The 48820-nt window shown below is 38.4% G+C and carries 50 protein-coding genes; 24 read left to right on the top strand and 26 right to left on the bottom strand.

Translation table 11 applies throughout. The annotated features are described in order from the left end of the window. Positions 1 to 348: 348 nt before the first annotated feature. Entirely contained in the window at positions 349 to 672 is a 324-nt protein-coding gene (locus SHI21_RS20630; RefSeq protein ID WP_323579164.1) for a helix-turn-helix domain-containing protein, read from the bottom strand. 5 nt (positions 673 to 677) lie between these two features. Then, positions 678 to 1046, bottom strand: a complete 369-nt coding sequence (locus tag SHI21_RS20625) for a type II toxin-antitoxin system RelE/ParE family toxin (RefSeq protein WP_323579163.1) — start codon at positions 1044 to 1046, stop codon at positions 678 to 680. Between the two features lie 318 nt (positions 1047 to 1364). On the opposite strand from SHI21_RS20625, the gene SHI21_RS20620 reads away from it, so the two are divergent. Then, complete coding sequence (locus SHI21_RS20620; RefSeq protein ID WP_323579161.1) at positions 1365 to 2597, top strand: hypothetical protein; 1233 nt, start codon at positions 1365 to 1367, stop codon at positions 2595 to 2597. Positions 2598 to 2655: 58 nt separating this feature from the next. On the opposite strand, the gene SHI21_RS20615 is transcribed toward SHI21_RS20620, so the two are convergent. After that, positions 2656 to 3831 (bottom strand): outer membrane beta-barrel protein, encoded by a 1176-nt coding sequence (locus SHI21_RS20615; protein ID WP_323579159.1) that lies wholly within the window; start codon positions 3829 to 3831, stop codon positions 2656 to 2658. Between the two features lie 12 nt (positions 3832 to 3843). Next, positions 3844 to 5418, bottom strand: coding sequence for a hypothetical protein (locus tag SHI21_RS20610; RefSeq protein ID WP_323579157.1), 1575 nt, complete (start codon positions 5416 to 5418; stop codon positions 3844 to 3846). A 115-nt stretch (positions 5419 to 5533) separates the two neighbouring features. On the opposite strand from SHI21_RS20610, the gene SHI21_RS20605 reads away from it, so the two are divergent. From SHI21_RS20605 to SHI21_RS20585, 5 genes are all read left to right on the top strand, one after another. Beyond that, positions 5534 to 5758 (top strand): hypothetical protein, encoded by a 225-nt coding sequence (locus SHI21_RS20605; protein WP_323579155.1) that lies wholly within the window; start codon positions 5534 to 5536, stop codon positions 5756 to 5758. Between the two features lie 19 nt (positions 5759 to 5777). Beyond that, a complete protein-coding gene (trxB, locus tag SHI21_RS20600) occupies positions 5778 to 6722 on the top strand; it encodes a thioredoxin-disulfide reductase (protein WP_323579154.1) in 945 nt (314 codons plus the stop codon). Positions 6723 to 6893: 171 nt separating this feature from the next. Then, entirely contained in the window at positions 6894 to 8153 is a 1260-nt protein-coding gene (locus SHI21_RS20595; RefSeq protein WP_323579152.1) for a hypothetical protein, read from the top strand. 15 nt (positions 8154 to 8168) lie between these two features. Beyond that, positions 8169 to 9386 carry a hypothetical protein gene (locus tag SHI21_RS20590; protein ID WP_323579150.1) on the top strand — a complete coding sequence of 406 codons (1218 nt, stop codon included), beginning with the start codon at positions 8169 to 8171 and terminating at the stop codon, positions 9384 to 9386. 223 nt (positions 9387 to 9609) lie between these two features. Continuing rightward, positions 9610 to 10401, top strand: a complete 792-nt coding sequence (locus SHI21_RS20585; protein WP_323579149.1) for an enoyl-CoA hydratase/isomerase family protein — start codon at positions 9610 to 9612, stop codon at positions 10399 to 10401. An 87-nt stretch (positions 10402 to 10488) separates the two neighbouring features. Here the strand turns inward: SHI21_RS20585 and SHI21_RS20580 are convergent, their stop codons facing one another. The 6 genes from SHI21_RS20580 to SHI21_RS20555 form a co-directional block, all read right to left on the bottom strand. Next, positions 10489 to 11406, bottom strand: a complete 918-nt coding sequence (locus SHI21_RS20580; protein WP_323579147.1) for a mevalonate kinase family protein — start codon at positions 11404 to 11406, stop codon at positions 10489 to 10491. A gap of 6 nt (positions 11407 to 11412) precedes the next feature. Continuing rightward, positions 11413 to 12447 carry a diphosphomevalonate decarboxylase gene (locus SHI21_RS20575; RefSeq protein WP_323579145.1) on the bottom strand — a complete coding sequence of 345 codons (1035 nt, stop codon included), beginning with the start codon at positions 12445 to 12447 and terminating at the stop codon, positions 11413 to 11415. Positions 12448 to 12455: 8 nt separating this feature from the next. After that, positions 12456 to 13499, bottom strand: coding sequence for a GYDIA family GHMP kinase (locus SHI21_RS20570; RefSeq protein WP_323579144.1), 1044 nt, complete (start codon positions 13497 to 13499; stop codon positions 12456 to 12458). Positions 13500 to 13507: 8 nt separating this feature from the next. Beyond that, entirely contained in the window at positions 13508 to 14881 is a 1374-nt protein-coding gene (locus SHI21_RS20565; protein WP_323579143.1) for a hydroxymethylglutaryl-CoA reductase, read from the bottom strand. Continuing rightward, complete coding sequence (locus SHI21_RS20560; protein WP_323579141.1) at positions 14878 to 15744, bottom strand: beta/alpha barrel domain-containing protein; 867 nt, start codon at positions 15742 to 15744, stop codon at positions 14878 to 14880. Before SHI21_RS20560 ends, SHI21_RS20565 begins: the two co-directional genes overlap by 4 nt. Positions 15745 to 15962: 218 nt before the next feature. Continuing rightward, complete coding sequence (locus tag SHI21_RS20555; protein ID WP_323579139.1) at positions 15963 to 16667, bottom strand: SAM-dependent methyltransferase; 705 nt, start codon at positions 16665 to 16667, stop codon at positions 15963 to 15965. A gap of 123 nt (positions 16668 to 16790) precedes the next feature. On the opposite strand from SHI21_RS20555, the gene SHI21_RS20550 reads away from it, so the two are divergent. Then, positions 16791 to 18020: a GTP-binding protein gene (locus SHI21_RS20550; protein ID WP_323579137.1), complete on the top strand. Its 1230-nt coding sequence runs from the start codon at positions 16791 to 16793 to the stop codon at positions 18018 to 18020. A 102-nt stretch (positions 18021 to 18122) separates the two neighbouring features. Further along, positions 18123 to 19283 (top strand): N-6 DNA methylase, encoded by a 1161-nt coding sequence (locus SHI21_RS20545; protein WP_323579136.1) that lies wholly within the window; start codon positions 18123 to 18125, stop codon positions 19281 to 19283. Here the strand turns inward: SHI21_RS20545 and SHI21_RS20540 are convergent. The 8 genes from SHI21_RS20540 to SHI21_RS20505 all read right to left on the bottom strand — a co-directional run bounded on the left by SHI21_RS20540 (position 19280) and on the right by SHI21_RS20505 (position 27239). Beyond that, positions 19280 to 20776 (bottom strand): sensor histidine kinase, encoded by a 1497-nt coding sequence (locus tag SHI21_RS20540; protein ID WP_323579135.1) that lies wholly within the window; start codon positions 20774 to 20776, stop codon positions 19280 to 19282. The two genes, SHI21_RS20545 and SHI21_RS20540, sit on opposite strands and share 4 nt — an antisense overlap. After that, on the bottom strand, positions 20773 to 21450 hold the full coding sequence (locus tag SHI21_RS20535; protein ID WP_323579133.1) for a response regulator transcription factor: 678 nt from the start codon (positions 21448 to 21450) through the stop codon (positions 20773 to 20775). Before SHI21_RS20535 ends, SHI21_RS20540 begins: the two co-directional genes overlap by 4 nt. A gap of 3 nt (positions 21451 to 21453) precedes the next feature. Continuing rightward, positions 21454 to 22803: a mediator complex subunit 15 domain-containing protein gene (locus SHI21_RS20530; RefSeq protein WP_323579131.1), complete on the bottom strand. Its 1350-nt coding sequence runs from the start codon at positions 22801 to 22803 to the stop codon at positions 21454 to 21456. A 93-nt stretch (positions 22804 to 22896) separates the two neighbouring features. Beyond that, positions 22897 to 23313, bottom strand: a complete 417-nt coding sequence (locus SHI21_RS20525; protein ID WP_323579129.1) for a hypothetical protein — start codon at positions 23311 to 23313, stop codon at positions 22897 to 22899. A 131-nt stretch (positions 23314 to 23444) separates the two neighbouring features. Further along, the gene (locus SHI21_RS20520; RefSeq protein ID WP_323579128.1) at positions 23445 to 24101 is read right to left on the bottom strand and encodes a hypothetical protein; all 657 of its coding nucleotides are present in this window, start codon (positions 24099 to 24101) and stop codon (positions 23445 to 23447) included. A 374-nt stretch (positions 24102 to 24475) separates the two neighbouring features. Next, complete coding sequence (locus SHI21_RS20515) at positions 24476 to 24811, bottom strand: hypothetical protein (protein WP_323579127.1); 336 nt, start codon at positions 24809 to 24811, stop codon at positions 24476 to 24478. Next, positions 24808 to 26019, bottom strand: a complete 1212-nt coding sequence (locus SHI21_RS20510) for a U32 family peptidase (RefSeq protein ID WP_323579126.1) — start codon at positions 26017 to 26019, stop codon at positions 24808 to 24810. The genes SHI21_RS20515 and SHI21_RS20510 overlap by 4 nt, the downstream gene beginning before the upstream one ends. Next, positions 26016 to 27239 (bottom strand): peptidase U32 family protein, encoded by a 1224-nt coding sequence (locus SHI21_RS20505; protein ID WP_323579125.1) that lies wholly within the window; start codon positions 27237 to 27239, stop codon positions 26016 to 26018. Before SHI21_RS20505 ends, SHI21_RS20510 begins: the two co-directional genes overlap by 4 nt. A 57-nt stretch (positions 27240 to 27296) precedes the next feature. On the opposite strand from SHI21_RS20505, the gene SHI21_RS20500 reads away from it, so the two are divergent. The 3 genes from SHI21_RS20500 to SHI21_RS20490 all read left to right on the top strand — a co-directional run bounded on the left by SHI21_RS20500 (position 27297) and on the right by SHI21_RS20490 (position 29292). After that, positions 27297 to 28448 carry a hypothetical protein gene (locus SHI21_RS20500; RefSeq protein ID WP_323579123.1) on the top strand — a complete coding sequence of 384 codons (1152 nt, stop codon included), beginning with the start codon at positions 27297 to 27299 and terminating at the stop codon, positions 28446 to 28448. 12 nt (positions 28449 to 28460) lie between these two features. After that, the gene (locus SHI21_RS20495; protein WP_323579121.1) at positions 28461 to 28922 is read left to right on the top strand and encodes a Crp/Fnr family transcriptional regulator; all 462 of its coding nucleotides are present in this window, start codon (positions 28461 to 28463) and stop codon (positions 28920 to 28922) included. A 151-nt stretch (positions 28923 to 29073) separates the two neighbouring features. Further along, positions 29074 to 29292, top strand: a complete 219-nt coding sequence (locus SHI21_RS20490) for a hypothetical protein (protein ID WP_323579120.1) — start codon at positions 29074 to 29076, stop codon at positions 29290 to 29292. Positions 29293 to 29355: 63 nt separating this feature from the next. On the opposite strand, the gene SHI21_RS20485 is transcribed toward SHI21_RS20490, so the two are convergent. After that, positions 29356 to 30348 (bottom strand): malate dehydrogenase, encoded by a 993-nt coding sequence (locus SHI21_RS20485; RefSeq protein ID WP_323579119.1) that lies wholly within the window; start codon positions 30346 to 30348, stop codon positions 29356 to 29358. A gap of 171 nt (positions 30349 to 30519) precedes the next feature. Here SHI21_RS20485 and SHI21_RS20480 point away from each other — a divergent pair, with 171 nt between their 5' ends. Further along, complete coding sequence (locus tag SHI21_RS20480) at positions 30520 to 31296, top strand: hypothetical protein (protein ID WP_323579118.1); 777 nt, start codon at positions 30520 to 30522, stop codon at positions 31294 to 31296. Positions 31297 to 31352: 56 nt separating this feature from the next. Here SHI21_RS20480 and SHI21_RS20475 read toward each other — a convergent pair whose 3' ends face one another. After that, on the bottom strand, positions 31353 to 31667 hold the full coding sequence (locus SHI21_RS20475) for a helix-turn-helix domain-containing protein (RefSeq protein WP_323579116.1): 315 nt from the start codon (positions 31665 to 31667) through the stop codon (positions 31353 to 31355). A 200-nt stretch (positions 31668 to 31867) separates the two neighbouring features. Between SHI21_RS20475 and SHI21_RS20470 the strand changes: the two genes are divergently transcribed. Together SHI21_RS20470 and SHI21_RS20465 are read left to right on the top strand one after the other, a co-directional pair. Next, the gene (locus SHI21_RS20470) at positions 31868 to 32638 is read left to right on the top strand and encodes an exodeoxyribonuclease III (RefSeq protein ID WP_323579114.1); all 771 of its coding nucleotides are present in this window, start codon (positions 31868 to 31870) and stop codon (positions 32636 to 32638) included. Positions 32639 to 32656: 18 nt separating this feature from the next. Further along, positions 32657 to 33190: a DOMON domain-containing protein gene (locus tag SHI21_RS20465; protein ID WP_323579113.1), complete on the top strand. Its 534-nt coding sequence runs from the start codon at positions 32657 to 32659 to the stop codon at positions 33188 to 33190. Here the strand turns inward: SHI21_RS20465 and SHI21_RS20460 are convergent. Then, entirely contained in the window at positions 33174 to 33566 is a 393-nt protein-coding gene (locus SHI21_RS20460) for a hypothetical protein (protein ID WP_323579111.1), read from the bottom strand. The genes SHI21_RS20465 and SHI21_RS20460 overlap by 17 nt on opposite strands. 184 nt (positions 33567 to 33750) lie before the next feature. Here SHI21_RS20460 and SHI21_RS20455 point away from each other — a divergent pair, with 184 nt between their 5' ends. From SHI21_RS20455 to SHI21_RS20415, 9 genes are all read left to right on the top strand, one after another. Then, complete coding sequence (locus tag SHI21_RS20455; protein ID WP_323579109.1) at positions 33751 to 33951, top strand: hypothetical protein; 201 nt, start codon at positions 33751 to 33753, stop codon at positions 33949 to 33951. 205 nt (positions 33952 to 34156) lie between these two features. After that, positions 34157 to 34816, top strand: a complete 660-nt coding sequence (locus tag SHI21_RS20450) for a GbsR/MarR family transcriptional regulator (protein WP_323579107.1) — start codon at positions 34157 to 34159, stop codon at positions 34814 to 34816. Then, on the top strand, positions 34803 to 36041 hold the full coding sequence (locus SHI21_RS20445) for a beta-ketoacyl-[acyl-carrier-protein] synthase family protein (RefSeq protein ID WP_323579105.1): 1239 nt from the start codon (positions 34803 to 34805) through the stop codon (positions 36039 to 36041). The genes SHI21_RS20450 and SHI21_RS20445 overlap by 14 nt, the downstream gene beginning before the upstream one ends. Positions 36042 to 36053: 12 nt before the next feature. Next, the gene (locus SHI21_RS20440; protein ID WP_323579104.1) at positions 36054 to 36305 is read left to right on the top strand and encodes an acyl carrier protein; all 252 of its coding nucleotides are present in this window, start codon (positions 36054 to 36056) and stop codon (positions 36303 to 36305) included. Positions 36306 to 36320: 15 nt separating this feature from the next. Then, a complete protein-coding gene (locus SHI21_RS20435) occupies positions 36321 to 37739 on the top strand; it encodes a phytoene desaturase family protein (protein WP_323579103.1) in 1419 nt (472 codons plus the stop codon). Next, positions 37736 to 38767 carry a 3-oxoacyl-ACP synthase III gene (locus SHI21_RS20430; RefSeq protein ID WP_323579101.1) on the top strand — a complete coding sequence of 344 codons (1032 nt, stop codon included), beginning with the start codon at positions 37736 to 37738 and terminating at the stop codon, positions 38765 to 38767. Before SHI21_RS20435 ends, SHI21_RS20430 begins: the two co-directional genes overlap by 4 nt. After that, positions 38767 to 39642 (top strand): alpha/beta fold hydrolase, encoded by an 876-nt coding sequence (locus SHI21_RS20425; protein WP_323579100.1) that lies wholly within the window; start codon positions 38767 to 38769, stop codon positions 39640 to 39642. Before SHI21_RS20430 ends, SHI21_RS20425 begins: the two co-directional genes overlap by 1 nt. Positions 39643 to 39651: 9 nt before the next feature. Beyond that, complete coding sequence (locus SHI21_RS20420; RefSeq protein ID WP_323579098.1) at positions 39652 to 41295, top strand: fatty acid CoA ligase family protein; 1644 nt, start codon at positions 39652 to 39654, stop codon at positions 41293 to 41295. Then, a complete protein-coding gene (locus SHI21_RS20415; protein WP_323579097.1) occupies positions 41282 to 42271 on the top strand; it encodes an NAD-dependent epimerase/dehydratase family protein in 990 nt (329 codons plus the stop codon). Before SHI21_RS20420 ends, SHI21_RS20415 begins: the two co-directional genes overlap by 14 nt. 8 nt (positions 42272 to 42279) lie before the next feature. Here the strand turns inward: SHI21_RS20415 and SHI21_RS20410 are convergent, their stop codons facing one another. Then, a complete protein-coding gene (locus tag SHI21_RS20410) occupies positions 42280 to 43425 on the bottom strand; it encodes an ATP-binding protein (RefSeq protein ID WP_323579096.1) in 1146 nt (381 codons plus the stop codon). A gap of 154 nt (positions 43426 to 43579) precedes the next feature. On the opposite strand from SHI21_RS20410, the gene SHI21_RS20405 reads away from it, so the two are divergent. After that, positions 43580 to 44953 carry a discoidin domain-containing protein gene (locus SHI21_RS20405; RefSeq protein ID WP_323579095.1) on the top strand — a complete coding sequence of 458 codons (1374 nt, stop codon included), beginning with the start codon at positions 43580 to 43582 and terminating at the stop codon, positions 44951 to 44953. 8 nt (positions 44954 to 44961) lie between these two features. Here SHI21_RS20405 and SHI21_RS20400 read toward each other — a convergent pair whose 3' ends face one another. From SHI21_RS20400 to SHI21_RS20385, 4 genes are all read right to left on the bottom strand, one after another. After that, complete coding sequence (locus tag SHI21_RS20400; protein WP_323579093.1) at positions 44962 to 45381, bottom strand: hypothetical protein; 420 nt, start codon at positions 45379 to 45381, stop codon at positions 44962 to 44964. 495 nt (positions 45382 to 45876) lie between these two features. Next, complete coding sequence (locus SHI21_RS20395) at positions 45877 to 46794, bottom strand: hypothetical protein (protein ID WP_323579092.1); 918 nt, start codon at positions 46792 to 46794, stop codon at positions 45877 to 45879. A gap of 337 nt (positions 46795 to 47131) precedes the next feature. Continuing rightward, positions 47132 to 47608, bottom strand: coding sequence for a hypothetical protein (locus SHI21_RS20390; RefSeq protein WP_323579091.1), 477 nt, complete (start codon positions 47606 to 47608; stop codon positions 47132 to 47134). After that, positions 47605 to 48729, bottom strand: a complete 1125-nt coding sequence (locus SHI21_RS20385; RefSeq protein WP_323579090.1) for an RHS repeat domain-containing protein — start codon at positions 48727 to 48729, stop codon at positions 47605 to 47607. Before SHI21_RS20385 ends, SHI21_RS20390 begins: the two co-directional genes overlap by 4 nt. Positions 48730 to 48820: the final 91 nt, after the last annotated feature.

Raw genomic sequence — 48820 nt, 5'->3', positions numbered from 1 at the left:
CGGCTTTCGTTTCTTTGGTTCATTAAAATTGTCTGACATAATTCCTCCATTTTTATAGTTAAAATGGAATGGAATTTCGGTAGCCTGACCTATAAAGAGGAAAGTTTAATGTTAAACACTACACATAAACTTCCCCAGATATAGTTGATCACAAATGAATAAAACTCTTTCGGATAATACTATCGGAATAGTTAAATATATTTCACGAATAAATAAAATATCATTTAAATAATTGAATTGCTGATGGGGACCTTAAGAAGAACAAAATATTTACTGCCATATTAACAAGACACTCACGGATAACACCTAGATTTACAAAATCTCTATACTCTAGCTTTCAAAAATGACTTATCCATAAATAGCTATCCCTTCATTCTCTTCATCATCTTCATAAATTAAGTTAATCTGAACACGCATACCTAAACCCTTGGCATACTTTGCCAAGGTCGAAATCTTCATATCCTTTCTCGCTTCAATTTTAGAAACTTCTGGCTGAGTTAGCCCTTTAACTTCTGTCTGATTCTTACCAATGGCCTCTCTGACCATTTTAAGACGAATTTCATGGGCCAGAATTTTGCTTTCCTGCATGACCTTGTTATATCTTTTTTTACCTATTACTTTCTTAGCATGATCAAAGAAATCAGGATTATATTTTGTCGTTTTTTTCTTCATGTTTTTTACCTCTTACTCGTTTTTTCTGCCTTAAGTTTTTCCAGGTAATCAAAGTAGATTTTCTCACTCTTCAGCATAATCTTATCGTAAAATCTTTTATCGCCACTTCCAGACTTATTGCCACCAATAATCAAGACTCCATTGCGGTCAGGATCGAATACAAAAGTAATTCTTATTACTTTTTCACCGCAATTAAATCTCAGTTCTTTGAGATTTAAAATTGAGCTTCCTTTTAAAGTGTCGACAAAAGGTCTGCCTAAATGTGGTCCGAACTGACTTAAAATATCGACATGCTTTAAAGTTTCTCTTTTAAGCTTGATACTACTTTTATTAAACCACTCCTGAAATTCCTCAGTTTGCTTAATATTCCACATTTACATTATACCTTTAAGTTCATATGCCCTCAAGGGGATATTCTGTTAAATTCATACGTACGTCCAAGTATGAAATTGTAATATCAGGATATTGCAAGATGTAACTTGAAGTAGGTGGATAACTACTGGCAATGAGAAGAATAGATTTGATGTCTCTCCATAAAATGATGATCAAACATCAAATAATGCTGGGCTTTAGAAGTACTCACAACGGCTGATCCATCTAAATACGGCCGTCTACTTTTTAAACACCCTCCCACTCTAACTCCCCCAAACTTCTCCCTATCTAATGGCCCTAGCTTTGCATTTCCACCCATTATGAAAATATTATTTCAAACACTCATTATGGCTTTAATGTTCAGTCACGTAGAGGCTTCAGAAGAGGCCACTAAAAAAAGCATTGATCCTCATAAAACCAAAGAGCAATTCGAAAAAATTATTACGAGAGTTACAGATCTTTATACACCTACGATAAAAGATCTTGGGCATGATTTTAAACTCACTATGGATTGGGATGACGATGAAGAAAATGCTCACGCCAGCCAACCCCAGGATTCTAATACTTGGGAACTAAAATTGCCTGGTGGTTATTACAAAGCTGATAAAATGACCGATGATGCTTATGCGCTTGTTGTCTGCCACGAATTAGGACATCTCCTAGCAGGTGCTCCTTTTTATCCAGGCACGAAGTTGTCTGTAGAAGGCCAAGCAGATTTTTGGGCAACTTCTGTTTGTTTAAAAAAATACTTCAATACTTATCCAGAGAAGGCCAGCAGACTTTCTTTATCTATGAAAGAAAACTGCGATAGAGTTTATACAGATGAGCAATCAAGAAATACTTGCTACCTAGTAGCAAAAGCTAGTTTAAGCTTATCAAAAGATTTTAATAACAAAACACATGAACCTGACATTGATCTTCCTGACAATAATATAATAAATAGTACGTCTTATATGCACCCTGATGCCCAATGTAGACTTGATACTTACATAGCGGGATCACTTTGTGCTCCACAAGAGACATCACTGTCTTTTCAGAAAAAACTTCTAAGTGAAAATTTAATGAGTGATTCGTTATGCATGGTGAATCTTGAATATAAAACAATCAAAGTAGAACAAAGACCAAAATGTTGGTTTAAGGAAAATAGCTATGAAATTATTAATTCAGACTATGAAAAAGAAGTAGGAACGAATTACTCTGAAAGAATAACTATTTATTATGCTAACTACATACCTGGTGAGTATACAATTACAGTTGTCCCAGATGAAGAAGCATCAAAATATGTAAGTGTTGAAACTTATCCAACATGGCAACTTGAAGATAATAAAGCGACAGGGAAAGATCAAGAAAAATTCAGCTATAACGAGCATGAATATAGAATGAAATTTGGTGATTTTGGTGAACCACAAATAATGCGTTTTAAGTACAAGTTTAAAAAACGACTATTGAGTAAAAAATTAAATTTTTATTTATTAGTTAAACGTGATGGAAAAGTCATAAGCAGCCGCGACTATAAAATGGAAGTGAATGCTAAATTATGGATGATTAATTAATTTACCACGATGAAAAAATTCAGCTGCTGACCAAATGGCCAGCAGAGCTGAAATTTAATTAAAATCTGTAAGAAAGCCCAAACTGAACCCTAGGCCCTGCAAGCGTTCTCGTCGTCGTCGTCTCTTCAAACTCATAACTCTCATTAGAGCTATAATAATCAAGCGAAGCACGAACCCCAAATCCATTGCTAAGAACGTATTTAGCCCCAACACCAACAGTGAAAAAAGTATTAGATCCTTCTGCCGTTTGCTCATCACCGATATTATTAGAAACAGTTTTCGACGATACAGTCGCAGTTCCTTTTCCAACAGTAAGACCACCGTAACCAATCAGCCTGTTAACCGCTGCTGCCGAATTATAGAAGTGGTAGTTAACCCCTAATCCATACTCAAGCCAATCAGTTTTCGATTGAATCGTATCTCCACTCTCCACTGATTTCTTATGAAGAAAAGCAAGAATAGAAAATTCTTTTAAAAAGTTATTATTGTTAACGAAGTACTTCTCAATCCCACCTGAAAAATCGATGGCCGAAGCTGTTGCTGAAGTTGATTCTGAAGTTTCAGATCCACTGTCTACAGTTCCCGACAGAGCATTCACGTACATCGTTCCCCAGACTTCCCAACTTTTTGATGAAGTTGCATATGCTGGAGCCACGTCTTCCATTACAGTCGTCTGTTTTGCAGACCCTTTTTTACTTTTCGTTTTAGCTGCAGTTTTCCCTGACGATTTTGCAGGAGCAACTTCTCCAGCGTCCTCATCAAATCCCAGACCTTTTAATTCGTCACGGTCCTCATCACTCACAGTCACTTCTTCACTGGCCGCAGGTGCTGCATCTTCCGTGCTCATAGACTCCGTTCCACCAGGGATCGGTTCTTCTTTTAAACTCTTGCTTGGATCATCTGTGATCTTCACAGGAGTGGCGATTTTTAAATTTAGAACTTTATCTTTTACGATTTCTGTCGGGTCGACAACTCTATAAAGTGACCACACAGATCTTGAAGGAGAAACTTTTTCAGCAACTCCGCGAGCGATTACACCAGCTGTGATAAAAAACTTAGCATGGTCACCAACGACTAGCCCGTCTTCGCCACCGCGATTAATGAGAACTGTTTTTTGAGTTGCAGAAACATTTAAAAAACGAAGAGTCAGTTTCTCGTCTATTTCTAGTGCGTGGACATTTGGTATATTAAACGCAAATACCGCGGGTAAAATAAAATATAGAGATCTTTTCATCCTGAAAAACTCCTAGAAAAACACACTCATGCCTAGAGTATATTTTAAATCGGCAACTGAAATTTTGCTATTAATATCATCATCTAAACGGTCAATTACTGATAAATTTTTGATATCGAGGTTGATCCCGAAGTTCACACTTGCTCCGATGTTCACGGTGTCCTCGTTCAAATCACCAGTTCTGAAGCGATACTTGGTCATAACCTGCAATGCTGGCAGTGTCAGGGCCTGATAAGAATACTCTTTTGATAAATCAGGGGAAAACACCGACGCCGATCCATTCTTTACGCCAATTCCGGCCAGGTAAATAAATGAATTGAGTGTAAGTGGGTTATTGATGAAATAGTAATTTACGTAAGCACCATAGGCCGTCTCTTCTGATCGGGCATTATATGTTCCCGTATCGTATTCAGTAACACCTTTTTCAAACATAAACTGCAGTGACCAGTTTTTTAGATTCGAAGACGTTCTTGATAAATGCAGGTCGTACGAAATACCTAAATTGTAACCACGGCCCTGGTAATTCGGGTCCGTTGTATTTCCATGAGACATCAAAGCATTCGAGTAATGAAGAACAATTTCGTGTCCATCAAGTTCGTTAAGCGCCAGCTCACGTCTTCTTGCTTCTTTTTCCATTCCTGTTTTGATGAAATATCTTCTCAGAGAAGCATCATCCATATCTGAAGACCACTGGTCTCCATCACGCTTCATTTTTGCAGCTGCCATTGGGCTTATCTGATCAGCTTCTTTGTTTCTGTATTTGATATTATCAAAAGTTGAAGCTTCAGTTCCTTTTTTATTCAGCTCAGGAAACTCATCGACTTTTTCAATCTCGCTATAAAAACCTTTCACACCGTATTTCATTCCGTTGGTTTTTTTCACGTAATTGTCAGCGACAGAATCAAAAAGTTTTTTGTCTTCTGCTTTTTTAATATCACCTAAAGCAACTTCCCTATTTCCAATGAAAAATTTCTGACCAGTCAGGTCTCCGTATTCTTCACTGTAATAAGTTCCAGCTTTCTCTTTGTATTTTTCATAAGTCGTCACCACAACATCCGCTTCCGGAGTCAGGTCACGCATTTCTTCTCTTTCAAAAACATCAGGAGAAGGCTCGTAATTATCGCCTGCTTTTACTAAACGAGCAGGAACTGTATCTTTGTTTTGATCAAGATAAGTATCGACATCGCCGCCGTTACTTTCAGATAAAACCACATGGCGGTTTTTAACTTTTAATGGGCGTCCACTTGTGACACTTGCAGAAGTCAGCATGAGAATTTTAGAATTTGGTTTGATCACGTTAGGCATGTAAACGCGCTTTAGTATCCAATATGATTTTCTTGGAAAACTCTTAACCAGCTCACCTTCACCGACTAAAAAAACTTTTGGGAATTCTTTTGGGCCTTTTTGAATGAAGAATCTCGCAAACGTTCCTTCAACGAAATTCTCCAAAGTCCCGCGGTCAAGCATTAAGCTTTTTCCAGATGTTGAGACGTCCTGGAGGTTCACTTCGTCGAGGGCGAACCCCCAAACTTTGCCCGTTAATGCGCCCGTAAACAAAAGTGTCGATAAAATTACTAATTTTTTCATATTAATTAACAGTTTAACATTGATCACGCCCCGCACACAGAAGGGAAATCCTTGCTTCAACGCGATTAATTATCTATAACTGTAGGTAAATAATTCCCAATGAAGAGGCCTCAAAATGAGCAAGAAAAAGATCAAAAAAATCTATAAATACGAATGTAACGTTACAGGCGAGCAGTTCAAAACTACTGCTGAAGCTCCATCACCTGGAGATTTATCAACTGTAAGTGCTTACTACCAAATGAATCCTGAGCTTGATGACCGTCCATTGGAAATCAAAGTTAAGATCAAAAACGAAGAAGAAAGTGCAGCTGAGTTAAAAGCTTCACTATTAGGTGAGTAAAAAAATTTAGGAATTTAGCATGGAAACAAGACAAGTCATTATCGTGGGCTCAGGCCCTGCAGGATATACGGCCGCACTATATGCTTCAAGAGCAGGACTCTCTCCTTTAGTTATCGAAGGACACGAGCCGGGCGGACAATTAACAACAACTACTGACGTAGAAAACTTTCCGGGATTTCCGGAAGGAGTTATGGGACCAGACCTAATGGCCCATATGAAAAAACAAACACTACGTTTTGGAACAGAATATCTTCCAGCAAAAGTAACAGATATCAATTTTTCAAAAAGACCTTTCCATATCACTTGTGACAACGGAAAAGAATTCTTAGCTGAAACTGTGATCATCTCAACTGGTGCTTCAGCAAAATATCTTGGCCTTAAAAACGAAATGGAATTAATCGGTAAGGGTGTTTCGGCATGCGCGACTTGTGATGGATTCTTCTACAGAGGAAGAATTGTTCACGTTGTTGGTGGTGGTGATACAGCTCTTGAAGAAGCAAACTTCTTAACTCGTTTTGCTGAAAAAGTTTACCTGGTACACAGAAAAGATCATTTCCGTGCAAGTAAACCAATGCAAGATAGAACATTCAAAAATCCAAAAATTGAAGTTGTATGGAACACAGAAGTTAAAGAAATTATCTTTGACGACACAGGTGTAACGGCACTTAAAGTTATCAATAACCAAACAAACGAAGTCACAGATAGAAAAACTGATGGTTTCTTTTTAGGTATTGGACATGAGCCGAATACAAAGTTTTTAAAAGGCCAAATCACTCTTGATGATCACGGTTATATCAAGACAGCAGGCTTCCACCCGGACACGAATATCCCAGGCGTATTTGCTTGTGGTGACGTTCAAGATCCATACTACCGTCAGGCCATTTCAGCTGCGGGATCAGGATGTCAGGCAGCGATCAGAGCTGAGAGATTTTTAGAAACTGAACACGATAAAAAGAACGCATAAATAAGACCTATTGCCCACTCGTATCTCTTGGATATTGAGTGGGTTTCAATCCCCTCTGTCTAAACTTTAAACACCTTTCAAATCCTCTACATGTAATAAATATCCCTCGCCCCCTAGACACTTCTATCCATTATAAAATGGTGAGCACAACTTATGCTTGCGAGGATTCTAGTGAAAAAGACTCTACTGACTGCTTGTTTAACTTTGACAGCGACACTAAATGCTTACGCTCATATTGGACCTCTACAAACTGATAAACATCAAGACTGTGAACTATTTGAATCCTTCAAAAAGAAAAAGAAAGAAGAAAAAATCGTTATCGTTGATCCCAATAAAACTGAAGAGAAATTTAAAAGAATTACTACAAGAGTAGCTGCTTTATATTCTGGAACGATCAGAGAAAGAAACGAAAACATTGAATTTAAAATTGTACACGATTGGAAATCTGATGTTGTAAATGCTTATGCCCAAAAAGGTCTATTCGTATGGGAAGTGAATTTCACTGGTGGTCTCTATAGAGAAAAGAATGTTACAGATGATGGTTTAGCACTTGCTGCTTGTCATGAAGTTGGTCACCTTATTGGTGGAGCTCCTTATAAAAATGGGACTTCCGGGCAAATATCAATTGAAGGCCAGGCAGATTTCTGGGCATCAGCTGTTTGTATAAAAAGATACTTTAAAGAATTTCCAGAAACTGTTTACATGCAAGAAGGTTATCCAAAGTATGCATGTGATATCCAATATTATGGTGACGAAGAGGCCACGAATATTTGCTATAGATCTTTTCTTGCTGGAGAAGGAATGGCAAAGATGCTTGCAAAGGCAGGCGCTACCGAAGCCCCTGATCTCGAATCACCAACTCGAGCAGAGCTTTCTTATACAGCTCAACTTCACCCTGAAGCTCAGTGCCGCTTAGATACATATGCACAAGGGGCCCTGTGCGAGCTGGATGATACATCATTTAATTTTGATGAGAAAACAGATAAGTCTAAACTGACGACAGACTTTCTTTGTAATGACAGATCAAATGGCGTTGAGACAAAAGTTGAGAAGCGCCCGAAATGCTGGTTCAATGAAAAGACTAATAATATTTATGGTTTTACTGATACAAAAGTTGTCTCTCAAAAATTTAGAACTCTTGCTAAAAACCAACCGATTACCATTCTATACTTTAACCACTTGCCTGGTGAGTATAAGATTCGCCTTATCCCAATGGATAAAGTTACAAAAGAATCAATTGTAATTGCTAATCCAGAATACATTGTAAATCTTACTGCTTCAAGTGATACCAAGAATGAGTTTGCGTACTCTTTTACTAAAAAGACTAATGCAAAACTAAAAATTCTGGTTGAAGTGACTTATCAAGGTCAGGTGATTTCTGCCAAAGATGACATTCTTGAAATAAAAGCTAAATCATTCTTGGCATTTTAATAAGGGATAAGGATCGTGAAAAAAATTATTGTGCTTACATGCCTGACATTTTCCACGGTCCTTAGCGCCCATACGAATAACTGTAACTTGTTTGCTGGAATAAAACCTCCATCAAACAAAGTTAGAGAAACTGTTACCTATGGCGACTTTTATAACACAAGCAAGACTCCTGAGAAGTTTGAAAAGTTCACCAACCGCATTGTTTCTTTATACGCCGACACCATTAAAGAATTAGGCGGCAACCTTAAAACAGAATTTTTATGGGAATCAACTGACCTCAATGCTTATGCTGCTAAAAATAGCTCAAATTGGAAAATCGTTTTCCATGGCGCTTTATATAGAGACAAACGAGTCACTGATGATGGCTTCATCATGACTGTCTGTCATGAACTAGGTCACCTTCTTGGAGGAGCTCCTTTTAAGCTTGGAGAAGAAACTTCAGCAGAAGGGCAGGCCGATTATTGGGCCTCTACAGTTTGTGCAAAAAAATACTTCACTGAATTCCCAGAAGAAGTTGTGATGTCTAATGGATTCGTGAGAGACCAGTGTTCGAAAAAATATGAAAACGATATTGCTGCTCAAAAAGTTTGTTATAGAACAACTATGGCCGGATACTCGCTTGCTTCATTCTTGGGATTACAAACAGAAGGAAAACAACCTCGCTTTGAAACTCCTGATAAGCATGTCCTGGATGTCACCGACCAACTCCACCCACTTGCTCAATGTAGACTTGATACATTCTTAGCTGGATCCCTTTGTGAACTGGAAGACTCTTCAGTTACATTTGAAGAAAAAATTCTGGGTGCTAAATTAACAACTGATTTTAAATGTACAGAAACCGTTGATGGACAACTTGTTCAAGTTGATAAAAGACCTAAGTGCTGGTTCAATGAAATTAACAATTCAGTCTTTGCGAAATACGAACAAAAAGTAAAAGCAAAAAAACTAATTGGTGGCCTGCAGGCCGGACATATCTTTATCGACTACGACAATCACCTTCCTGGTGAATATAAAATCAGATTAGAGCCTGAGACTTTCAGCGCGGCCTATATCAAGGTCACAACTCCCCCTTACGTGCAAACTCTTGCAGCTGCTTCAGGAGTGAACAACCTGCGCTTTGATTACAAATTCACCCGCACTGGAAAAAAAGAAATTAAGCTCAACCTCATCGTTGAATATAAAGGTGCTGTCATCCTAAAAAGAGTCGGGGCCATCAATTTATTAGTAGATTAGGACTGACTTCAGACTACTTTGTAAACCCTACAGGTTTAATCAGGTACCCTAAGTCGTGATTAAGCTTAAAAAACAAAAAGAATTACAAAAATAGTGGAACTTTTCACAAATGGGCTTTGACATACATTTTCAATTTTTGGAAGAATAGAAGTACGAGAGAGAATGATTCTCAATCGTAAAAAAAAGACGATCCATAAACAGTGTTAGTTACCAAGGAAGGTTAATGAAAGCACTCACACGAATTCCCATTTTCAGTTACAACACAATCGCGACGACTCTGATCACAGATTCAAAGTCCCTGGAAATTAAATTCAGAAAGAAATTCATTAATTTTGAAACTCTTTTCGAGCTGGAATCAATTCTCGCTTGGTGTGCAAGCCATCCGGAAGTTCAATCTCTTTACATCACTGTGTACGGTGATCACTTCATTCAGGGAATCGACCCTGAAGAACTAAAAACTCTTCCAGAAGATAAACTTAAAAAAATTCTTCAAAAACTCTCTACGATCTCTCAATCTATTTTCTGTCTGCCTCAGACAGTGATCATGGATTTAAAGACCAGTGCTCGTGGTATCGGTCTTGAGCTTGCTCTTGCTGCTGATATTAGAATGGCAAAAGAAAACGCTGTGTTCTCTTTTGATCACCTGACACAAGGACTGACTCCTACCTGTGGAGTGTTCTCTTTCCTTGCTCCGTATATCAATCAAAACGTCATGAGATCTCTTCTTTTATCAGGAAGTGAATTCAACGTTACAACGATGAATATGCTGGGTGGATACTGCGATACAACTGTGGTTGCCAACGATCTTTTAAAACAGATCTACGCTCAGGCACCAGTCGCTCGTATGCAGGCAAAACGCGGAATTCTAAGTGATAACTTCACTCACGATATCAATCCGAAAATAGAAGTAGAAAGAAAGATCTTCAATGCAACTGCAGCGACGTCTGACTACACTCAAACAAATCCTTTTATGACTCATACTGAGTTTAAAGAAAAATTGCAGCAAGAAGGCTAATAGATAATTTTTCATGCGCCGAAAGGACGGTTATTCTTTTGATAAACCCTCCAACCCCTTTCGGCGCCTTTTTCTTAATAAAAAAATTTAGAAACTAAGAAGAAGTCTGATTTCATGAGCAGATAAAACCTGCTTCACTTTTTGGAAGTCACGAGTAATCCCCATTAGAAATCCTCCGCCACCAGCACCACACAACTTCAAGAAGTAGTCGTCAGTGTTAATCCCTTCAATCCACAGGTCGCGGTAAAGTTTTGGGATCATCGGCGAGAGATGCTCAAATTGGAATTCAGAGAGTTTTTTGAAATTCACCAGAAGAGATGTCGTGTCTGCTTCCAGGAAGTTTTTGATACAGTCGTTAGTGATAGGTTTTAATTCTGATTCACAAACTTCATCAAATTTATCGTTTGTGACTTTCTCTAAGAATAAATTCACCAGCGGCTCAGTTTTTCTTGAGCGTTTAGTATTTAAAAGAAAAATCCCGCCCTTCCCTTTTGGAAAAGATGGAATCGTCACAGAACCAAGTTCATTTTTACTCTTAATTAAAATCGGAGAATTTAAATAACTAATCAGTGGATCCACTCCAGAGCTTGCGCCGTGGAAGTGAGACTCTAATTGAGCGAAGATTTTCTTCAGCTTACTGATATCAAGGTTCGTATGGTTTTCCTGTTCATAACGGTCAAAAACCGCTGCTACAAGGGCCCCAGAACTTCCGACGCCGTACCCTTGTGGGATTGTCGAATCAAAGAAGAGTCCTTGAGAAATATCAAACTCAAATGAAGTGATATCGAATTGGTAAGTTAATTGATTATTGTCGATCAACTGTTTAATAAAAAGCGAGAACGCTTTTAACTCAGGATCAATCACGGCCGTATTGTCTCTTCTGAAAGTTAATTTACCATCAAACAATGTATACGGAATACAAAGCCCCATTGAATGTTGAATCACGCTGTATTCACCAAACAGAAGAACTTTGGAATAGAATTTTTTATCGATTGTACCGGCCATTAATGCTTAATCCTTTAAATGTTCTGGGCCATTACCTACTTCATCGTGGATAACTTTAAACTGCCCAAAATCAGAAGCTAGCCATGCTTGTACAGCAGCTTTATGCTCAGCTGGGTAAAGCAAATGGATGTTCGGGCCGGCGTCGATTGTAAAACAAACCGGAATCTTTTGAACATTCCTAAATTCTTTTATTTTTTCAATTAACATCAGAGACTCTGGCTTCAATAAAATATAACTAGGGATTGAAGTCATCATCATTGAGTGAAGCATAAGGGCCTCTTCCTCAACAACCTCGATGAAAGTTTTCATATCGCCGTCTTTCATAGCAACCAGCAGTCGTGCCAGGTTAAAACGTGCGCGAGCGTATCTTTGTTCCGCAAATGGATGAGTCTCCATTAAGGTATGACCTGCTCTGCTTGAAACTGATTTTTCACCGGCATCAACGATAATAATTGAGTCACAGTAATTATGAAAAATAGGATCCACATCTTTTTTATCAACCGGACGAGCATAAAAATTACTCGAGTCCATGATTGAATCAATCTCTCCCCACGTCGCCAGCATTGGATAAACCGATCTTCCAGCAGACCCAGAGGCCTGGCGTGATAGATCCGAAGCTTCTTTAAAGAAGTCCTCGGCCTGAGGTTTATGGCCTGTTATATCCTGATCCAGTGAAAGAAGGGCCAGGTTAAGTGCCGACATTGAAGACGCCGATGAAGCAATCCCCGATGAATGTGGAAATGTATTTTCAGAGTGAATGATTAAATGAAAATCAAGTAACCATGGAAAGCGCTCAAGCTTCGTGCTTAAAAATTTTACAATCTTCACTTTGAATTTTTCATTCAATTCATTTTCAAAATAAAAATCAACGTTGATCTCTTTTGATGAGTCAGGCTCAGCAATGATCGACAACTTTGAAAGTGATTTTGAAAGTGTGAAACTAACCGATGGGTTGGCCGGAATTTGTACCGGGTACTTGCCCCAGTATTTAACCAGAGCAATATTCGATGGTGATGTCCAAGAAGCTTTAAACGTATCCAAAATAAATCCTAGTGAAGCAAATGGTTAGAAAATCCCATTTTAACTGTATCTTTAGACTGAGCTTCAATTGGGTCAGAAATAAGATCATTGTATCTATAAACTGTATCGAGTCCTTTTCCTGCGAAATAAGACCTTACAAAATCAAAATCATTTTCAGTTGCGACCATAACAAAGTCTCCACCCCATGCCCCAAGCGACTTGATCGCTCCCGGAAAGTCAGGGAAAAGCATTTCTTTCACTGGTTGCATATCAAGATTCTGTCCGATGATGTCTTCGTGAGAAATAATCAGTGACTGGAATTGTTTTAAGGTCTGAGCGTTTAAAAATTCCTGAGTCAGCTCAGTGACCTTCGCAAGCATGGCCGGATCAATTGGTCTCTTCTTTTGATATTCCTTAACAGCTTCACGTGAGTTTTGTTTTTTCCCAAGATAGACGAAATAAAGATTGTTCTTAAAGCTTGGAGAAAAATAAATTGGTGAGAACGACGGCCCGCTTGAAACTTTTTTATAAGCAATTGGCCCATCTGACTGAGCACAAGCGATATCATACCCAGATCCACCGATAGTCTTAAATAAAAGCTCAAACGGCGAAATATAGGCCCACTGAGCGATGTTATAGATCAGTGATGAACTACTTCCCAATCCCCATGTCATCGGGAATCCAAGACGAGTCTCAACTTTAACGTCGACGTTGTCTCTAAGGAAATGAGAATTTTGTTTTCTTACTTGTTGAAGAATCTTTTGCAAAAATAGCGCTTCTTCAGAAGGGTTTTCATCCAGACACTTAAAGTGCCAGAATTCAAACTGAGAATCGAACCATACATTTCCGTTCACATCGTAAGACTTCCAATGAAGTGTCGGTGAGAATGACGGAGAATATTTAACAGACAGTGACTGCCCAACTTTTGTTGGTAGTGCAAGAGCAAGGGCCCCGTCCAATACGAAATACTCACCTGTAAGGAGTAGTTTCCCGTGACCGAAATAGTACTGATCCTTTTCAGGACAAGACTTTTTAAGTTCACTGTTGATTTGGCCTAAGTTAATTTGATTCATTTTCATCCCTAAACGTAATTTCTTAAACTAGCAATATACTCACGAACAGACTTGAAAGAGATCACTTCATTTTCAAAGTGAACTTTTGCTCTTTCAACTTCAGCACTATTGGCCTCAAGATGATTTAATATATTCATCAAGTGCATTTTCATATGTCCTTTTTGGATTCCAGAAGTCACAAGCGATCTTACGGCCCCAAAATTCTGAGCAAGGCCGATCGTTGCTACAATTTGCATCAACTCCGAAGCTCCTGGGCGCCCTAACATATCAAGAGAAAGTTTTGCCATTGGGTGAAGTGAAGTTAATCCACCTACTGATCCAATCGCTAAAGGTATCTCTAAACTGAATTTAAAAATTCCATCAGCAACAGAAGCTTCGCTCAGTCCTCTGTATTGTCCATCGCGAGCAGCATAAGCATGCCCACAAGCTTCTACAGCGCGGAAGTCGTTTCCTGTCGCTAACACGACAGCATCAATTCCGTTGAAGATTCCTTTATTGTGAGTTGTCGCTCTCGTTACATCAATTCTTGAAATACGAACGGCACGAGTAAACTTGGCAGCAAACTCGGACGCTGACATTCCAAGACCTGCTTCCTCGAGATCCTGAACACGGCACTCAACAGAAGCTCTTACACGACACTCTGGCGTGTAGTTAGAAAGAATCGCCATGATCACTTGAAGTTCTTTTTCAGCGTCTGAAAAAGATTCTGCGTTCATTACCATTTCTTTCCACTTGTGACCTAGAGTCTCAAGGATTGAATTGATGAAGTTGGCCCCCATCGCATCTCTTGTATCGAACTCACCTAGAAGCTGATAATAACCAGGCTCGTCTTTTGTTCTATCTACCAGGCGAAGGTCTAAAATCCCTCCACCACGTTTTTCCATATTAGCTGTGATCGCAGCAACACTTTCCAGAAGCTCTGCTTTCTTTGAAAGAAATAGATCCTGAAGTTTTCCCGTCTCTCCATTCCAGATGAAGTGAACCTGACCAACTTTTTTCATTCCGATAATTTCAGCTTTAAATCCACCGCGAGTTAACCAGAAGTTTGCGGCCTTTGCAGACGCTGCGACTACTGAGCTCTCTTCAATAACCATCGGTACACAGTAAAGGTTTCCGTTGATCATGACGTTGGGAACAACTCCCAGAGGCAGGATAAAATTTGTTAATGTATTTTCTGAAAATTCGTCGATTGTCTTTTGGATATTTTCATCTGAGTGCCAGAATTTTTTAAGCATCACTCTTGCTGTTTCTGTATTTGAAAAATAATTCTCAACTAAGAAATCAATTTTTTCAAGTTTACTTAATTTTGAAAATCCCTTGATAGGGAGTTTAGGCATAACGATGTGAGAAGCAGCTGGAGTCGTGTTCAGTTCCTTATTCATAGGACCTCCGAATTCTTCACAGTCAGGAAAGCGCGTGCCATTTTTAATCCTTCGATTTGAGCTTGTGTAAAAGCGTGAAGCTCTTCATAGTTTTCAGATCGTGATAAAAAGTTTTTTGCTTGTCCGATGATAGAAGAAAAATTCAATTGCTCTTGCAGGTAGAAGCCATCAAGAAAGTTCTCAATGCCGCCTGAGATGATGATTTGTTTTTCGATGTATTTTGGATTGGCCTTAAGTAAGTTATTTAAAATGCCAATCATTTCCAGTGATGTGTGCCCAACTTTTGATAGGGCCTCAATCTCTTTTACGCTTACGCCTTTTGATCTTAAAAGCTCTAGCTTAGAAAAGTTTGTTCCACCAAAGCTTGCTAATTCAATCGCGTGGATAGGAAGATCTAAAAGTGCTTTTAAACTTTTTGGTCCCATTCCCTGCCCAACTTCTTTCACGATGATTTTTTTATCTAAGCCTTCAAAAGCAGCACAAAGTTTTGTGACAGTTTCAATTGGGCTGTAGAGGAATTTATCGCCTTCAGGTTGAAACCATTCTTGTAATGGATTTACGTGAACGATTAATCCGTCTGTATCTAAGCGATTCATTAGATCGAAAATTTTATTGATTTCGCCGTCAGCAATTAGAGTTTCTAATTGTGCAATTCCAAGATTAGCAAAAAACGGAAGGTCAGGTCCCAGAATTGGACGAAGATTAAAATCTTCAAAGTACTGGTCTGATTCTAAAAGTACACGACATGAACCTAATCCCATACCAAGAGAGAACTCACGGCAAACGCGAGCTAAGTTTTGGTTGATGTGACGAGCTTCGCCTACTCCGCCAGTCATACTAGAAATCCAAAATGGGGCTGCCATTTTTTTTCCTAGGAAGTTGGTTGAGAGGTCGGTTTGGGAGTTGGGGTGCGCCGATTGCATCGGCTCATAATAGAAACGCGAGTCGACCTCAGCCCTTTCGGTCTGCGCCTTCTGAGTGAGCTCAATATGATCCCTCTTTCTCGTTTCTTGCATAGAGTCTTTTTCTACCACATAAGCTTTTGAACGTCATGTCTTTTTAACACGACATCTATTTAATATTATTCAGAAACTATTACGACAAACTCTCTTTTGAAGTCGTTTATTACATCGAGAAGCTCTTTGGGAGTCCCACGTCTTAGCTCTTCAGTTTCCGTATTTAAATCCATCGCTACGAAAAGCTTCTTTTTTGAAGATCCCCAAGCGGCCTGGAATTCTTCCAAAACGCGCTTTAAGCGATAAGGAGTGTCCATCAAAATGGATGTGGTTTTTAAATTCATAATATTTTTTATCGAGGCCTGGCGCTCAGTTGCTTCAATTGGAAGGAATCCTTCAAACCAAAATTTTCTGTGAGAAAATCCTGAGAGAGCAATGGATAAACTGATCGAATTAAAAAATGGAGTTGAGGTCACTCTGATTTTATTTTGGTGGCAAAGATTTACTAATTCTACACCTGGATCGTAGAAAGCAGGAAGTCCGCCATCACTCATTAAAAAAACATTTTTTCCCTGCTGAAGTTTGCTCAATAGATCTTTAGCGGCCTCGGCAGCTGTATGTTCATTGTATTGAACGAAGCTCTCAATTGTTTCGCGTGGAAGTTTAAATCCAAGCCATCTTCTGCGGCCGGGTTTTAAATCTTCGATCACGAAAACTGAATTTTCAGCATCGTTAGTTGCGGCCTCTAAAAGAGTTTTAAACGCCACAGGTTCTAGTTCGCCAACTTCCGATAAGGGGGTTGGAATTAATGTAAGTGTTCCAGTTTTCATATGGGCGTAAAGTAGCAAATCCTCTCGTAAATTAAAAGCTGATATCGGTCTTAGTGAAAAAGGTATGCGATAAATAAAAAGGGAGTACTTGACTTTTTGCAACCGACTTGCAATTATTCGAATATGAAAAATGCAAATGAATCGCAAAACAAACTACCCGTAACAGTTCTTTCTGGCTTTTTAGGAGCGGGAAAGACTACTTTATTAAACCACATTTTAAGCGCCAACCACGGCCTTAAAATCGCCGTAATCGTCAATGATATGAGTGAAGTGAATATCGACGCTGGCCTCATCCGGACCGAAGAAAAACTGGTGGAGATGAGCAACGGATGTATCTGTTGCACCCTTCGTGAGGATCTTCTTATAGAGATCAAAAAGCTCGCTGAAGAGAAAAAGTTTGATTACCTGGTCATCGAATCCACTGGGATTTCAGAACCGATTCCCGTGGCCGAAACTTTTACTTTTGAAGACGAATCAGGTGTCTCACTATCTCAATTTGCCAAGCTCGATACTATGGTTACCGTTGTAGATGGATTTAACTTTTATAAAGATTACATGGAAGCTGTAGAACTAAAAGATCGTCAAATGGAGCTTGGACCGGAAGACGAAAGAACAATTACCGACCTCCTAATTTCACAAATTGAATTTGCTGATGTTCTTATTATGAACAAGATGGATTTGATAAATTCAGAGGAAAAAACACGTCTGACGGGGATTCTAAGAAAGCTAAATCCAAAAGCTAAAATCGTTGAATCAAAAAAATCACAGATTGATGTGAAAGAAATTTTAAACACGAATAAATTTAATTTTGAAGAGGCCATGAATAATCCGGGATGGATGATGGAGCTTCGTGGACATGAAACAAAAGAGACTGAAGAGTATGGAATTTCCAGTTTTGTTTTCCGCGAACAACGCCCCTTTCACCCTGAAAGACTTTGGAGTGTTTTAACTGCCCTTCCCTCTGAAATAGTCAGATCAAAAGGATTTTTTTGGGTGGCCACAATGCCAGCAGTTGTTGCTCTTTGGTCACAGGCCGGAAGGACGAGTACGCTAGAAGCTCGCGGGCAATGGCTGGCCTCAATGGATATGAATGACTGGGAAGTAGACGCAGAAGAATTAGAGACGGTTAAAAAAAGCTGGCACAAAGACTTCGGTGACCGCGTTCAGGAAATCGTTTTCATTGGGCAGAAGCTACTAAATTCTAATATCAGAACAGAAATGGAAGGAATGCTTAAAGCAGCTCTTTTAACTGATGATGAACTCGCTTTAGGAAAAGAATACTGGAGTGCAAATTTTAAAGACGCCGTTATTAATCAATATATAACAACTAATCCAGACGCCATCACTAATTGAAATGCCCGTAACATTTTGATTAGAGAATCCAGGCCATGTAATAACCCACATGGCCTCCCTTTAGATGGTGACAAATAAAGTCTAATCCTCCATATATACCCTATGGAAAATCTCTCATCATTTTATCTTATTTACCCTTTGGGTCTTACTGAACTTGGTCTTTTAGAATTAAAAGAAAAATGGGCCATGCACTTTGGAGACGAACCTCTAGAAGTTTTATCAGTTGATGAAGGTGGGATTTTAATTTCAGTTAAAACGATTCAGGGTTTTGCCCTTAATCATATTCTTCGCTCTCCGACTCGCATCCTTCTTCGCATCGCTGAGTTTAAGGCCCGCGACTTTCCAAAACTATTTAAAAAAGTTTCGAAGCTTCCTTGGAAAACATTGATGATTGGTGCCACTCCAGAAATTGAAGTGAGCAGCACGAACTCAAAACTTTTTGACTCGAGAAAAGTTGAAAAAGCGATTCAGGATGGGATTAACGAATACTACCGCATGCAACCGGTGAAGAAAAAATACCTGGATCATTATGAAGCTAATAAAGTTGCGTCCGATCTTCCACAAATTTACTACCGTGCTGTTGATGATACGATCACTCTGAGTTTAGATACAACGGGAGAGATTCTTCATAAACGTGGAGAAAAAATCTTTACTGGTCTTGCTCCGATTAGAGAAAGTCTTGCGACTCTTCTACTTTCAGCACTTACACATGACTTGCCTCCGAGTGATTATACTTTAATTGACCCAATGTCTGGCTCTGGGACATTTTTAATTGAAGCTCACGATACTTATAAAACGAATTTCGAGCGCACGTTTTCTTACCAACACACTCCGCTTTGGATTGATTATGTGGCGAAGAAAGCTTTTGCTGAGAGTTTTAAATCTCAGACGAATCCGAAGTTTTCAAAGTACCAAGGGTTTGAGTTAAATGATGATGTGATTGCACTCGCTAAGAAGAATACGAAAGGGAAAGAAATTACGATTTCTAAAGGCGATATCTTTTCAAAAGATAATGAGATGCTGGGAAATAACGTGGTAATTATCAATCCACCGTATGGTTTACGTGTTGGAGAAAAGAGCAATATCAATTTAGCTTTTTATAAAGACATTATTGAAAGTGTCCGCCGCAAATATGCTCCTATTAGAATCGGGATCATCGTTCCGGAAGAGTATCACTACTCACCGAAAAAAGATGAAGGACTTCACAGGCTGCCGTTTAAAAATGGCGGACTACCGGTTGTCTTCTACGTGCTTAACTACTAAAGATCGATATGCTCAAAAACCAGGCTTAACTTCGCCCCGGTTTTTCCACCTTCATCCAGGTTTTCAATTTTTAATTTCGCCGAATGGATTTCACAAATCTTATTCATAATCACGGCACCAAGACCAACTGAAATCTTCCCTTCGGTATTTTCATTAATTCTTCTGGTCGCGCGTTTTTTACCGAAAGTATCGATGTCTTCTGCAGTTAATCCATTCCCATCATTCGTGATTTCGATAGTCAGTTTTAAATCGCCTTCTTTCTTACAATCGCCTTCTTTGACAACTTTAATCGAGACCAGCGACTGGGCATTATCGACTGCGTTTGAAAGAGCATTTTTCATTAATCGTTGGAATAAATGTTGATCTGCTTTTACAAAATAGAAATCATCGTAGACGAAATTGATCTTGATATCTTTTCTCATCTCGCTCAACACCTGAACTTCGTGCTGGATAATATCGCATACATCAACCGTCGAAAATTTTCCGCGATACTTAATATCGTGAACTCCTGATAAGAAAAGTAAATCTTCAACCAGGTGATGGAAGTACTCTACTTCTTTAAGTGACAGCTGCAAATTCTCTTCACGCTGCTCCTTATTCATCTTCTCGCCTTGATACAGTAAACTTTCAAGCAAGCTCTTCATCGAGGCCACAGGAGTTCTTAAATCGTGAGCAAGTTCTTGCAATAGTTTTCTTCTTAAATTATCAATGTCGCGAAGATCGACAACTAGTTTTTCAATTTCTTCGGCCATCTGGTTAAATTCCAGCATCAGCTCGCTGGCCTCGTCAAGTTTCGAAATTGGGAAGCGTGCCTTAAGATCACCCATTTTAAGAGCGCGTAGAACTGCACCTGCTTTTTGGGCCTGTCTCTTTAGGAAATAAAGAACTAGAAGTGATGAAGCAGTGATAACAAACAAAATAATCACGAAAGTTAAAATCAAAGGAAGTATGAACATAGGAAGGGGTCTTCCTCTATCATCTATTCTCCCATCTTCCGGAAGCATTCCCGGTTTACCATCACGAGAAAAGTCTTTTTCCATTTGAGGAGGTGGCCCTGGTGGATTAAAGCGGAAAACTAAAAAGTGTTCCTTGTCGTATTTGTAAACTTGATCTTTAAACATTTTAAAGTCTGAAACTTTTCCCTGAATTGGAAGATAATCACCAATTTTAGCAGGCAAAGGCATCGTGGCATTTGCAGCAGTTACCACTGAAACAGTCATTGGCGGGCGTCTAGGGCCTGGGCCTCTTTCTTGAAAAGGAACTTTAGAAAAATTATTATACTCGCTGACGATCTCCTCGATCGGCATATCTGTCTTTCTATCGATAAGCTCGATCATTCTTAGAGCTTCTGGAATGAAGTGATTTTCAATTCTCTTTTCCTGAGAACTTAAAATCATGTGCGTTCCAAAAAAACCTAATGTCACGGCAAGGGCACTGATGATAAAAGAGGCAAGGATGAATTTGAGTAATAATTTTTTATTTTGATTAATCATACCGACTCGTTAACTTCCAGTTTATAACCAACTCCGTAGACGGACTTGATTTGAATTTGAGTCACATTGTTGCTCTTAAGCTGTTTTCGAATGTGGCTGATGTGCGAATCTATCGTGCGGTCAAAAATTTCATTTCCTTTACCTAGGAACTCCATCAAGCGGTCTCTGGTAATAATTTTCTCAGCATTCATTGATAGGCAATAAAGAATTTGAATTTCAGTATTGTTAAGCTCAATAACCATGTCGCTAAACTTAACTTCTCTTTTTTCTAAATCGATTTTTAAATCGCGGTAAACCGTATTAGATTTTGAACCAGAAACATCACGAGTGTGGGCCTTAATTCTTGCAAGTAATTCCCTTTGGCTAAACGGCTTTCTTAAAAAATCATTTCCTCCGGCCTCGAAAGCTTTAAGAAGTGAGTCTTCATCCGTTTGTGCCGTTAAAAAAATAATCGGCACTTTGCTGAACTCAGATCGAAGATCTTTGCACAGATTGATTCCATTTCCATCGGGCAAACCGATGTCAAGCAGGACGCATTGAAATTCATTGCTTTCCACAAGCGCGTGAGTGTCGCTAACATTTTTACTCCACATAACTGTGAAGCCTTCCAGCTCAAGAGTGCTCTTTATACTTTTTCCTAAAATCGGATCGTCTTCTACTAATAACACCAGCATTTTCTAGTACCCCATGAATGAATATTGTGAGTACGATGGTGTTGACTGTTGATACTGATTCGTTTGACCAGAGTAAGCTGCAGGCATCATCGTGTTACTACCAGTATATCCATAATCCATTTGAGGGGCCATAAAGTTATAACCATATGGAGCGTTTGTCATACCGTAATTCTGGTCTGTATTGCTCTGGTAAGCATACCCGTAATTTTGATTCATGTTCATTGCTGGATTTCTCATTTGAAAATTTCCTGTTTGGTTCATACCCATTTGAGGATTTCTCATTTGATTCATCTGTGTACTTTGCCCAACTCCTATCCTAACTTGGTTTTGATAACCTTGATTTGCGTATGGTTGATTGAAATTCATTTGCGGAATGCGAATTTGATTTTGAATCATTTGATCTCTCGATTGATATGAATTCATTTGAGAGTTTCCCATTCCCATTTGATTCATATTCATCTGAGAGTTCCCCATTCCCATTTGATTCATGTTCATCAGAGAATTCCCCATCCCCATTTGATTCATTCCCATCTGCGATCCACCCATTTGCCCAGACATTTGAGAAGAAAACTGCATCGCCACAGAAGAGCTATCTCCACCAGGACGACCGCCACCAGGCATTTGTTTTCTGCCTTTCCCTTCGGCCATTTTTGGTCTCTCTTCTTCATCACGACCACTATCACGACGACTTTCTCTTTCACGAGGTCCGCGAGCTTCGTCTTTGGGCCTATTGTCGGCCATCTCTTTCATCATTTCTTTTTTTACTTCTTCTTTAATATCTTTTTTCATTTTTTCGAGTTCATCTTCAGTTAAAATAATTTTCGTGACTTTACTTGTATCTTTCATTGAATCAGTTGTGGCCTTCTCAATGATCAGTTGAGTTTTACCGCCACCACATTTTACTTCTTCATTAAGTGCCAACGACGCCACATTATCTTTTTTCTTTTTTTCTAAAATGACTTTGATTTCTTTTAATAGATTATACTTTTCAGCTTCGCGATCGCTTTTCATTTTAGAGAACTCGGGAGGTTTTCCAGATTTTCTCATCTCATCCATTTTAGTTCTTTGCTCGACAGCAAACTTTGTAAAATAATCTGTAATTTCATTAGACGTTTTATATTTTTCAAATAGCGACTGATACTCTTTTGCCTCTTCAGCATTTTTAAAGAGATCATTTTTAGAATTGTATTCAAATTTGATATCAGCAAGCTCAAGCTTTTGCTCTTTTGGCGGAGGACCCATGTGCCCGCCTTCTTCACTCATTCCCGGAGCTCTTCTTGGCCCTTCGTCATTTGAATAAGCGAATCCAGAGATGCTCAAAATACAAACTGTCAGTAGAATGGCCTTTGTCATAATTAACCCCAAGAATATTTTCTTGAGGTCATTATGTTCTACAAATAATGAAACATTATGGAATCACCTAAGTCATCTAATCTAAAGGGGTTTTTAGAGCTTCTCGATGTTTTTTAATGTCTGATTCATAGAGTTTTCAAGGTTTCTTAAAAGGGCCATTTCCTGCTGAAGTCTAATCATCTCCAGCTTCTTTTCTAAGAGAACTAAGTTCTTTTCTTCAAGCTTCGTGCGATAAACTTTTAACCTTTCTGCCGTTGATAAATTCTTTGTAGGAAGTAATTCAACTTCTAATTCTTCAGCGACCTTCTCTTCAATTTTTTTCTCACCAACCAGTTCAGTTTGCACTGCAAGCTCTGGTTTAATTTCCACTGCAACGGCCGAGGCCACAACTGGAGGGCATTTTAAAACCTCGTTTCTTTCTTTTAGTAAATCGTCTTGAACTGTTTGAGTGGTGTCCGCTCTTAAAGCTGATATCGATAAAATTGAACATAGTAGAATTAGATATTTCATACGCTCCCTCCATTGTGAGAAATAAGTATCAAACAATCATGGAAGGATTATGGATGTGAAAGAATTACAAACTGCCCTACTATCGTGGGGCAGTTTTTTCTTCCATTCTTGTATTCAATTCATAAAAAAAATCATTTGTTCAATAAAACATGATTGTGAAAAGCAATGTAAATTGCGAGATGATCCTCAAGGCGTCTTGGGTCTTTAGTCGTGCACCACGTTTTCCTGATAAGTCGATTGATGTTTGCTCGAAGCATCGCACAAGTGTGATTGAGTATAAAAAGAGGATCACGCCGAAGTTTTTTTAGCTCCCCTTGTCCGACGACTGAACCTCGACCACCTTTGTACTGAAAATAAGTTGCGTGTGGAAAAAATCTCTCAACAGCTGGAGCATACAAATTGTGTTCATCACTTTCAATCTTTGCAGCTTGATCTACAAATGGTGAAACTTTATTCAACAAGCTATATAGATGTTCTTTATGAGTACTTTTTCTCTTTCCATATTTACGCCTGGAAAGAGCAGCAAGATGTCCAAAGGCTGGAATTTGAGAGACGGCAGTTCCCAGGATGAATCTTCTTTTTGCATCTACTGCGATTGTAATTGATAGTGGCTTTAGTTTCGTATGCTCGGTCGTTATAAGGTCGTCAAACTGAAGATGGACGGTCTTATCTGTGCCAATCTTTTTTAAGAGATCTTCATGCATAAGTCTGGATTTTTGAGCAAGATATCGCAGTTTTCTATCGACCGTCGTTCGATGGACGCGCAAAATTAGTGCTGACCTTCGCATCGAGACTCCTGAAGCAAGGATATTGAAAAGTTCAAAATTCACTCTTCGTTTCTTTTGTTTCCATTCCAGCGTGTGGGTTGAAGCCGAGAATTTTCTTTGGCAACACTGACATTTAAATCTTTGAATTCTTCGAGAGTCATCTTTGCGAAAATAATGCCCATCCTTTTTACAAAAGGTCATGGTTTGATAGTATGAGCATTCTAAATTAGGGCAGCCGGTAGTCATACCAATGAGGATGCAAGAAAGGATGAAGTTTTTAAATTATAGATACCTAAAATAATTAGAAAAACTAATAGGTAAATTCAAAAAATGAAGATTAGTAATGAAAATAATAGATGTGCAAAACCCCACCGTAATGGGGCAGTTTTAAAGAATTATAGAGTGGGTTTTCGAATACGGCATTGGTAAGAATCATCGACTCCGTACACACCACGAATAGAATCTCCTTGCTCTTGAATGATCACAATCGTGTCGTTGTCTTTCACGAAAAGAACCTGAGTTGTTTCCGGGATCGTTGCAAGGATTCTAATATTAGTTGTTGAGTCAGTGATGACATCCAGTTCATTGCCAAAGCGGTCTTTAATAACGATTTCGCCTGTATCAGAATTAGCGAGTACCTGCATGCCAGTATTGTAACTGAAGCACTGGTAGTCAGCTGCCATGATCACAGAAGAGAAAGTTAAAAGAATAGCGGCAATGATAGATTTCATGCCTGATCCTTTGAGACTAAATACACCTGAGTTTTTGCCACCACTCCACTCATGTATGGAAGTAAAACGATTTCGTTAGTTGAAGCAGATGTCATTGCGACTTTGCTTGTATCTAACAGAGACTTAAGTCCCATCGTTTTTGTTTTCCCTTCTGGAGTGATCAGTTGAAGCTCATCTCCAAGCTTGATGCCTAAAGTTTTAGATTTAACAACTAAAGCGATCTGCTGGTCTCTTTCAACGTCGACGATCTCACCAATATAGTTGTCGTCTAGTCTTTGGATTCTTTTATTTTTTAGTTTTGTAAAAAGAACATCAGTTTTATTGATATTGTAAAAACCTTTAATCATCGGACGTGAGTGATTTGCTCTGATCTCTGGAATGCTTTCATGAGCAATTGATCCAAGGTATAGATCCATCATTTGGTCTAAGTGCTTAAAGCTATCGTCGAAACGTAAATCGAATCTTACGGCCGCAAGATTTAATGATTTTAATTCATCTAAATGTTCAAGCAGGTACAAGTCTTTTACGTTGAACATAAAAGTGCCGTGACGATTTTCAATTAAAGGGAAACCAGCGTGTGGGCTCTCTTCGCTTGTACCGAAGGCCTCGATGTTTTTATCGACAAGATTTTTTTCGATCTCTTCTTTTTTAAGTGGAGATAAAAGTAGTCTTGGAGAATAGAAAAGAAGGATACGTCCGTAGACTAGAACTTCTAGTCCACTTTTTAATTCTGTTGCGTATGTACGAAGGTGTTCGCGAGAAAGCTCGTTTGATAAAACTAAGCGGTCTAACTGTTCACCTAAGAATTCACTCCAACGAGTAAGACCCGCATAGTTGTGATTTCCGTTTTCTAGAATCAACTGAACTTTAAGCCATGAGTATTTTTCTTTTACTAGATTAAGTGCCCCAGGGTCTTGAACTCGGATGGCCTTAAATTCGTGAAGAGGTAAACGAGCGATAAGCTCTGCGTTCTTTTGGAAAAGAGTTTCTTGAGCAAGCACATCCCATTCTAGAACCAATGGTAACTGGAACTTTTGGTTAACTGCAATCATCTCGAGAAGAGTTTCAACACTAGCTTCGCTGTAGCGAGAAAGTGCAGATGTTCCAACGATGACTTCAAGATTATTTTTATCGAAGTTTTTAGCAACAACTAAATCGTTTAGAGTGACGAGTTGAGAAAGTGTATCAGCATAAGTAATAAACTTCATACTTGTGCCTCCATCATCACTCGTTTTCTGATGATGTTGAATTGCTCAGCACCAGCAACGTAAGGAACCTTTACCACGCTTCCTGGTTTTGACTTTGGAACGTCAACGTCAGCAATCGTCTTAACAGTATTGACGGTATGAGAAATCACTCTCCCTTTGAAAGGCATGATCTCTAGTGTCTCACCTGGGTGAAACGCACTTCTTACTTCAAGAAGAATATGTTCGTTTTCTTTTACTTCTAAAATTACACCACTCACAACGTATTCATTATCATCGCTTTCACGTTGATTATAAATTGAAGACTCATCAGCGTGCTGATCTAAGCTTCCAGTCGTGTAGTCTCTGTGAGAGATCTTTCTTAGTTCTTCTTCCCAACGGATTAAATCGTCAGACAAGAAGTTTCCGTGTTCTTTATAGTAAGCAAGAGCTTGTGAGTAAACTTTTGAAACTGTTCCTGCGTAGTAGTGACTTTTATTTCGTCCTTCTACTTTCAATGAATCAATTCCAGCTTCGATGAATTCAGTCAGAAGACGGATTCCTTCTAAGTCTTTTGAAGACATGAAGTAAGCCTTTTTAGCTTCTTCATTTTTTTCTTTATCAAAATCAATACTGTATTCAAAACGACATGAATGCGCGCATCCACCTCTGTTTGAGTCACGGCCTTGAGTATAGTTCGAGATCACACAGTTTCCAGAGAACGCCATACACATTGATCCGTGTACGAACATTTCAATTTCTAAACCTGTCTCTTGTTTAATTTTTTTGGCCTCAGCGATTGTCACTTCACGTCCAAGAACGATTCTAGTGACACCCATTTTTTTCCACAGTTTTGCGGACTCAACGTTTAAGCAGCTTGCTTGAGTTGATAAATGCACGACTAAATTAGAATGTTTTTGAATCTCAGTAATGACACCTAAATCAGAAACGATCACGGCATCCACTTTTAAATCTGATAGAAGAGTTAAAAACTCCGGTAGCTCTTCAAGATCTTTGTCGTGAAGAAAACTATTAAGAACAACATAAACTAAACTTCCATGAGCGTGAGCAAACTCAACACCTTCTTTCAGTTCGTGTGCTGTAAAATTATCTGAGGCCTGACGAAGTCCGAATTTTTGTCCGCCAAGATAGACGGCATCAGCTCCGTAAAGCACGGCGACTTTCAGCTTTTCCAAGCTTCCGGCAGGCGATAAAAGTTCTGGGGTCCAAATCTTAGTGGTCATACTTTTCCTTATTAAAAACGCTCTTTTAGATACCAAAAAAACACCTATAATCAAAGTATGTTAAAAAAGTTACTCATTATTCTCCTTCTAGGGATTGGATCTTTAAGTGCCTACTTATATTGGGATTACTCCGGTAAGCGCACTGTGATCACTCCTTACCCCTATGCCTTCCTAAACAGTTTTAATAAAAAATACGAAGAAACTCATGCCAATGAGATCAAGGAAGCGGAATTTGCGAAGATTCTCATTGTGGGAGATCGCATGGGGCGTACCCTTGATCCCTACTTACAAAATCTTCAGGATCAGTTTAAAGACTCTTTCAAAACACCTCCGACTATCTTCAATTGGAGTGCTGAAAACGAAAGTCTCTTCAGGACGATTCGCAAATTAAAAAGACTAAAGAAGCTTCCACCTATCATCATTTATTTTGGTGCCAGCAGTGAATTAACTGAACAGAGATTTGATGTCCGCGATAAAAAAAGTATCTACAAAAACTTTAAAACGTTTGATGATGAAAGATTAATTTCACTGATCATTACGTTTCCCTGGATGTCAAAAGTTCTCTACAACAATGTTCGCTACCAGGACCTTGGTGATTATAAAGAGTATAAAAGTTTTCTCGCGGCTTCGCAAAAGCTAGAGGAAAAAGAAATTGCTTTCAAACTCTTCGAGTACGAGATGAACGAATTCATCAACCTGGTTAAAGATAAGAAAAGTAATTTAGTATTGATGACGACTCCGGTGAATTTAGAAATTGAGCCACGTGAAGTTTGTGCTCACGCTACCAATACCGACGTGATTGGTATTCAGCAGGAAATCGAAGCAGAACTTAAAGATGGATCATACAAAAGTGCTCTTCCAAAAACCGTCGAGCTGGCAGCGGCCACTCCGTCGAATGCCAGGTCATTTTATCTTTTAGGTAAAGCGGCCCTGGGAAGTGGTGATATTAAACTGGCCCGTGAATCTCTTTTAAAAGCATCAGTCTTTGACTGCGCTAACTGGAGAGGAAATGCCGTTTACAATGCCATCATGAAGGCCCAGGCAAAAAAAGGTCAAGTCCACGTCATCGATTTCGAGCAGTATATGACTTCTCAACTATCTAACGATGGATTGTTTTTTGATGAGATCGTTCCGCAGAATATGTTTTATCAAAACATGACTAAAGAGCTCGGTGACATAATTAAGAAAATACTAAGCGTGAATGAATAAGGGAGCCCCATTATGAATCCAGAGTCAGAAGGCACTACTAAGATCTCTTTAAAAAAAGACGAGATCCTTTTTCTCGCAGAAGAAAACGAAAAAGACCTCTTTGTGATCGAACAAGGTGAAGTCATGGTCTTCGTTCAAAAAGGCTCGCAAATCATCCCTGTGGCCTATCTGGGGGCCGGAGAATACATAGGAGAGCTGACGTTCTTTGACGAAGGTAAAAGAAGTGCCAGTATCATTTGTACAAAGGATACCGATTTTATCAAAATCTCTGTGGATGAGTTACATACTCACTGTCCGGCCTGGATGAAAACTATTGGAATGCAGTTGACTAGAAAGATTCGAGAAGGCGACGAACTAATAAGGTCAAAAGGGATCCGTAAAAAAAATGTAGAGGGCATTAAACCCCTATCAATGGAAGAGCAAAGTCATTGTTTTAAGTTGGTCGATCATAAAAAGCGTAACATGTCTTCGTGAATATCGACTATCCTGGTGTCACAAAATCACCGAAGATAAGGTAAGTGCTGTAAGAAATATTGGCATAGAACTAGCAATATAACTAAGTAGAAGTGAAGAAATGATTTCTTCATAACGAGAGAGATATCGAACGACTTTACAAGGAGGTTATATGAATTCGAGTATTATCAAGAAGAGTCTAACAAACCTGTCAGTATGTTTGGTTACGGCCTTCCTTTTGGCAAGTTGTTCTTCGACAAACACACGTGAAATTGCTCAAGCTACAGAGAATGACAAAATCAACAAAAACGATGTGTCCAAAATTGAAGACGGTGATCAAGCTCCTCACAAATTTCATAGCAAACGATTTGAAAAATATCAGGAATATTAGACTACTAATGAAAAAGGCTCCCAATGGGAGCCTTTTTTTTAATCGAAATTTAAATTGAGTGAATTAGATTAATCCTAATTCTTTTACTGCGTCTCTTTCAGAACGTAATTCATTCAATGTTACATTGAATTTTTCTGTGCTGAAGTCATTGAGTTTTACACCTTCAACGATTTTTAGTTTTCCACCAACAGTTGTGCATGGGAAAGAGAAAATTAATCCCTTATCTACGCCGTACTCTCCGTTAGAAGCTAAACACATTGAGAAGTTGTCACCGTTTTTAGTGTCGTGAGTAAGATTGAAAATTCCATCTACAACAGCGTTTGCAGCTGAAGCAGCAGAAGATAATCCGCGAGCTTTAATGATTGCAGCTCCACGCTTTTGAACAGTTTCAATGAAAGTTCCTTTTAACCATTCAGTGTCAGTAATAACTTCTGAAGCTGGTTTACCGTTGATTTTCGCTGAGTAGAAATCAGGGTACTGAGTTGCAGAGTGGTTACCCCAGATAGTCATGTTTGATACAGCTGTCACATCAACACCAGCTTTTTGAGCAAGTTGAGTTTTAGCTCTGTTTTCATCAAGCATCGTCATTGCATAGAATCTGTCAGAAGGAACACCTTTAGCAGCATTCATACAGATTAAAGCATTCGTGTTACATGGATTTCCAACTACGAAAACGCGAACGTCTTTTGCAGCGTTAGCAGCAATCGCTTGTCCTTGAGTTGTGAAAATTCCACCGTTGATCTTTAGTAGATCAGCTCTCTCCATTCCGTCTTTTCTTGGAACAGATCCAACTAGGATGGCCCAGTTAACATCTTTGAATCCAACTGCGTAGTCAGATGTACAAGTGATTTTTTTAAGCATTGGGAAAGCACAGTCGTCTAGTTCCATTGCTACACCTTTAAGTGCACCAAGAGCTTGCTCTAGTTCGATCAGTTGAAGTTCAACTTCAGTTTCCGGCCCAAACATTTGTCCTGAAGCAATTCTAAAAAGAAGTGCATAACCAATTTGTCCTGCTGCGCCCGTGACAGCTACTTTTACGCGATTTTTTGCGCTCATAAGGTCTCCCTATAAAAAAATATTATTACGAATAAATAATGGATCTATAAAACTTGCCTGCATTAGAATAACTCCAACAAAAGATTTGGTAAATAAACATTTGGGCATGCTGCGAATTGACTTAAATAAGTTTTTCACAATAATGAAAGAAGAAATAATGAAAGGAATTTTATGACAGAACAATCAAATAATAATGCTGGTGGAACGCCACCTGCCAATAGTAACCCCAATAACCCTAACCGAAATCGCAACAGACGTAGAAATAATAACCGTCCGCGTGATCCGAATGCTCCTCCAAGAGAACCAGGACAGCCGCGTGATCCAAATGCGCCGGCACAAGCTCAAGGGCAGGGACAACCGAGACCTCAGGGTCAACCGCGTCCACAGAATCCTAATCAAAATCGTCCGCACAACCCTAATCAGCCTCGTCCGCAAGGGCAAAACCCGAATCAGCAGCAAGGCCAAGGGCAAAAGCGCAGACACCCTCAGCAGAATAAGCCACGTCCTCAGGGCGAAGCTCGTCCACCACAACCGCAAGGAAGTGGCGGGCCATTAAATATTGAACGTATCTACGAAAAATATTTAAACCTACTGGATCAACATATTATTGCCCGCAGAAAATACCACGACCTGTTTTACAGAGCAGATCCTGCGCAAAAAAATAAATTAGAAAGAAATTTTTATAATACGTTAAATGACATTCGTGAATTTGAATCTAAGCTAGCACCAGATGTTATGACATTATTTGAAAAGAGAAATAACGGTTACCAGTACGATCGCATCTATACGACGAATCACGCGATTCCAGTTGAAGGTGACGTTGTTCCTGATGATTTACCACCGGCAGAGCCTCATTTACTTCGCTCACAAATTGCAGCGGATTATTCGGGCGATGAAGAAGAAAGTGTGGGATCGGCAGAAGATTATTTGAAATATAAAGGCTTTTAAGAGCGGTCTTCAGGCCAACATTATTAGTGTTGGCCTGAAGTGTTTTTCAAAGAGAATTAAAGAACGTCTACGTTTTCTAGTTCGCGAGTTGGAGCTTTTTTGCTCGTCGCTGACTTGTTGAAGTAGTTCGTTAAAGTTTCTTCATGATCTTTTAAGATCGAAGTTTTAATTTCTTCAGCAGAGATGTCTAGAACTTCAGAAATCTTCTTCATCATTTTTAATGGAACGTTGCATAGTCCGCGCTCTACGTTAGAAATGAACTGGCCATTTTTGTATCCTAACAGTAATGACAGATCTGATTGCGAATAACTTTTTGGGTGGTTAATTCGTTTAGTTCTGATTAGAGCAGCGATATTTTTAAATGATCTCATATAATTTGTCCTCCAGAAGGTCGTCACGCACACGTTGTATGTGGTACTTACTTAGTTGTTATTTTTGTTTATATTCCCGTACGAATTAATTTATTTTTAAACCGTTAAGGTTTCAAGCTTTAGACTACCTTAACAAACTTTAAGAAAAACTTAAACAAAATTTTTATAAGAAATGTAAAAATTATTCATCGAGGTTATTTGTGCATATTGTTACATGGAATATCAACGGCCTTCGGGCCGTAGCTCAAAAAGGCTTTGCAGAATGGTTCACTATACATTCGCCAGACATAATCGCCTTGCAGGAAATAAAGGCCTCTAAGGAAAATGTTGCCCACTTATTAGAGCAATGGGCGCCTCATTATGAAGTGCATTTGAATCCTGCTGTTCGCCCTGGATACTCTGGAACGGCCCTTATGATTAAAAAAGGATCACCTGCTCCACTGAAAATTACTGTTGGAATCGGCATTGAAGAGTTTGATGTTGAAGGAAGATTCATCGCTGCTGAGTATGAAGATTTTCATTTGCTCTCAGGGTATTTTCCCAATGGAAAAGATGATCACTCACGCGTGGATTATAAACTGCGTTTTTCTCGCGAAGTGTTTAAATTAGCAAAAGAGCTTTCGAAGAAAAAGGGCGTCTTGATTACGGGTGATTTAAATACTGCTCATCATGAGATCGATATTGCTCGTCCGAAAACGAATATCAACAGCACGGGATTTCTTCCTCACGAGAGGGCGTTTTTAACTGAGATGGTTGATGCCGGCTTTTATGATGCTTTCAGAGTTCAGTTTCCGGATAAAAAAGATGAATATACGTGGTGGACTTATAGAGGTGGATGCCGCGAAAAAAATATTGGGTGGCGTCTGGACTACTTCTTTATAGATGAGAATATTAAGAAGCGCATGAAGTCGGTGAAACACCTTCAACAAGTGCTGGGAAGTGACCACTGTCCGGTTGAAATAGTCTTCTAATTAGGTAAACATTAATTTATGGCGAAATTTACACTTATACCCTACGACTTATCCTCACCTCCTCACATTACGATTGAGACGGAACTCAATACGACAGAGAGTTCGATCTTTATCAGTTATAAGGTGTGTGGGGAGCTCGCTACGATTGATTTAGGAGAAGGACATCCTAATCATGCCCGTGTGATGAAACTGTGGGAGAAGTCTTGTTTTGAGCTTTTTATAAAGACCAAAGAAGATAGCTATATAGAGTTTAATTTTTCGCCAGAATTTGAGTGGAATTGTTTTTATTTTACCAAGAAGGGAGACGCGCTTGCTGAGTACGCAAGAATGGATTCAGTGAAGTTTGATATTTTATTAAGTCTGGATGTTTTTCATTTGATCGTTGAGATAGATAAGAAGAAATTCCCGGATGGGTTTTTCCAAGGGCCATTGCAAGCTGGAATTACCAGTGTAATAAAAGAGAAAAACGGAAAGATCAGTTATTGGGCCTTATCTCACGAAGATATAAAGCCCAACTTCCATCATTTTGATTCGTTTAAATATAAGTTTTAATCGAGATCGTGTATTCCTTCTCAGAAATTTTACTTACAAGTCCTGTTACCAGTAATTCCTGGAAGCAAGATGCAGTTAATTTCTTCCCCATATCATCCATAACTACTGAGTAAATTTTCTCATCAGTTTTGAAATCAAGTGTAATCACTTTCCCTTCTTTCGAACGCTCTTTAGGTCTGATCGTTCCTGAAAGTTGAACTAGCTTATCTTTATAGACATAGTAGTTGTCACGATTAAAGCCGCCACCTTCTGACTTGCCTTTTTTCTTGCCGCCGCCTTCTTCATCATCGTCTAGGTCAAACTCATCATCTCCACCATCAGCGTCGAGATCAATTTCTTCATCTATATCGTCAATATCGTCTTTAAATCCGGCCATCGGGCATCCTTATCTTTTTCGTTTGGTAATATAATTAACTATCTTAGTCTAAATCTTTCAGAATGTTTCAAAGAAAATCAACATATTTGTAGGGTGTTGCCCTAAATTTATTGCACTTTTTCTTGTACCACCCGTAACTCGGTAATGCTATACTGGGGCATAGGCTTAATGGAGGCTCTTTTCAATGAAAACTAAATGTTTCTTATTATCATTGGTTCTTTTAAAAGTTTTAACATTTTCATCTTACGCGCATGCTCAAGATGACGACATAACTGTTCCTGACAACGAGACCTTCGTTCCTTCAAGTCCAAACTCAACTCCACCAGTTATCATTGACGAATCTGATTCGTCTGATGTGTCTGACGTTGAAGAATACGACGGATAATTTTAAAACTTACATCTAGACTCAATTAGAAAAAGCACTCCTAGTGAGTGCTTTTTTGTTTTAACGCGTATCTTTATTCCCGATTACATTTCTTTTACCAAAATATTTCTGGACAAAAACTCTAATAATCGCAAATATTTCATATATTCTATTTTTATAATAACTTAAAAATATCAATAGTCTCTGCGCCTAAAGGGTAATTGTTATGCAACCAAATCATGCGATTGTAGAACCCGAACTTTTAAAAGAACTTCCAAGTTTTGAAGTTTTCTTTGATCGTATTGGTTTTAAGAGAATTGATGGAAGTGTTTTTGGTTTACTAGTACTCGCAAAAAAACCTCTTACATCAGAAGAAATCGAACAGACATTAAATCTTTCACAAAGTGCTGTGTCCTTATCACTAAAAACTCTCGCGCATTTTGGTGCGATTGAAACAACTGGTGATAGAGATACTCCTGGTGCCAAAGCAAAACTACATTCTGCTAAAGAAGACTCGATTGCCATCGTGGCCTCGGTTTTTAGAAAGCGTGAAGAAGAAGTCATTACTGATTTTAAGAGAATGGCATTAAGAGTTTTAGAGCGCTCTGAAGGATCAGAGCATGCTTCCCGTAAAAAAAGAATGCAGTCGATTGTAACGACTTGTGAGATTGCAGAATCAGTGATGAATTTTGTGATTACACTTGCTCATAATAAGTCGCGCTCTGAATATGAATCACAATTCGAAGCGATGGTTAAGCGTTTACCAAAGGCCCTTGATCTTCTTAGTTCATCAACAGCTCCTCTAGCTGATTTAACAATCGCTATTAAAGATAACTTAACTGAAAAATTTAAAAATAACTTAAAGGGTATTTATGAAAAACGATAGCCAAAGAATCGTCATTACTGGAATTGGGCTTACATCCCCTCTTGGAAATAATCTTGCAGAACTGAGAGATGGACTTTTATCTGGTAAGAGCGGAATCGTTCATACAGAAATTCGTCATATGGGAAAAGTGGCAGCAGGTCTTTGTAAATTTGATGAAACAAAACATCAGTCTAAGAAGATGAGAAAACGCGGAACACGTGCAGGGGCCATTTCGGTTTTTTGTACGAAAGAAGCTGTGATTGATTCTGGTCTTGATTTCGAAGCTCTGGATAAAAACCGTGTTGGTGTTTATGTAGGGATTACTGAGCACGGGAACGTGGAAACAGAAAACGAAATCCATGATCTTTATACTACACACAATAAAGATGTGAGCTTTTGGTCGCATCACCATAATCCAAGAACAGTTGCGAACAATCCAGCTGGAGAAGTTACACTTAATCTTGGAATTACAGGACCACATTATACTATCGGTGCAGCTTGTGCCGCTGGAAACTTGGGAATTATTCAAGGTGTTCAACAACTTCTTTTAGATGAAGTTGATGTTTCACTTGCTGGTGGAGTTTCAGAATCAACTGAGACTTTTGGAATTTTTGCAGCTTTTAAAGCGCAGGGAGCTCTTGGGCATCATGAAGATCCAGCTCTGGCCACTCGTCCGATGGATCTTGAGAGAAATGGAATTGTCGTTTCTGAAGGTGGAGCGATTTACGTTCTTGAAAGACTAAGTGATGCTAAAAAAAGAAATGCGAAAATCTACGCTGAGATTATTGGTTACCACACAAACAGTGATGCCAGTGACTTCGTTCTTCCAAACACTGAGCGACAAATTGAATGTATGAAGATGGCGATTAAAAAAGCTGGTCTTGAGCCATTTGATATCGACATCGTGAATATGCACGCGACTGGAACAACTCAGGGAGATATCCAAGAGTGCCAGGCGATTGCAGGATTATTTGGTGAATCAAAAACAACTTATATCAATGCAACGAAAGGATTCATCGGACATGCGATGGGTGCGGCCGGAGCACTTGAGCTTGCTGGGAACATTCCATCATTTACTGATGGCTACGTTCACCCATGTAAAAAAATCGACAACCTTGACCCACAATGCGCGATTCCTAATCTCGTGAACGGTGAAAAGGTTGCTCATAATGTAAAAACTATTCTTAACAACTCATTTGGGATGTTAGGGATTAACTCAACTTTAATTGTTAGAAAGTACTCATAAGGGAGAAGACAAATGGTAACAAATGCAGAAGTTCGCTCAAAAGTTTTAGACATTATCGCAGACATCGCTCTGGATGACGATGTAACGACAATTAAAGATGACGTTGCTCTAAGAGAACAACTTGATCTTGATTCAATGGATTTTTTAGACATCGTAATGGAACTAAAAAAGCGCCATAAAATTGAAGTTCCTCAAGAAGACTACCCTCGCCTGGCGAGCATGGCATCTTGCGTGGAATACCTTGGACCGAAATTTAATCAGTAATTAGTAAGAGAAAATATGAGTCACGAAAAAGTTGATTGTGTGATTATTGGTGCGGGAATGTCGGGACTAGCTTCCGGCATTCGTTTGTCTATGTACGATAAGAAAATTCTTATCGTTGAAAAGCACACAATCAGCGGTGGCCTTAACTCTTATTACTCTCGTGGGAAACGTAAGTTCGATGTTGGGCTACATGCTCTAACGAATTTCGTAAACCCATCTGATCGTGGGAAGCCTTTTAATAAACTGATGAAGCAGCTGCGTATTCCTTACGAGGAATTCAAACTGTCTCCACAGAATTATTCACTGATTCAGTTTCCTGATCAAAAATTAAAATTCACTAACGACATTGAAGTTCTGACTGCTGAGGTCGCTGATAAATTTCCATCACAGATTGATGGGTTTATTGCACTCTTATCTCACATCAGAAACTTCGATGAAGTGAATTTGAATAATGAAACAGTGATGGCAAAAACTGTGGTGAAGAACTTCATTAAAGATGACTCTCTTGTAGAGATGATCTTTTGCCCGCTTCTAATTTATGGAAGTGCCTGGGAAAATGACATGGATTTTTCTCAGTTTGTGATTATGTTTAAGAGTATCTTTCTGGAAGGGTTTTCTCGTCCTGAAGGTGGTGTTCGCACTATTTTAGATATTCTCATTAAGAAGTTAGCTGATGCGGGCGGAGAGATTCGTTACAAATCAGAAGTCACTCGTATTATTACGAAAAATAATAAAGTTGTTGGAGTTGAACTTAATCACAATCAAATTATTGAGTGTGATCAGATTCTCTCTTCAATGGGTCTGCCTGAGACTTATGGCGTGGTTAGTGAGTTTGAAAACTTAGATCACCCGGCCACAGGAAAACTTTCATTTTGTGAAAGCATTTTAATTACGGATAAAAAACCTAAGGAATTAGGTCTAGATGCGACGATTATTTTTTATAACAATCGTCCTGAATATCTCTATCAAAAACCGACGACACTCTTTGATCGCGAAAGTGCCGTTGTATGTTTCCCGAATAACTTTAAATACGAAAACTTCCAGGATGATTATTCTGAAGGAGTTCTTCGTGTCACAAACATCGCAAACTTTGATTTATGGAATGACCTGAAGTCTTCAGAAGATAAAGCTCAGTACCGTGAACAAAAAGAAGTGGTTTGTGCCAACGCCATTGAGATTTTAAAGAAGTGTGGATTGTCTTCGGACTACCAGATGATGTTTAAAGATATTTTCACGCCGACCACTATCAAGCGCTACACTCAGCACTTTGATGGAACAGTTTATGGGTCTACAGATAAAAGCAGAAATGGGAAAACTCCTATTGATGGTCTTTATATTTGCGGGACTGATCAGGGCTTTTTGGGAATTGTGGGCTCGATGCTCTCAGGGATTTCAATGGCCAACCTTCATGTGCTTCAAGGTGACTTAAAATGAAATTTAAAAATGTTGTGATTGAGAGTTTCGGGTACGACCTTTCTGATAAGAAAGTTTCGTCTTCTGACATTGAAACACGACTTGAATCTCTTTATACAAAACTAAAACTTCCGGAAGGAAGATTAGAGTTAATGACAGGAATATCAGAACGTAGAATGTGGGAGCCTGGGACAAAACCAAGTGACCTCTCTACTGCTGCTGCAAAAAAGTGTTTAGCTAAATCTAAAATTAAAGCAAGTGACGTGGATTTATTAATTCACGCTTCTGTTTGTAGAGATTTTTTAGAGCCAGCTACTGCTTCTGTTGTTCACGCCAATCTTGGTCTTTCAAGAAGTGCGATGATTTTTGATTTATCCAATGCATGCCTTGGTGTAATTAATGCTATCGTGGTTGCAGGAAATATGATTGAGTCTGGGCAAATTAAGACAGCACTTATTGTTTCGGGTGAAAATGGTGGTCCTCTACTGGAAAATACTGTTGATGAACTTTTAAACAATCCCAAAATTGATAGAAAAAATATTAAAAAATATATCGCGAATCTTACGATTGGATCGGCGGCAACAGCGATCATGATTACGCATAAAGATTTATCTCCTGACTCACCTTCTGTTTTAGGTGGCGCTGTAGAGACGGATTCAAGTGCAAATCATTTATGTCGTGGAGATGGAAACACTCACTCACTGGTTATGGAAACAGACTCAGAAGAGTTGTTGAAGTATGGAGTGGCGTTAGGTCAGTCGACTTGGCAGAAGGCCCGTTCGAATCTTGGATGGGAAAACAAAAACGTTGATTTCGTTTTAACTCACCAGGTGGGAACGGCCCATGAAAAATTATCTTTAGAATCATTAGAATTAAATAAAATTAAAACATTCAGGACTTACCCGTTTTTAGGCAACACAGGATCAAGTGCTCTTCCGATCACGTTGATGATGGCCGATGAACAAGGACTAATTAATAAGGGCGAAAATATCGCACTTCTAGGAATTGGTTCAGGACTTAGTTCGATTATGTTAGGAGTAAAGTGGTAATGACTACGCAATTGCAAGTTCCCAATGACCTTAAAGGCGAATACCCTTTTAATCCTCACTTTCATATGGTTGAAAAAGAAAGTCTACACTACGTTGATGAAGGCCAGGGTGAACCATTAGTTATGCTTCACGGGAATCCGACATGGTCGTTTTTCTACCGTAACCTTGCTAAGTATTTTTCACAACACAATTATAGAGTCGTGATCCCTGATCATATTGGGTGTGGGCTTTCGAGCAAACCTCAGGAGTATGACTACACACTTGAGCATCACATAACGAACACTCTTTCTTTAATTGAAAAATTAAATTTAAAAGACATCACTTTAATCGTTCACGATTGGGGTGGAGCTATCGGGATGGGAGTTGCGACTCGTAGACCTGATTTAATTAAGAAGATTGTTGTGATGAACACGGCAGCTTTCAGATCAATGGAAATCCCTTGGAGAATTAACATCCTTAGAAATCCAGTGGGAGAATGGTTCATTAGATCATTTAATGGTTTTGCTCTTCCTGCTACTACGATGGCAGTGATGAAGCCGCTTCCTCCTGAAGTTAAAAAAGGATTTGTTTTACCTTATAGTGATTATCAATCGAGAATTGCGACAGCGAAATTTGTCCGCGATATTCCAATGAATGATAAGCACCCTACTTATAAAACATTAGCGGGAATTGAAGAGAAATTAAAAACTCTTAAAGTTCCGGTTTTAATTCTTTGGGGTGAAAAAGACTTTTGTTTTACAACGAACTTTCAAAAGCGTTGGATGGAATTTTTTCCAAAAGCAAAAGTGAGAACATGGCCGGATGCTGGACATTATCTGGTTGAGGACAAAACTGCTGAAGTTATTAATGAGATTGAAATCTTTTTAAAAGAGTAGTGAGTCAATATGAACATCGCTCACCGCTTAACTGAAAATGCTAAACTCTTCCCCGATAAAGTTGCGGTGAAGGTTCCTCATTTCAATAAAAAAACAAAAGTTTATGAATATGAGAGTTTAACTTTCAGAGAGCTTGATGTGCGCTCGAATAAATTTGCGACGGGCCTTCAGAAGCTTGGATTGCAAAAGGGTGACAAGACTCTCCTATTTCTTCGCCCTAGTCTTGATTTTTCTGCCATGACGTTTGCACTCTTTAAACTGGGAGTTGTTCCGGTTTTTATCGATCCGGGAATGGGTAGAGAGAATTTATTAAAATGTATTAAAGAATGTGCTCCGGTTGGTTTAATTGCTGAAAAGGAAGTTCATTTTATCCGCATGCTTTTTAGAAGCACGTTTAAGTCAGTTCGTTTTAATGTAACGAATGGCAAGCGCACTTGGGGTAAGATGATTTCGATTTCTAAGATGAAAGCAGAAAGAACACAGCTCTTTAAGAGTGTGCATTTTTCTCCTGACGATCAGGCAGCGATTTTATTTACCTCTGGTGGAACGGGCGCTCCTAAAGGAGTGGTCTACTCTCACAATATTTTTGATCAACAAACAAATATTTTAAAAGAGCTTTATAGCTTAACTCCGGATGATATTGATCTTCCCGGCTTTCCGCTATTTTCTCTTTTTACGATTGCCATGGGAATGACGAGTTGTATTCCTGATATGGACCCAAGTAAACCGGGCCAGTGTGATCCGAAAAAACTTTATCAAAACATTGTCGACAACAAACCGACTTTCATGGCCGGCTCTCCTGCTATTTGGGAGCGTGTCGCTGATTATTGTTCACAAAATGGATTAACACTTCCGAGTGTCAAATACCTGGTGATGTTTGGAGCTCCGGTTTCAACACTTATTCACAAAAAGTTTAAAGCGATTCTTCCGAACGGAACGACTTATACACCTTATGGTGCAACTGAAGCTCTTCCGGTCAGCAATATCAGCGGAGACTTTATTTTAAAGAACACGGTTCTTCTTTCTGAAAATGGAAAAGGGACATGTATTGGTAAAGTTGTTCCGGGAACTGTTGTTAAAATTATTAAGATCACTGATTCAGTGATTGATCAGATGTCAGACGCTAAAGTTTTACCAATCAATGAGATTGGAGAAATTATTGTTAAAGGACCTACGGTCACAAAAGAGTATCTTCATCTGCCAGAAAAAACTCGTGAAGCAAAAATCTATGAAGGCCAGGAAGTTTGGCATCGTATGGGCGACATGGGATTTTTTGATGAGAATCAAAATCTTTGGTTTTTAGGTCGCAAGGCCCATAGAGTGGAAACACGCGAAGGGATGATGACTCCTATTTCATGTGAAGCGATTTTTAATAAACATCCTGCAGTCAAAAGATCGGCACTTGTTGGTCTTGGAGTTTTAGGAAAACAAACTCCGGCGATTGTTGTTGAAAGAAAAGATGGCCAGTTTTTATCCGGGAAAGAGCGTTCAATTTTTGAGAGTGAGCTTTTATCACTTAGTAAGAAGTTTCCTCACACGGCCAATATTCATAAGGTCTATTTAAGTAAACATTTCCCCGTCGATGTCCGTCACAATATCAAAATTGACCGCACCAAACTAAAAGAAGAGATTGAAGGCCATGAAATCAACTAAAGTTCTCGTCACAGGTGCAGGTGGATTTTTAGGTGGGTATATTGCCCGCGATCTTCTGGCAAAAGGTTATGAGGTTTATAGTTTTTCAAGAAGCACTTATCCTGCTTTAGAAAAAATGGGTGTGGTTCAACGTCAGGGTGATTTATCGAAGTACGATGATGTTGAAGCTGCTCTAGAGGGAATGGACGCTGTTATTCATACTGCTTCTCAAGTGGGCATGTGGGGACGCTACGAAGACTTTTATAAAACCAATGTGACTGGGACTGAAAATATTATTAAGGCCTGTCACAAATGGCATATCAAAAAAATGGTTTATACCAGCACACCGAGTGTGGCGTTTGGCGAAGAAAGTCTTTGCAATGCTAATGAGTCGATTGATTATCCAGATAGATATTTAAGTATGTACGCTGAGACCAAAGCGATTGCTGAGAAAATGGTGATGCTGGCCAATGGCGGATCACTCTCGACTGTGGCGATTAGACCGCATCTTATTTTTGGTCCTGGAGATCTGAATCTGGTTCCACGAGTTGTCGAAGCGGCCAAAAAAGGAAAATTAAAAATCATTGGCGATGGTGAAAACCTGGTTGATGTGACTTATGTGGAGAATGCTTCCTACGTTCATGTGTTAGCACTTGAAGAGTTGTCTCCAGACTCTCCTATTGCCGGCAAGGCGTATTTTTTAGGACAGGGGCCGATCAAGTTATGGGATTTCACGAATGAGCTTTTAAAGCGCTCTGGAGAGAAACCTGTGACGAAGAAGATTTCGTTTAAGCTTGCTTACTTTATCGGGTTTATGATCGAGATGGTTTTAAAGCTGATTGGGAAGTTTGATGTACACCCACCAATGACGAGGTTTGTGGCCTTGCAATTGGGGAAATCCCATTACTATAATCATAGTAATATTGAACGTGATTTAGGATACAAACCTAAGTTTTCTATTGAAGAAGGATTAGATCGGTTGTTTGCTAAGAAATAAATACAGTATTAGCAATTTTCCAGGAATTGCATCGGATTTTTTTCAAACTCTTTATAATTATCAAATGTAATCATTATTAGTTTTGCTTCAGGGAATTTAGCTTTAAATTTCTCTAGACCTTTTTGTGACTTTTTACGTCCACTTTTTACTTCTATGCCGTAAAGTTTTCTTCCTTTTTTTAAAACAAAATCAACTTCATCACTACCCTCACGCCAATAATAAAGAGATTCATCAGTTCGAACCAACTGTGCCCCAACAACTAGCTCAAAGACTCGGCCTAACTCTTCCTTTTTATACTCATCTAATATTTCTAAATAATAGAGGCAAGGTGCCAGAGGTAATATTTTTGGCGTTGATGATTTAGTGATAATTTTTTTAGCTGAATATTTTTCTAATACCTTAACGAGAAAAGCTCCTTCGTAGAGACTTAAATAATATTTGATAAGCTCAGTGTTGCCCTTATCCTGAAGCTGTCCTAAAAGTTTTGTGTAACTGATTTCTTGGGCAGGATAAGACATAATTATTTCGAAGGCCTGCTTGAAGAGTGCCGGACTTTTTACAGCATGATATTGTAAAATATCCTTTTCAATGACCGTTAGGATGATTGATTGCTTAACATATTTTGCCCAATCATCTTTATCTTTGAAATTGTAAGAGCCTGGATAGCCTCCAAATTTTAAATAGTCTTCAAATGATAAACCGTAGCCCTTTTCCGATTCTTCGTGATTCCAGTGATAGGCCTTATGAAGCTGAAATCTTCCAGTTAAACTTTCTGTTAAACCTTTTTGAATTTCTAACGAGCTTGATCCGAGCAATATACAAGGGAATTCTTTTTTATTTCTTTTATCTTCATCCCATAATTTTTTTATGACTGCTGACCAATTCTCGCACTTTTGAATTTCATCAATCACGAGTATTTTTTTTTCACTTCGCGCTTTTGACCATATTTCTAATATCCAATTCGAAGTGGCATTGAATACTTCGTCAGCACTATAAAAAAGAAACTTATCAGGATGATTCTCTTCGAGATATTTCAAAACAGTAGTAGTCTTTCCCACTTGTCGTGGCCCAATAATTACTTGTAAAAGACCATTTTTAAGCGCCAATGATTCGCTCAGTTTGGTTGTAAAATCTAAATTTATAAGTGTCTTCATTTTGATAGCATATCCTATCGTTTTTGATAGGTCAACCTATCAAAACAAAAAACTCCACGTAAGACATTGAATTTTAAGAGTAATGTTGTAATGTACATCATGACACATTATAGATTCTTATTAAGAAGTAAATAAATTATACCGATAAGTGTTCATGAAAACGCTCGGCCTTTTATTATTAATTCTTGGATCGCTTAATTCAACACACGCATCATGTGTGAATAATCCCCAAGACCAGCCAGGTGCTACTCTTCCTGCTCTTTCAGGAAAACTCGTTTATCATTCATATGAAAACTATAGCGATGGAAGCTCACAACTTTTTCTCTATGATTTCTCGGAAGGCAAACTGACTCAACTAAGTAACAAAGCTTGGGGAATCACTGATCCCATGAATGCCAACATCTCTCCCGACGGTAAATCAATCGTCTTCATGGGAAAACAAAAAAATACCTGGAACGTTTACACTTGGGAATTTGGTTCAGATAAATCTCCTACGAACTTAACAAATTCATCCGGTGAAACAAAAAACGAAGATCCAAAATACTCTTTCGATGGCAAAAGCATTCTCTATAAAAGTAATGGCGACATTATGAAAATGGATTTGAAAACTAAAGAGACTATCAACCTCAATAAGGGTGATAACAAAGTTGAAAATGCGATGTCTTATCCATCAGTCGATGGAAACGTCATCTATTTTACCAAAGGTGCTTATGGTGAATCTGGTATTTATCAAAAAGATTTGAGAACTGGAGTGACTTGCCCTTTTAGTGTAGAGCCTGGGGTCAGCAACTATTATCCTATCGTTCGAGATGAAGACACTGTCTTCTTTACTAAATGGATTAGTGCCAATGTTAGAAATGATCAACTCTATTTAAAGAAAACTACGCCTTCTGCTAAACCTGTTGAACTTTCTATAAATGATTGTATGGCCAATAACTCTGATGCAGCTCCAGTGGGTGCGGATCAGGTGATATTTTCAAGCACGAGCAAAGGTAAAGGCTATCAACTTTACTTAGGTGATATCAATACTGGAAAAAGATGGAACTTAGATTCTTTAGGTTTGAATACAGGTGCAAAAAATAAACTGGGTGCTCATTATCATGCAGACCCAACGGCCACTTCCAAAACGATAGTCTCTACTCTTATATCAAAAGACAAACCAGCAAAGGCCTCTTCAACGGAAGAGTCAGGGCTCATCGCCGACTATGCTTTCGATGGTAACCCTGGTACTCGCTGGGGCAGCATTGAAGGCCCGGAAGCTGGCACTCAATGGATCAGCGTAGACCTTGGTGAGAGCCGCACTATTAAAGGTGCCACACTCAACTGGGATGCTGCTGCGAAATCTTATGAAATTCAAGTTTCAGATGATGAAGAAAACTGGACGACGATTTACTCTACAACCGATGGGCATGGTGGTGTAGTTCAATTGGACCTTTCTGGGAAAGGTCGGTATGTCAGGATGAAAGGCTCAGAGAAACTCACGCAGTGGGGTTATTCATTGAGTGAGTTTCAAGTCTGGGGTTATTAATTAGAATTCTATATATAGTCAGTATCATTCTTAATTGAGTTTAGTTTTAATGATTCTTGAATTAAAGATATTAGCTCTTTTTTTCTATAGACAAACAAAGGAATCACACATGTATTTATATCATCGAACTTAGAATGAAACTTTAGAAAAACAAGTGGTCCAATTTTAAACTTCGTTACTCTTGCTATTTTATTCCACTCAAAGATTGTGCCAATACTGACACCAACAGCGTTGCTCGAAATTACAACTTTATAAAAAATCACCAGCAATCCAACAAATATAATTATGATATCTAATCCTTCTAAAATTGGATTTTCTTTTAAATAATTAGAAAAACCAACTTCATAAATCTTGCTTCCGACTATCATTGCCTGAAGTGAAAAAAGTATAATCATCCAAAATATGAATCTAACTCTAAATACCTTCATTCTCTTCCTATAAAACCCATTACGGATCCAATATGCCATTTTTTAATATTCTTGCTGCCAAATTAGATGTTACACCTTGTTCAACAAGCAATAAAACCATAAAGAAGAAATGATTTGTAATGAGACATAATAACAATAAAATACTTGAGGGTATAATATATAGAAAAGTTGCCAAACGCTTACTTCTAACTTTACCTTTATAGTTTTTCAGATAAGGCCATATCGAAAAAACCTTAGTGCCTACTGCAAATAAAGATAAAAATCTAAACAAATGAAAGGTTTCTATTATTTCTAGAATATTCATTTTTTACCAAATGTTAAGAATCGGTTCCAACACACTTTCCTTGTTATAATGTGGCAAGGAAAGTGTTGGATTTTATCTACATCATAAGTAAGCTTCGTTGTAATGCCATTTGGATGATTTAAATAAATTATTTATTCAAAAATAACTACCAAATCAATATGTATAATATTTTTAATCTACATAGATTTTATTCAAACTGAATCAACAACTCTACATGTGTCAATATAAACAATTTGTTCAGCATCCAACATTAATCTCTCATATTTCCCATACTCGATAGAGTATTCTATTAAATATTTAGCAATTGTTCCTAATACAATTTTTCCATTAAATTTAGGAATGACTGAGTCCTTACCTATGAAAGAAGAATTATATGTTAATTTTTTGCATAAAATGCTTAACTCTTCTGGGTTATTTTCTAACTGAGGACCAATTATTTTATAATAAGAAACCCCATCTATTTTTCTTTCAATAATATTTTCTATTTTTTTATTTTGATTGAACAAGTTATAAGAGAAGCCAACATTTTGATCTATTGCACTTTGAAAAGTTGGAAATAGCTGATCTCCTTCATTCATATTAAACAAGACTCTATTTATCTCTCTCCAATTTCCAGGTGAAGACACATGTATGCTTTGCCTTCTTTCCCAGTAATCTTTCCATGCTTCAGAATCTTTAGGTAACAAGTATATTGAATTTCCAACTTTCTGGTTAACTTTTAATTTTCTTAATGCTCCCCAAAGAGTCTCAAAAGAATCTTGAACTTGACCTAAAACTAATGAGTCAATATTTCTTTTCTTATTTATTTTGACTGACTTGATATTACTTTGTATTGAATCAATAATAAATTTCTTAACAATACTTTTTCTTACTTCGTTAGTTTCATTCAGTGAATAAACTTCCCATGAAGCTGCAGAAATCCGAGGATCTGTATTTGCCATTAATGGGATGAATGAAGTCAAAGATTGATGCTGAGAAAGCTCCCTATTAAGCTGACTTTCTTTTATTGTTTGATAAGAAATTATAACTCCAGTAATTGAAACAAAACAATACATTGAAAACTGGGCAAATGCTGATATTTTTTCCCACAAAGATTTATTTTCTTTCATACTAACTAATACCTTAAATAATTTAATTAAACTGAACTGGCATTACTTTGTATACATCTCAAGATTCATTTTTTCTTTACCTCTGCACCTTATTAGAACTTCACCAATATCGATTTCATGTGAACTTATTAAGTGGCAAAGTAGTTCTATGTAAAAATGATCTTGAATCATTAACAAATTCTGGAAACGACGAGATAAGCACGTCACGATAGGAACACGCGAAAGTTAAAAATGCCGTCTTTGTTAAAAAAACGGTCATAGCGTTGTTTTAATTTTTTATGTGTCGGTGACACCAAGTAAACCAATACTGGCAACGAGAATCCTGCTTAGAGCTTATCTACTGACTTCTTAAAACCTTACGAATAAAATTATAATAAATTAACATTCGTCGATAAGATAAATTATCTTCTTTCCCAATAATCTCCCCTCCCCACCATGCTTCGATTTCGTGTATAACTTTTGGTCCCAGCCCGGACGGTTGATATTTATATTTTTCTCCATTAGACATTTTAAAAATCAATACTTGAGAATAAGGTGTTTCAAAATATATTGAATCTACTTCATGTAACTTAATCTCTTTGTAACGATTACTATTTAAATAAATAATAAAAACATCTTTATAAAATTCATATTTAATCTCTTTACTGGCAACAATTTCTTTTAATGCATAATAAACAGGCACAATCAACACCATGCTCATACACGACATATATAATCGCTGAACAGACAACTCGCTAATCATTGCTGCATAAGCTAGAATTAATGCTGCTCCCAGAAAAAAGAAAAAGATAAATATGAAAAATATTTTTTTCATTTTGCAACCTTACAAACTTTAGGACAATAATTACTACCAGATAATATTGCAAACTGCTCTAATGAACTAATTCCTGCACCGATCCCAATTCCGCCTATAGCAGATCCAATTCCACCAAGAAACGTTGTTCCTTCGGCTGCAACAGCTCCCCATGCAAAAGGAACTGTCCCAAAACCTGCCCCAAATGCAGCAAAAACTCCACCAGCAAATCCAGTTGCTGCCCCAAGTCCTGCATCAATAAACTTTCCAACCCAGCACTTGGCATCAGAGCCTTGATAACCAGTAATTCCCCCAACAACGCCTCCCACTATACCAACAACAATAACGGCTGGTATCTTTCCAGAAGGGTCTGTTGAAAAAGTCGAATTGTTTTTAACATATCTATATACATTTGCATCGCCACCATTAAATCCAATTGGATCAACAGCGATAAACCTCCCCATTCTTGGATCATAAAATCTTGCTCGATAATAATATTGAGATGTTTCCAAATCCCACTCTCTACCTGTATAGCCATAAGGCGATTGGATCATTGAACTAGGATTAATCTCGGCTCCACTACCGTTAAATACTTTCGTCTCTCCAAAAGCATTATAACTATAACTCTGAACTGTATTTCCACTTCCATCTGTCAGTGCCGTAATCGAACCTAACCCATCTGTATGATAAAAATACTTCTGACTTCCTTTCAACATCTCAACTGGCTCATCAATCCCCGGTCCATGAGTGAACTTCGCCTGAAGACTATCATTATTATCAAACTCTAATAAAATATCTTCATTATCATAAACATACTTCCTAACCACCCCATTAGAATCCTTCATAATCCTTCTTCCCAAAACATCATAAATATAAGTATGAGTCTTAAGTGTCCCGGAATTCTCCGTCAAATGCTCAGTCACAAACTGAAGCTTATTCTCATAATCCCAAACATACTTATGAGTGTACCCAGATTGCTTGTTAACTTTCTTAACCAAGTTCCCGCTATCATCATGAGTGTAAGTATATTTATCATCTTCAACAATTCTATTATTGTTGTCATAAACATTGTTCACCGCCTGACCATTCTTTTTCAAACGATTCCCAAGGTTGTAGTGTTCACAAAAAAACTTCCTCTTCATCTACCGTATTCCAATCCGCATCTTTTTCTTTTTATCATCTCATGCTTTTCGAGTAAGCACATAACTATTTCTCGTTCTTTCATTCTTTTTT

Origin of the sequence: Bacteriovorax sp. PP10, assembly GCF_035013165.1 — a bacterium.
GTDB classification, from domain to species: Bacteria; Bdellovibrionota; Bacteriovoracia; order Bacteriovoracales; family Bacteriovoracaceae; genus Bacteriovorax; species Bacteriovorax antarcticus.
Note: the sequence above shows the minus strand (reverse complement) of the source record. Positions and strands in the feature narration are given on the sequence as shown.

What these genes read in the sequence shown, in the direction of transcription:
- SHI21_RS20630 (WP_323579164.1), bottom strand. Translation starts at nt 672, where the DNA reads ATGAAGAAAAAAACGACAAAATATAATCCTGATTTCTTTGATCATGCT.
- SHI21_RS20625 (WP_323579163.1), bottom strand. Translation starts at nt 1,046, where the DNA reads ATGTGGAATATTAAGCAAACTGAGGAATTTCAGGAGTGGTTTAATAAA.
- SHI21_RS20620 (WP_323579161.1), top strand. Translation starts at nt 1,365, where the DNA reads ATGAAAATATTATTTCAAACACTCATTATGGCTTTAATGTTCAGTCAC.
- SHI21_RS20615 (WP_323579159.1), bottom strand. Translation starts at nt 3,831, where the DNA reads ATGAAAAGATCTCTATATTTTATTTTACCCGCGGTATTTGCGTTTAAT.
- SHI21_RS20610 (WP_323579157.1), bottom strand. Translation starts at nt 5,418, where the DNA reads ATGAAAAAATTAGTAATTTTATCGACACTTTTGTTTACGGGCGCATTA.
- SHI21_RS20605 (WP_323579155.1), top strand. Translation starts at nt 5,534, where the DNA reads ATGAGCAAGAAAAAGATCAAAAAAATCTATAAATACGAATGTAACGTT.
- trxB (WP_323579154.1), top strand. Translation starts at nt 5,778, where the DNA reads ATGGAAACAAGACAAGTCATTATCGTGGGCTCAGGCCCTGCAGGATAT.
- SHI21_RS20585 (WP_323579149.1), top strand. Translation starts at nt 9,610, where the DNA reads ATGAAAGCACTCACACGAATTCCCATTTTCAGTTACAACACAATCGCG.
- SHI21_RS20580 (WP_323579147.1), bottom strand. Translation starts at nt 11,406, where the DNA reads ATGGCCGGTACAATCGATAAAAAATTCTATTCCAAAGTTCTTCTGTTT.
- SHI21_RS20570 (WP_323579144.1), bottom strand. Translation starts at nt 13,499, where the DNA reads ATGAATCAAATTAACTTAGGCCAAATCAACAGTGAACTTAAAAAGTCT.
- SHI21_RS20565 (WP_323579143.1), bottom strand. Translation starts at nt 14,881, where the DNA reads ATGAATAAGGAACTGAACACGACTCCAGCTGCTTCTCACATCGTTATG.
- SHI21_RS20560 (WP_323579141.1), bottom strand. Translation starts at nt 15,744, where the DNA reads ATGGCAGCCCCATTTTGGATTTCTAGTATGACTGGCGGAGTAGGCGAA.
- SHI21_RS20555 (WP_323579139.1), bottom strand. Translation starts at nt 16,667, where the DNA reads ATGAAAACTGGAACACTTACATTAATTCCAACCCCCTTATCGGAAGTT.
- SHI21_RS20550 (WP_323579137.1), top strand. Translation starts at nt 16,791, where the DNA reads ATGAAAAATGCAAATGAATCGCAAAACAAACTACCCGTAACAGTTCTT.
- SHI21_RS20545 (WP_323579136.1), top strand. Translation starts at nt 18,123, where the DNA reads ATGGAAAATCTCTCATCATTTTATCTTATTTACCCTTTGGGTCTTACT.
- SHI21_RS20540 (WP_323579135.1), bottom strand. Translation starts at nt 20,776, where the DNA reads ATGATTAATCAAAATAAAAAATTATTACTCAAATTCATCCTTGCCTCT.
- SHI21_RS20535 (WP_323579133.1), bottom strand. Translation starts at nt 21,450, where the DNA reads ATGCTGGTGTTATTAGTAGAAGACGATCCGATTTTAGGAAAAAGTATA.
- SHI21_RS20530 (WP_323579131.1), bottom strand. Translation starts at nt 22,803, where the DNA reads ATGACAAAGGCCATTCTACTGACAGTTTGTATTTTGAGCATCTCTGGA.
- SHI21_RS20525 (WP_323579129.1), bottom strand. Translation starts at nt 23,313, where the DNA reads ATGAAATATCTAATTCTACTATGTTCAATTTTATCGATATCAGCTTTA.
- SHI21_RS20520 (WP_323579128.1), bottom strand. Translation starts at nt 24,101, where the DNA reads ATGCGAAGGTCAGCACTAATTTTGCGCGTCCATCGAACGACGGTCGAT.
- SHI21_RS20515 (WP_323579127.1), bottom strand. Translation starts at nt 24,811, where the DNA reads ATGAAATCTATCATTGCCGCTATTCTTTTAACTTTCTCTTCTGTGATC.
- SHI21_RS20510 (WP_323579126.1), bottom strand. Translation starts at nt 26,019, where the DNA reads ATGAAGTTTATTACTTATGCTGATACACTTTCTCAACTCGTCACTCTA.
- SHI21_RS20505 (WP_323579125.1), bottom strand. Translation starts at nt 27,239, where the DNA reads ATGACCACTAAGATTTGGACCCCAGAACTTTTATCGCCTGCCGGAAGC.
- SHI21_RS20500 (WP_323579123.1), top strand. Translation starts at nt 27,297, where the DNA reads ATGTTAAAAAAGTTACTCATTATTCTCCTTCTAGGGATTGGATCTTTA.
- SHI21_RS20495 (WP_323579121.1), top strand. Translation starts at nt 28,461, where the DNA reads ATGAATCCAGAGTCAGAAGGCACTACTAAGATCTCTTTAAAAAAAGAC.
- SHI21_RS20490 (WP_323579120.1), top strand. Translation starts at nt 29,074, where the DNA reads ATGAATTCGAGTATTATCAAGAAGAGTCTAACAAACCTGTCAGTATGT.
- SHI21_RS20485 (WP_323579119.1), bottom strand. Translation starts at nt 30,348, where the DNA reads ATGAGCGCAAAAAATCGCGTAAAAGTAGCTGTCACGGGCGCAGCAGGA.
- SHI21_RS20480 (WP_323579118.1), top strand. Translation starts at nt 30,520, where the DNA reads ATGACAGAACAATCAAATAATAATGCTGGTGGAACGCCACCTGCCAAT.
- SHI21_RS20475 (WP_323579116.1), bottom strand. Translation starts at nt 31,667, where the DNA reads ATGAGATCATTTAAAAATATCGCTGCTCTAATCAGAACTAAACGAATT.
- SHI21_RS20465 (WP_323579113.1), top strand. Translation starts at nt 32,657, where the DNA reads ATGGCGAAATTTACACTTATACCCTACGACTTATCCTCACCTCCTCAC.
- SHI21_RS20460 (WP_323579111.1), bottom strand. Translation starts at nt 33,566, where the DNA reads ATGGCCGGATTTAAAGACGATATTGACGATATAGATGAAGAAATTGAT.
- SHI21_RS20455 (WP_323579109.1), top strand. Translation starts at nt 33,751, where the DNA reads ATGAAAACTAAATGTTTCTTATTATCATTGGTTCTTTTAAAAGTTTTA.
- SHI21_RS20450 (WP_323579107.1), top strand. Translation starts at nt 34,157, where the DNA reads ATGCAACCAAATCATGCGATTGTAGAACCCGAACTTTTAAAAGAACTT.
- SHI21_RS20445 (WP_323579105.1), top strand. Translation starts at nt 34,803, where the DNA reads ATGAAAAACGATAGCCAAAGAATCGTCATTACTGGAATTGGGCTTACA.
- SHI21_RS20440 (WP_323579104.1), top strand. Translation starts at nt 36,054, where the DNA reads ATGGTAACAAATGCAGAAGTTCGCTCAAAAGTTTTAGACATTATCGCA.
- SHI21_RS20435 (WP_323579103.1), top strand. Translation starts at nt 36,321, where the DNA reads ATGAGTCACGAAAAAGTTGATTGTGTGATTATTGGTGCGGGAATGTCG.
- SHI21_RS20430 (WP_323579101.1), top strand. Translation starts at nt 37,736, where the DNA reads ATGAAATTTAAAAATGTTGTGATTGAGAGTTTCGGGTACGACCTTTCT.
- SHI21_RS20425 (WP_323579100.1), top strand. Translation starts at nt 38,767, where the DNA reads ATGACTACGCAATTGCAAGTTCCCAATGACCTTAAAGGCGAATACCCT.
- SHI21_RS20420 (WP_323579098.1), top strand. Translation starts at nt 39,652, where the DNA reads ATGAACATCGCTCACCGCTTAACTGAAAATGCTAAACTCTTCCCCGAT.
- SHI21_RS20415 (WP_323579097.1), top strand. Translation starts at nt 41,282, where the DNA reads ATGAAATCAACTAAAGTTCTCGTCACAGGTGCAGGTGGATTTTTAGGT.
- SHI21_RS20410 (WP_323579096.1), bottom strand. Translation starts at nt 43,425, where the DNA reads ATGAAGACACTTATAAATTTAGATTTTACAACCAAACTGAGCGAATCA.
- SHI21_RS20405 (WP_323579095.1), top strand. Translation starts at nt 43,580, where the DNA reads ATGAAAACGCTCGGCCTTTTATTATTAATTCTTGGATCGCTTAATTCA.
- SHI21_RS20400 (WP_323579093.1), bottom strand. Translation starts at nt 45,381, where the DNA reads ATGAAGGTATTTAGAGTTAGATTCATATTTTGGATGATTATACTTTTT.
- SHI21_RS20395 (WP_323579092.1), bottom strand. Translation starts at nt 46,794, where the DNA reads ATGAAAGAAAATAAATCTTTGTGGGAAAAAATATCAGCATTTGCCCAG.
- SHI21_RS20390 (WP_323579091.1), bottom strand. Translation starts at nt 47,608, where the DNA reads ATGAAAAAAATATTTTTCATATTTATCTTTTTCTTTTTTCTGGGAGCA.
- SHI21_RS20385 (WP_323579090.1), bottom strand. Translation starts at nt 48,729, where the DNA reads ATGAAGAGGAAGTTTTTTTGTGAACACTACAACCTTGGGAATCGTTTG.